The sequence below is a fragment of the Oceanobacillus senegalensis genome, assembly GCF_900176885.1.
Lineage (GTDB): Bacteria > Bacillota > Bacilli > Bacillales > Amphibacillaceae > Oceanobacillus > Oceanobacillus senegalensis.
Window position 1 is genome coordinate 1,236,748 of record NZ_LT839648.1, and the last position, 57,671, is coordinate 1,294,418.

Sequence of the window (57,671 nt, forward strand, 5' to 3'; positions counted from 1 at the left end):
AGAAATGGCTGCTCTAAATATGAAAAAGGCTAGATATGCAAAGCAAAAATTAGAGGAAGAAAATATCGAAGTGGTATTCCAGGGTTCATTTTTCAATGAATTTGTTATTAAACTTTCTCAACCCGTTTCTGAAATAAATGCCACGCTACGCTCGAAAGGGTTTATTGGAGGCTATGACTTAGGTCAAGTTTATCCGGAACTTTCTAATCATATGCTGTTAGCTGTAACAGAAATACGTACAAAAGATGAAATTGATACATTTGCAAGAGAATTGGGGGATATACATGGCTAATCAAGATTTTCCATTAATTTTTGAACGCAGTAAGGAAGGTAGAACAGGTTACAGCTTACCAGATTTAGAAGTTCCTGAAATAGATTTGGACAGTGAATTAGATGATGCTTATATTCGAAAAAATGCTCCAGAATTACCTGAAGTTAGTGAATTAGAAGTAATGAGACATTATACTGGTTTATCAAATCGAAATTATGGTGTGGATTCAGGTTTTTATCCACTTGGATCTTGTACAATGAAGTATAATCCCAAGATAAATGAGGATGTAGCAAGATTAGATGGATTTAGTCACATACACCCATACCAGGATCCGGAAACGATTCAAGGGGCTTTAGAAATGATGTATGATCTTCAGTCCGCCTTAAAAGAAATTACTGGGATGCATGAAATTTCTCTTCAATCAGCTGCAGGTGCACAAGGTGAGTGGACTGCGTTAATGATGATTAGAAAGTTTCATGAAGCAAATGGTGATTATCAACGTACAAAAGTAATTGTGCCAGACTCTGCCCACGGAACAAATCCTGCTTCTGCAGCAGTTGCCGGCTTTGATGCGGTGACCGTTAAATCAAATGAGGACGGACTAGTAGATTTGCAGGATTTAAAGCGAGTTGTTGGAGAAGATACAGCTGCACTAATGTTGACTAATCCGAATACATTAGGTCTGTTCGAAAAAGACATTTTGGAAATGGCAGATATTGTTCATAAAGCGGGAGGAAAGCTTTATTACGATGGAGCTAACTTAAACGCTATTATGGGGTATGCTAGACCAGCTGATATGGGCTTTGATGCTGTACACTTAAATCTTCACAAAACATTTACTGGACCTCATGGCGGTGGTGGACCTGGTTCTGGTCCTGTTGGAGTTACAAAAGAACTAGAGCCATTCTTGCCAAAACCTGTTCTTATTAAAAGAGATGGTCAGTATATGTTTGATCATGATCGTCCACAATCTATTGGAAGAATAAAACCATATTACGGTAACTTTGCTATAAACCTACGTGCTTACACCTATATCCGTACGATGGGAGCAGAAGGGCTTAAAAAGGTAAGTGAATATGCTGTTTTAAATGCAAATTATATGATGCGGAAATTGGAAAAAGCGTATGATTTACCTTACAACCAACATTGTAAACATGAGTTTGTTTTATCTGGAAAAAAACAGAAAAAATTGGGTGTACGTACATTGGATATCGCTAAACGCCTGCTTGATTTTGGCTATCACCCGCCCACTATTTATTTCCCACTTAATGTGGAAGAAGGCATGATGGTAGAGCCGACAGAAACCGAATCAAAAGAAACATTGGATGGCTTTATTGATACCATGCTTACAATTGCTAAAGAGGTGGAGGATAACCCTGAAATCGTTCAGGAGGCACCCCATAATACGGTAGTGAAACGAATGGATGAAACAACAGCTGCTAGAAACCCAATATTACGTTATACTAAATAATAAATGAAAGACCCAAGGTTTACGTAAACCTTGGGTCTTGATATTGGGTAAAATTATCTTTTAAATTAAAGTCCAGTTTTAATTTTACCTGTCCATTTTTTAAAGCCACCTTTTAACTGGTAAATATCTTGGTAACCTTTCTTATGGAGAAGCTGTGCCGCTCTAGCGGATCTGGAACCACCTTGGCAGTATAGGTATACTGGCTTATCTTTACGTAATTCCACCAGTCGCTGTTTTAATTGGGTAACAGGGATGTTTCTTGCACCTAAAATGTGACCGCGTTGGAATTCTTGTGGTTCACGAACATCAATCAGTTGAGCCTTTCTGTATCCTTTTACGAATTCATTCTCCGTAAGGGTTTTTAAATAAGCGCGCTGTCTAAAATAACGAAATATACCAACAGCTAAAATAACTAGTAGTAGAATAATTAAAATTTCCATGGTTTTCCCCCATTTATTATCAATGTACATTACATATTATATGGTTAATTGTATATTTTTTAAAGCCTTTTCTATTATGAAAGGACTTTTGGTAAAACAAAGTATGCAAGTTCAAAAAAAATCAAAAATAGTAGATTATCTAGATTTTATCTTCTAATATCTTCCAATTATAGATATTTTCATCGTATTGCTAAGTTGACAAAATCATTCTTATTTCATTCTAATTCAATATATAGTGTAAAAAATAAAAAGTTAACACAATATGTTGTGTTAGTTCTATTTAAATGATATTGTAATAGTATCATATATTTATACACTATGTATATTTTTTGTTAAAGGAGCGATTTAATGTCCATTGTTGTCGAAGAAGCAAATCAAATTAACATAGAAGCACTCAACAATGATATCAAAGAATTTAATGCTGTGCATCCAATTACAAATGAGATGAAGCTAACACATAAAGGGGTATCCCGCCTAGTAATGTTAGACCGGTATTCATATAAAGATACAACCAAGAAAACCCTCAAAGTGGGGGATTTTGTTGTGTTAACGGTAAAAGCAGACCCAAAATTTCCGGCAAGGGGCTTAGGATTTGTACAATCCATTGATTGGGAAAATAAAACAGTGGAAGTGAAAGTAGAACCAGAATATGTTTCAGTAATTGATGATGAAAAAGAGGCTGAGACAGGGGTTGTAAAACGTACATTAGATACTATTGATAAACCTTTAGAAATTTATTATGAACAAATTGCTAAACGAAATGCAACTGGACTATCAGAGGTAGAAGCAACAGAAGAAAAGCAAAAAGAATGGAATAGAAAATTCTATGATGAGCTTTCAAGTTTGAATTTTATTCCTGCTGGTCGCGTTTTATATGGTGCTGGTGCAGAAACAGAGGTAACCTATTTTAACTGCTATGTAATGCCATACGTAAAGGATTCCCGAGAAGGTATTTCTGACCACCGCAAAAAAGTAATGGAAATTATGAGTAGAGGTGGTGGGGTAGGAACAAATGGTTCTACTTTACGACCAAGAAATACCCTTGCAAGAGGGGTAAATGGTAAATCTTCTGGGTCTGTTTCATGGTTAGATGATATTGCAAAATTGACTCATTTAGTTGAGCAGGGTGGATCAAGACGTGGAGCGCAAATGATAATGTTAGTTGATTCACACCCTGACATTATTGAATTTATTATATCTAAAATGCAAAATCCTAGAATTCTTCGCTTCTTAATTGAAAATACAGAAGATGAGCAAATTAGAAAGCTTGCTGAAGAGAAATTAAAATTCACCCCACTAACGGAGACGGAGGAGGACTTGTACCAAGGGATCCTCAATTATAGAAACATCCCAGGACAAGGTGGATTTACAGATGCAGTGATTCGTGAAGCAGAAGAAAAATTAAGTACTGGTGGCACATATGAAGTTCATAACCCGGAGTTTTTAACTGGTGCTAATATCTCAGTTTGTATTACAAAAGATTTCATGAAAGCTGTTGAAAATGATGATTATTATCAACTGCGCTTTCCAGACGTAGAAAATTATACAGAAGAGGAAATGAAGGAATATAACGAAAAATGGCATGAAGTTGGCGATGTTCGTAAATGGGAAGAACTGGGCTATGGTGTTAGAACCTATCGTAATATAAAAGCGAAAGAATTATGGAAATTAATCAATATTTGTGCAACATATTCAGCAGAGCCTGGTATCTTCTTTATAGATAATGCGAATGACATGACTAACGCGAAAAGCTATGGACAACAAGTAGTTGCAACAAATCCGTGTGGTGAACAACCTCTCGCTCCATACTCTGTTTGTAACTTAGCCGCTGTTAATTTAGCTGAAATGGCGAATAAGGATACAAAGACCGTTAACTTTAAAAAGTTAACGGATACGGTAGAAATTGGCGTAAGAATGCAAGATAATGTTATTGATGCAACTCCATACTTCCTAAAAGAAAATGAAAGCCAAGCATTAGGTGAGAGACGAATTGGCTTAGGGGTTATGGGTCTACATGACTTATTAATTTATTGTGAATCAAAATATGGTTCAAAGGAAGGAAATGGACTTGTTGATAAAATTTTCGAAACGATTGCTGTAACGGCATATAGAACTTCCATTGAATTAGCCAAAGAAAAAGGTAGTTTCCCGTTCTTAGTAGGAGAAACAGAAAGTGAAACCCAACAATTGCGAGAGGCTTTCATTAATACGGGTTATATGAAGAAAATGCCCGAAGATATTCGTCAAGATATCTTAAAATATGGTATCCGAAACTCTCACTTGTTGACAGTTGCTCCTACTGGATCCACTGGGACAATGGTTGGTGTGAGTACAGGACTTGAACCATACTATTCCTTCTCTTATTTTAGAAGTGGACGCCTTGGTAAATTTATCGAAGTAAAAGCAGATATCGTTCAAGAATACTTGGATCATCATCCAGAAGCAAATCCAAAACAATTGCCAGATTGGTTTGTAACAGCAATGGATCTACCGCCTGAAGCACATGCTGATACGCAATGTGTTATTCAACGCTGGGTAGATAGCTCTATATCTAAAACTGTAAACGCTCCTAAAGGTTATTCAGTTGAGCAGGTAGAAAGTGTTTATGAACGACTGTATCAGGGTGGAGCTAAAGGTGGTACTGTGTATGTTGATGGAAGTCGAGATACGCAAGTTCTTACTTTAAAAGCAGAGGATAATTCGTTTGAACAAACGGAGCTATTCCCTGAGGAAGAGAAACCAAAAGTAGTCCTTTTAGATACAGTTCAAGAACTGGGTAAAACGAGTGTTACAATTGGTTCAGAGGTTGGAAATACTTGTCCGGTATGCCGGGAAGGTACTGTTGAAGATATAGGTGGTTGTAATACATGTACGAGCTGTGGTGCTCAGTTAAAATGTGGTTTATAAAGTAAAAGTAATAGATAAGGGCTAGCCTCAATGGTTGGCTCTTTTTTCTGCTTTAGAAAAATTTTTGTCCCAGAAAATAGATAGTTTGGTGCAGCACATTTTCTTTCATCAACAAAGAGAGATAGTAAACTAAAATAAACCATTAGAACTTTTATTTATTTCATATATTTTGATACCTTTGTCCTTTGTTGCTCGAATTGTTCTAATCGGTTTTCCTTAGGATTAAGAATAAACTAACTACATTTTGTATTTAGTGCTCGAAACAAATGTAGGAACATTGAAAAAGGGGAGAGGGAATGAATATTGATGCCGTATTCTCAGGTGGCGGTGTAAAAGGTCTTGCCTATAGTGGAGTTCTTGAAAGCATCGAGGAAAATCAGCTAAAAATACAAAGGGTGGCCGGCACTTCTGCTGGGGCTATTATTGCAGCATTCTTGGCATCAAATTATAAAGTGAACGAAATTAAACAATTAATCGATAAACTTAATCTTGAGGAATTTTTGGATCCACCCAAAATAACAAATTATATACCAATCAGTAAATGGCTGTTTTTTTATTTTCAATTAGGTATTAATAAGGGAAATAAATTAGAAAAATGGTTGTATGAACAGCTTGCAAAGAAAAACGTTTATACATTTAGTGATATTAAGGATGGATATTTAAAGGTGGTTGCAAGTGACTTATCTTTAGGAAAGCTCGTTGTTATTCCGGATGATTTGGAAAGAATATATGGAATAGAACCAAAATATTTTCCCGTATCCAAGGCTGTCAGAATGAGTGCTGGATTTCCCTATTTTTTCATGCCAAAGAAATTACCCGGAAAGACGGACAAAAAGAGCATTATTGTAGACGGTGGGTTATTAAGTAATTTTCCACTTTGGATATTTAGTAACGGTCGGACGAGGGAGGAAAGACCTGTACTTGGTGTAAAATTCACAGGAGCTTTGAAAAATCAAAATCAAACGAGAGAAATTAACAATGCTTTCGATATGTTTACTGCGTTATTTGCTACCATGAAAGAGGCGCACGACGCTAGATATATTTCTAAAACAGATAAGAATAATATCATTTTCATTCCAGTGGAGAATATTGATACAGTTAATTTTCATATAACGGATGAAACAAAGCAATATTTATTTAATCTTGGGAAAAAACACGCCGACCAATTTTTAAAACATTGGCCCAGGTAAAGTAAAAAAAAGACCATGCTTCTTTTAAAATGAAGCACGGTCTTTTCTTTTAGTTTTATTGCCTTCAATTACTTTGAGATGTCCAGCTGTACGTTTATTTCGTTTTTTCTTGATAAGATTTGATTGTTTTTTCTGGTTGTGTTTAGGGGTAGCATTGTGTGTCTGTGTATTTTTATTATATTTTGCTTTTGATTGTCGAACTGCTTTTTTATATTTTTTCATATCGTTAGAAGGAGCCCTATTTCTTAAAAATACAAAATAGATTACCGCAAAAATAGCTATCCCAATACCAATCGTTGTAAAAATACTTGCAAAAAAACTACCAGGTTGTGTAAAAATTTGTGAAAGCAACCCAATAATCCCAAAACCAATAATCAAATAGAACAAGATGGACCACTTATTACGAGCCATTATGAATCTCCTCCCTTTTTAAAGGTTTTCTGGAATCTGGTAGCGGATATCGAATAGGAATCTGTCTTATAGTGCATTTTAGATAAAAGATTTCCAGATTATGTATTTACATTTTTTTCAATGTATATTTATATTTTCCCCTGATTTGTATAAATTATTCAATATTATATTCAATAATAAATATAGGATTAAATGATTTTTATTATTTACTTATATAGAAAAGGTTTATCTTAATTTTACTAAATAAAATGGCAGATAACTAGTATTTCCCCTTTTTTATTTCGAAATTATCAAAAAATTACCCCTACATTACATTATGATTGGTTTTAACTTAATTGGCAATAATATTTAAATGAGGTGATTTATATGGCAGAAGATAACAAAAAGCTGGAACAGAATAAGCGAAATGAAGAACAAATGTCTATCCTGGCACGATCTCTTTTAACTGGTTTTATAGGGGGGATTTTTTGGAGTACCGTAGGAGTATTTTTATATTACTTTAATTTTTCAGAGTTATCCCCTAAAGCATTTTTATTGCGTTCATGGTTGAGAACTGACTGGACAAGTGGATGGTTAGGAGATCTTGTTTCTATTATATTGGTCGGATTATTATCTTTAGCCACAGCTTTAATATACTATGGAACGCTAAGAAAAGTGAATTCGATGTGGGTTGGAGCCTTGTATGGTATTGTTTTATGGGGGATTATCTTTTACTTATTTCAACCAATATTTACTAATGTTCCTGGGGTATTTGACTTGAAAACAGATACAATAGTTACAACCCTTTGTATATATATATTATATGGGACATTTATCGGATATTCGATTTCTTACGATTATCATGATATGAAAATGCAAGAATCCTAAGAAAAAGGGTTCCAAACCAAGCTATTTATGATAAACTAAAAAATAGTTAATTTTTAACAATTACTTAAGGAATTGGTTTGTATTTAGAAAGGGATGAACGTATGGAGAAATTATCTAAACTAAGGCAGGCATTAGAAAAAAATGCGTTGGATGGAATCTTAGTTACAAGTCCCTATAACAGAAGGTATATAACTAATTTTACGGGGACAGCTGGTGTAGCACTTATCTCTAAAAATGAATCTCGGTTTATCACCGATTTTAGATACACGGAACAAGCTACAGAACAAGCTACGGATTTTAAAGTTATCGAACATAAACAACCAATTGAAAAAGAAATTAAAGAACAGATAAAGGAAATGGACATTAAGAGACTTGGTTTTGAAAAAGATCATGTAACATATGGAGTTTATCAAACCTATAATAAGCTTTTTGATACAGAGCTAGTTCCAGTTAGTGGATTAATTGAAAATTTACGCTTAATTAAGTCGGAAGAAGAATTGAATATTTTAAAACAAGCAGCAAAAATCGTGGATGATGCTTTTGAACATATTCAATCATATATTAAGCCAGGTGTTAAAGAGATAGACATATCAAATGAACTTGAGTTTTTCATGAGACGTCAGGGCGCCACAGCTTCTAGTTTTGATACAATTGTAGCATCTGGATATCGCTCGGCCCTTCCACATGGTGTTGCATCGGAAAAGAAAATTCAATTAGGTGAATTGGTAACCTTGGATTACGGTGCACTTTTTAAAGGATATTGTTCGGACACAACTAGAACGGTTGCAGTTGGAGAAATTTCTGATGAATTAAAGGACATATACCAAACGGTACTCGAGGCGAATAAACGTGGAATTCAGGGAATTAAACCTGGTTTGACAGGAAAACAGGCAGATGCTTTAACAAGAGACTATATCAAAGAAAAAGGATACGGAGAATATTTTGGTCATTCTACTGGCCATGGTATAGGTTTAGAGGTGCATGAAGGACCTGGTCTATCGACTAGATCAGAAACCGAATTAAAACCTGGAATGGTCGTTACGGTTGAGCCGGGAATTTATATTGCCGGAAAAGGTGGATGTAGAATAGAAGATGATATTGTGATTACCGAACAAGGGAATGAGCGTTTAACGTTTGCACCGAAAGAACTCATACAATTATAAGCGATGAAACGGAGGAATTATAAATGATTTCAGTAAACGATTTTAAAACGGGATTAACAGTTGAAGTAGATAATGATATTTGGCAAGTAATTGAATTCCAGCATGTAAAACCTGGTAAAGGAGCAGCCTTTGTACGTTCAAAACTAAGAAATCTTAGGTCTGGTGCCATTCAAGAAAAAACATTTCGAGCGGGAGAAAAAGTAGGTAAAGCACATATTGATAACAATAAAATGCAATATTTATATGCAACAGGGGATACTCATGCATTTATGGATATGAATACGTACGAACAAATAGAAATTCCTGGTGAGCAAATTGAATATCAATTGAAATTCATGAAGGAAAACATGGAAGTAAATGTCATTAGTTATGAAGGTGAAGTTCTAGGAGTAGACCTTCCAAATAACGTTGAACTTGAAGTTACGGAAACAGAACCAGGTATCAAAGGGGATACAGCAAGTGGTGGTTCAAAACCAGCAACATTAGAAACAGGTCATGTCGTTCAAGTACCATTCTTCATTAACAAAGGTGATGTATTGGTGATTAATACTTCTGACGGAAAATATGTATCTAGAGCGTAGGTATTAAGAAATAGTTAATAGAAAATCAATAGAGAAGACACTATATTGGTGTCTTCTTTTTCTATGTGTTTTAGTATAACATTAACTTTGCAAAAAATGTCCTAGTCCATTGTCTAGGACTTTTTTCATTCCCTTTTGATGGATTGCGCGGTAATTTAGTACTCGTGGGTTTTCCGTTCCGGTACGGGCAGTTGCTTTCCGTCGGCATAGCTTTAGGCTTCGTAACGGAAAGCCATCGTTACCACAAGGATTCAGAACCAAACTGTTCCCACGGCACAAGGAAAGTTTGTCAGCAACTCTCTTCGTGAGAAAAAGTGATATTTCTTTTCAACGAGTTGACTGCCCCACTCCAATCAAATAACTATCTCTTAGTGTACAGTATTTGAAATAAACCAAGGGCTGATTTTAGATTTCGATAAAATAAAAAACAAATATGGAAAGGATATCTATTTGGTAATTTTTCAGTAGTCATAATTTATTCTATTAGACATACATTTTACTATATAACTTTTCACAAAAGAGAGGGTCCACTATGGATGAAATTATGCGATTATTTCCAGATGAAATAAGACAAGCTATTCTAATTACGATTGGAAATAGATGGGACTTTCTACAGGAAATAAGAATACGGCTAAATCAACCGATTGAACTTATTTTTGATAGAAATACGGAATGGCTTGGACACATAAAGCCAACTAAAAAAGATGGAATATATATTGTAAATCAGATTAGTGAATTTTCCTTATATCGTTTGACAGATGAATTAAGAGATGGATATATCACAATTGAAGGTGGACATCGTGTTGGAATAGCTGGAAGAGTTAATACAATGGAAGGTTCTGTGAAGGCCTTGCAGTATATCACTTTTTTTAACATTCGCATTGCAAAACAGAGAATTGGAGCAGCTCGAATCATTCTTCCTTATATTTATGACAAGAAGTATATGAATACACTAATTGTCGGTGCGCCTCAGACTGGTAAAACAACTTTGATCCGAGACGCTACTCGATTAATATCATCGGGTTGGAAAAATGTTGGTGCACGAAAAGTAGGGGTCATCGATGAGAGATCAGAAATTGGTGCATCGATTAATGGGATACCGCAGCACGATTTAGGGCACCGAACAGATGTTATGGATGCTTGTCCGAAGGCTGATGGTATGATGATGATGATTAGATCTATGTCACCAGAAATATTGGTTGTAGATGAAATCGGAGGATCAGATGATATAGCTGCTCTGATGGAGGCGATGAATGCAGGAGTAACTGTTATTTGTACGATACATGGACAAGACTTAGATCAACTGAAGAAAAGACCATCTTTACAACCATTATTTCGGCAGAACGTATTTGAACGAATCATTATTTTGGAGAAATCTAAAGAACCGGCAAAGATAAAAATGGTTTATGATCAACATCATAATGAGATTCTAGAGAAAACGAGGTATGTCTACTTATGAAGTGGATAGGTGCACTAATACTTATAGGGGCGACCACATGGCTTGGAATCGAATGGAGCAATCGATTAGCAAACCGTCCAAAACAAATACGACAATTGAAAAATGCTCTTCAAATATTAGAAGCGGAAATTGTTTATAGCCAGCTACCTCTTAGAGATGCATTTTTTAGTATAGCAAAACAAATTCCACAACCGACAAAATCGTTTTTTGAGCAAATGGGAGAGAGCTTACAAGATAAGGATAACGATTTATATCATAATTGGAAGAAAAACATAAATTCCTTTGTTCAGGATTCTAGTTTAGGAGTAAATGAAAAAGAGATTCTTAATCAATTCGGTCGAACATTAGGACAACATGACTTTTATCAGCAACAAAAGCATATACAATTAGCACTTTCTCATCTCCAAAGAGAACTCGAGGATGCAAGAGAAGAGCAATATAAATACAGTAAGATGGCTAAAAGTTTAGGAGTATTAGCTGGTATATTTATCGTACTTTTGCTTATTTAGTTGGAAAGGAGATGGTTGTCCATGTTTACTGATGCACAGATTTTATTCCAAATTGCTGGAATTGGAATTATTGTCGCACTGATCCATACCATTTTAAAACAAATGGGAAAAGAAGAAATAGCACAATTTGCAACGCTTATCGGATTTATTATCGTTCTTGTTATTGTTATTAATGGACTTTCTGATTTATTTAATCAAATTAAATCAGTATTTCTTTTCTAGGGGCAGGTAATCATGGATATTTTACAAATTGTGCTACTTGGAATCATAGCAAGTATTTTATATATCGTTTTGAAGGATGTTAGTGGTTCGTTTGCTTTTTACATCATTATTGTAACTGGAATCATTATCTTCTTAGCCATTATACACCAAATTAGTATTATATTTGACCTTATTCAAAACCTTGGGCGGAACGCAAATATTGATGGATTGTATATGGAAACCATATTAAAAATCATTGGTATTGCGTATATCGCGGAATTAGGTGCTAGTTTAACGAAAGAAGCTGGATTGGCAGCTGTCGCAAAAAATATTGAACTGGCAGGTAAAATTTTTATTATATTGCTGGCTGTGCCAATTATTACCGCTGTCATTGAGGCTATTGTGAATTTTTTACCCTCCGTCTAAAGAACAATTTATGAAGGGAGAAATTAATGTGAATGAATGGCTTTAATCAAATAAAACGAATAATTTGCTTCACACTTTTTTTTCTCTTTATTGGACATGCACCTGTTTTAGCGGAGACAGAGCCAATTGATGTGACAGCTACACTCTTAGATGAAATATCTTTAGAGGAAGTGCAAAATTACTGGGATGATTTGGTAGGAGAATATGGTGGGTATATTCCTGAACTAGAAAAAACTAGTATTTATCAATTTATTAAAAGTCAAGAAAACTTTTCAATTAAGGATATTATTACTGGCTTTGTTGAGTATTTTTTTCATGAAATTATTATAAATGGAAAATTACTAGGAACTCTAATGATGCTTACTTTATTTTCTATTTTATTGCAAACGATGCATTCTGCTTTTGAAAAGTCTACAGTAAGTAAAATCGCCTATTTTGTAGTTTATATTGTTCTTATATTTTTAGCGCTTAATAGTTTTTATATAGCCGTATCCTATGCAGAAGATGCAATTAATACAATGAGTAGTTTTATGATTGCACTTCTTCCACTCGTTCTTGGGCTAATGGCTACCTTTGGTAATGTTGTATCAGTATCCTTCTTTCATCCAATAATCATATTTCTTATAAATGTAAGTGGAGTTCTTATTTCAACTTTTATTTTACCACTACTTTTTCTTTCGGCTATTTTAAAAATTGTGAGCAGTTTAAGCGAGAATTATAAAGTTACTCATCTTGCTAATTTGTTTAGAACTGTGAGTATGGGCACGCTAGGTGTATTTTTAACCATTTTTCTAGGTGTTATCTCTGTACAAGGATCGGTTAGTGCGATCCAAGATGGTGTAGCAATGAAAACTGCAAAATTTATTACAGGTAATTTCATACCAGTGGTTGGAAGAACATTTACTGATGCTACGGATACTATCTTAAGTGCATCACTTCTTTTAAAAAATGCTGTAGGGGTAGTTGGATTGATTATTGTTCTCTTTATTTCCTTGTTCCCCGCTTTAAAAATAGCAGCGATAGCAATTATTTATAAAATAGCCGCTGCGGTCTTGCAACCGATTGGAGATGGACCAGTCATTAGTACATTAAACACAATTAGTAATTATATCTTGTTTATTCTAGCATGTCTTTTAGCAGTTTCAATAATGTTCTTTCTTGCTATTGTCATTATTGTTGTGGCTAGTAATCTCACAATGCTATTACGTTAGGATGATTAAAAATGGAGCTAATCATTCAATGGGTGACACAAATTATTTTATTTATTATTTTGGCAACAATCATCGATCTTTTGATTCCACAGACAGCTATGAAAAAGTATATTAAATTGGTTGTGGGTTTAATATTAATCCTAATTTTACTAAAACCCGTTTTCTATGTATTAAGTATAGATATAGAAAAGGCGCTCTCTTCCTCATTTCAACAGATAAGTGAAACAACTAATCAAAATAATTCAGTAGAAAATTTAATTGAATTTCAAAAAAATGAAATAGAAAACACACAAGATGCATATATTTTAGAACAAATGGCTGTCCAATTAATAGATATAGCTGGGGATCCTTTAAAGGAAGAGTTTCAATTGGAAATAACTGATGTTCAATTCACATTTAACGATGCAAAAGACAAAACCTATGAGGATCTAAAAGAGGTCATTGTTTACTTAAAAGATTTTGAAGAAGGGGAGGGAGAAGATAGCCTAGTTGAAGATGTTGTAATTAACACAGATGAACCTGTACCAAAAAAAGAGGACAGACATGATGAGAAGATTAAAAATTTATTAAAAGAAGTTTGGGAACTGCATGACAAACAAATAACAATATATTGGGAGGGAGGGTCATCTTGAGGAAATTCTTCGAGAAATTACTTCAACCAAAAAACTCTGAATCTGGTAAACGCACATCAAGCAAGGTTGGGTATGTAATCATTCTTGGGCTAATCGGGATTTTATTAATCTTCTTAAGTAATATATTTTCATCATCACAAGTAGAAAATGAGGCCAACTATGCGAAGCAATTGGAAAACCGGCCTAACCAGGATGTAGAAGCTACTCACACAGAAGATAATAGCAGTAGTTCAGAAGTAGAAGAACTGGAGAAAAGTTATGAGGCTGATTTACAAGAAATGCTAAATAAGATAAAAGGTGTATCCGAAGCGGAAGTAATGGTTAATTTAGCCTCAACAAATGTAAATATTTATGAAAAAAATATTATAAAAGGTCAACAAACAACCGATGAAACGGATCAAAACGGTGGGACTAGAAAAGTGGAGGATCATTCAGAAGAGACACAAGTGGTTTTTGTAAGACAAGGTGACAGAGAGGTCCCACTTTTGGTGAAAACAGCAAGGCCTGAAGTAAGTGGTGTGTTTGTTGTAGCTAAGGGGGCGGATCATGCAACGGTAAAAAAATGGATTGTTGAATCTGTATCAAGGGTTTTAAATGTCCCTACACATAGGGTCTCTGTAATGCCGAAAAGTAATTAAAGGGAGGAAATAAAATGTTAAAAAAGCAAACTGTTTGGTTATTGACAATGTTAAGTTTAATGATTGTGTTAAGTGTTTACTACATGATTTCTCCAGATAATGATGATTTAGCTTATATTGATAATGGACAGTCAGATGCTGAAGGGCCTGTAGCCACAAAAGCAAATGGATCAGCTGAAGGTTTAGAAACAGAAGTTGATGAAATTTCAAATATGAGTGGAGATGAACTGTTTACAACAATCCGAATGGAAGTTCAGGATGATAGAAGCGTGTCTAAAGAAAGATTAGAAGCTGTAGTAGCGTCTAGCAGTGCATCTGCCAAGGAAAAAGATCAAGCTATGAAAGAAATCGATCAACTTGAGGATGCAGCTAAAAAAGAAAGAATTTTAGAAGAATCCATTTTATCTGCTGGTGAGTATCAAGATGTCTTAGTAAGATCTGAAGATAGTAAAGTACATGTACATGTCAAAGCAGAAGAACTTTCTGATACGGAAGCGAATAATATTATGAGAATGGTTCACGATGAATTTGGAGAAATAACGGTGGATGTAATTGTTCAACCATCAGATAATGCGGGTGATTCGGAGGATACTGAAGATACAGGAAGTACAGAAAGCGAATAAATTGAAGGGATCCAGAATACTGATAAAAAGGTATCTGGGTCCTTTTATTTCTAAAGAAAATTGAAGCTAAATGAGAAAATAAGTATTCCTGATGGTATTTATAGTGAAATATTGGTATAATTTCACTGAAATCTTATTAATAGTCCAAACTGTAATACCATTCTGAATTTTAAAATGGATTTTCAACTTGATGAATGTATGTATCATATCGTAAAATGATAAAAGGAGTTCATAGTACCTAATATTAAAACTAATAAACTATCTTGGATCTTAAATTTATAAAAGGGGTGCCATTATGTTAAAAGTACAAGAAATAAGAGAACTAATTAAACTTATTGATCAATCAGATATTAATGAATTTACATATGAAACGGATGGAACTACTGTATCAATGAAAAAATCTAATAATGAATCAACCGTTGTTAGGGAGGTAGTGTCTGAAACACCTAAACAAGTAATCGCAGAAGCGGAACCTGCTTCAAAAGAGCCAATTAAAGAAGCTTCTGTTAACGAAGAGCCTCAAGTAGTAACCAAAGAAGAGCCGAAAAAAGAAACAGGATCGGAAGCTGATTACGAGATTGTATCACCTATGGTTGGAACCTTCTATTCATCACCTTCTCCTGATAGTGACCCATTTGTATCTAAAGGGAGTGAGTTGCAAAACGATACAGTAGTTTGTATTGTTGAAGCAATGAAATTGTTTAATGAAATTGAAGCGGAAGTTACTGGTGAAATTGTAGAGGTATTAGTTGAAAATGGTGAACTCGTTGAATATGGACAGCCACTGTTTAAAGTGAAGAAAAAGTAAGGGGTTGAGAAAGTGATTAAAAAACTTCTAATTGCAAATCGAGGAGAGATAGCTGTCCGGATTATACGTGCATGTAAAGAACTAGGAATTGAAACGGTAGCTGTTTATTCAGAAGCAGATAGAGATTCATTACATGTACAGTTGGCTGATGAGGCTTATTGTATCGGTCCAAAATTAAGCAAAGATAGCTACCTTAATTTTACCAATATAATGAGCGTAGCAACATTGACTGAAGTTGACGCCATTCACCCAGGTTATGGCTTTTTAGCAGAGAATGCTGACTTCGCAGAAATATGCCGCGCGTGCAATATTGAATTTGTTGGTCCAACACCGGATGCTATTCAAAAAATGGGTATAAAAGATGTTGCTAGGGAAACGATGAAAAATGCCAATGTCCCTATTGTTCCAGGTTCAGACGGAATAATTGAGAATGAGGAAGAAGGATTGAAAATTGCTAATGAAATTGGATTTCCTGTAATTATTAAAGCAACCGCTGGCGGAGGCGGAAAAGGGATACGTGTAGCAAGAAATGAAGAGGACCTAATGAAGGGGATTCGCGTGACTCAAAAGGAAGCAGAAACAGCCTTTGGGAACCCTGGTGTATATATTGAGAAATTTATTGAAGATTTTCGTCATGTCGAAATACAAATATTAGCCGATAAATATGGGAATGTAGTACATTTAGGGGAAAGGGATTGTTCCATTCAAAGGAGATTACAAAAGCTTGTTGAAGAAACACCTTCACCAGCTGTAACACAGGAGATTAGGAAGAAAATGGGAGATGCCTCTGTAAAAGCTGCAAAAGCAGTGGATTATGTGGGGGCAGGAACCATTGAATATATTTTTGATAGAAAATCAAATGAATTTTACTTTATGGAAATGAATACAAGGATACAGGTGGAGCATCCAGTAACAGAAATGGTTACCGGAGTGGATTTAATTAAAGAACAAATAAAGATAGCAAACAATGAGAAACTATCTTTAAGCCAGGACGATATCTCATTAGAGGGTCATGCTATTGAGTGCCGAATTAATGCAGAGGATCCGTTTAAAAACTTTATGCCGTCAGCTGGAAATATCAATATGTACTTAGCACCTGGTGGTTTAGGGGTTAGGGTAGATTCAGCTGCCTATTCAGGTTATTCTATTCCACCTTACTATGATTCCATGATTGCCAAGCTGATTACTTATGCCCCAACAAGGGAAGAAGCAATCAATCGTATGAAGCGGGCATTGGACGAATTTGTTGTAGAGGGAATACATACAACCATTCCATTTCACCGTTTGATAATGGAAAATGGTGTATTTATCGACGGGGATTTCAATACTAACTTCCTAGAAGAGAACCCAATCATAGAGCAATCTAAATAGCGCATATTTTAACCAATAGGAGTGATGTCATGAGTGAACAACAGCTATTAAAAGTAAGTGATGATTCAACATTAGGAAAAGTTGAAATTGCTCCAGAAGTTATCGAGGTAATAGCAGGTATTGCAGCTACAGAAGTAGAAGAACTATACGCTATGAGAGGGAATTTTGCATCTGGTGTTGCTGAACGATTAGGAAAAAAAGCGCATAGCAAAGGTGTGAAAGTAGAACTTACAGATACGGGTATTGCCATTGATTTATACGTTATTCTAAATTATGGTGTGTCCATTCCAAAAGTTGCACAAAAAATCCAAGGAACCATTCGGGATTCATTAAAATATATGACAGCACTCGAAATTGATGAAGTAAATGTTCACGTTGTCGGTATTAATATGGATGGAAACGATAACGATGAAGAAGAATAAAAAACGAAGGTCAAAAGATCGTATCTTTTGACCTTCGTTTTGATATTTAGGGATGATAATATAGTATTACTGGATATTGATTGTTTAAGGTAGAGCCACGTTTGGTTCATAACGAAAATTCCTTCTCTTTTGTGTAAAAAGGGTTGATAATGTTAAATGGAAAGATTTATTCCGTACGTCACTAAATGATTCTTACATTTTTGTTCTGATTTCTAGCTTTGATTTCTTAATCATGTTATTATTTTGTAGAGATGAAATAAAAGGAGTTTAGGCGGATGAATCGACATACAGCTAGGGAAAAAGCATTTCAGATTCTATTTCAAATGGATATTAATGAAAAAGATCCAAAAGATGCAATTGAGTCATTTTTGGAGGGTAATGATAGAAATGAATTTTTAAACTCCGTGGTTATTGGTGTTTCAGAAAATAAAGAAGAAATTGATTCAATTATTGCAGAAAATCTTGAAAAATGGTCATTAGCCCGATTAGCCTCCGTGGAACGTAGTATTTTACGTATTGCAACCTATGAATTAAAGTTTACGGATATACCAACCAATGTATCCATTAATGAGGCAATTGAACTTGCAAATAAATTCGGTGATGAAAAATCCGGTAAATTTATTAATGGCGTTTTGTCAAAAATTATTTCATGAAGGGGAATTTTTAAATGACAGCAGAAATTATCAATGGAAAAGACTTAGCACAAGAAATTAGAATGGGAATGAAAGAAGAAGTAACTCAATTAAAAGAACGAGGGATTTCACCGCATTTAACAGTGGTTTTAGTGGGTGACAATCCAGCATCAAGATCCTATGTTAAGGGTAAAGAAAAAGCTGCTGCAGAAGTTGGGATTTCCTCATCCGTGATAGAGCTTCCAGCAGATACTTCTGAGAAAGCATTGTTAGATCGAATACATACATTAAATGAAGATGAGAATGTGGACGGAATCCTAGTCCAGCTTCCACTACCAAAACATATTAGTGAACAAAAGGTTATCGAGACCATTAATCCTGCAAAAGATGTGGATGGATTTCATCCAGTAAATATCGGGAGGATGATGATTGGAGAAGATACTTTTCTTCCATGTACACCATATGGAATCTTAACCATGCTTCAATCAAGAGATATCACTATCGAAGGGAAGCATGCGGTTGTTATCGGAAGGAGTAATATTGTAGGAAAGCCAGTTGGACAACTGTTACTAAATGAGAATGCTACGGTTACATATTGCCATTCTCGCACACCTGATTTAAGAGAAGTAACTTCAAAGGCAGATATATTAGTTGTTGCAATCGGAAAACCCAATGTAATTACTGCTGAGGATATTAAAGATGGGGCTGTAGTCATTGATGTAGGAATTAATCGTTTGGAAACAGGGAAGTTGACAGGAGATGTTGATTTCGATGGGACTAAAGAAAAGGCTTCCTTTATAACTCCAGTTCCAAAAGGTGTTGGTCCTATGACCATTGCTATGCTATTAAAAAATACAATTAAAGCTGCTAGAGGGTTAGAGCCACTTGAATAAATACCTAACTGTAACAGCAGTTACAAAGTACATTAAACGTAAAATGGATACAGACCCCCACTTAAAAGGTATATTACTTAAAGGTGAAATCTCTAACTTTAAACATCATTCCCGTGGACATATGTATATGACAATTAAGGATAATCAATCAAAAATTCAAGCAGTAATGTTTGCTGGAAATAATCGTTTTTTAAGATTTCGACCAGAAAATGGGATGAATGTCCTGATTAAAGGTGAAATAAGTGTTTACGAGGCATATGGGCAATACCAGATATATATTCAACAAATGGAACCAGACGGTATTGGCTCTCTTTACCTTGCCTTTGAGCAGTTAAAGGAAAAATTACATAAAAAGGGTTACTTTGACAAAGAGCGTAAGAAAGAAATTCCGCTCTTTCCCAAGCATATTGGAGTAATTACCTCTCCAACAGGGGCAGCAGTACGTGATATTATAACGACTATTAAACGAAGATATCCTATTGTAACGATTACTGTTATACCAGTTCTTGTTCAAGGACCAAATTCTCCCAGTTCCATTAAACATGCTATTGAAAAAGCAAATAAAAGAGGAGAATTCGATACCTTAATAGTTGGTCGAGGTGGAGGCTCCATTGAAGAATTATGGAGTTTCAACGAGGAAATCGTTGCTGAAGCAATCTTCCATTCAAAAATACCCGTGATTTCAGCTGTTGGACATGAGACAGATATAACCATTAGTGATTATGTAGCAGACCTAAGGGCCCCAACTCCTACTGGTGCTGCTGAGCTTGCGGTTCAATCCCAACTGGAACTAAGTGACAAATTAATGAAACTAAAACAAAGTTTAAACAGAGAAATGGGTAGAGGTCTTCATAACTATTGGACACGTCTTACCCAATTAACCGAATCATATGCATTTCGTTATCCCGAACAATTAATAAAACAAAGGGAACAAGAATTAGATATATCAATGGAGAGACTGAACCGTTCAATAGTTAATATAGAAAAGGACCAACAGAAAACATTGGAAAGCTTGATTACACGACTCTTTTCACAACATCCGAAAAAACAAATAGAGCAGGCGAAAAATGATTTACAAGAAAAAATGAAAAAACAGAATGATTATATGTCTAAGTTAATGGAAACAAAATCTGTTCATTTAACAAATGTAATAGATAAGCTTAGCCTTCTAAATCCTTTAGAAATTATGAAACGAGGATTTGCACTCCCTTACACATCAAATGGGGACATGGTTAAATCAACAGGGCAAGTACAAAAAGATGATAACATTTCAATTCAATTACATGACGGAAACATAAATTGTCAGGTTTTAGAGGTAGAGGAGAGTTTAAATGAGTAAAAAGGAAGAGATTTCTTTTGAAGAAGCAATGAAAAAATTAGAAGAAATTGTTCAAAAGCTTGAGAAAGGCGATGTGCCATTAGAAAAGGCTATTGCTTATTATCAGGAAGGAATGAACTTTTCCAAAATATGCAGTGATAAGTTAAATAACGTACAAGAGAAAATGACACAAATTATGAATGAACAAGGAGAATTTGAGTCATTTGAGATACAGGAGGAAGAATAAACGTGTCTGAAAAGATTCAAGATTATATTACAGAGTATCGAGGGTTAATTGAAAAAGAGTTAACTGAAAGCCTTCGTAAATTATCTATTCCGAGTCAATTGAAAGAATCCATGTTATATTCTGTGCAAGCAGGTGGTAAAAGGCTGCGTCCAATCCTCCTTCTATCAAGCTATCAAGTGTATGATGGTAATTACAACAAAGCAATGTCTTCAAGTATAGCACTGGAAATGATACATACCTATTCCCTAATACATGATGATCTTCCAGCAATGGATGATGACGACTATCGTAGAGGAAAGCTGACGAACCATAAGCAGTTTGATGAAGCAACTGCTATTTTAGCTGGTGATGCTTTATTAACCTATAGTTTTGAGGTTGTTGCAGATGACCCAAACTTAACAGAACAGCAAAAAGTAGAAATTATGAAAATGTTGTCGATTTGCAGTGGCCCTAAAGGTATGGTAGCTGGACAATTTCTGGACATGGAAGCAGAAGACCGTGAGATTACTTTAGAAGAACTGGAACAAATTCATGTTCAAAAGACGGGTCAGTTACTGGAATTTGCTATCTATGCAGGAGCATTCCTTGGAGGAGCAAGTAGAGAACAATTGGAACATCTAAAAGACTTTGCATATTATTTAGGATTAATTTTCCAAGTCCAAGATGATATTCTTGACGTCACTGGTGACGAACAGAAGCTTGGTAAACCTGTTGGAAGTGATGAAGGAAACGAAAAGGGAACCTATCCAAAATTACTTGGTCTTAAAGGCGCTATGAAACAAAAGGAAAAATATGTAGAAAAAGCCTATCAAGCATTACGTAAAGCAGAGGCTGATCATTCCTATTTAATGGAATTGACGGATTACTTTAGCAATCGTGATTACTAGTTTTATTCTAGATGAATAAATAAATTTTTGTTATAATAGACCTATATAAGGAATGGTGCAGTATTCTAGTCAGTCCTCCTATCTTGAAGGCGGGCCTAAAAATCCGCTAAAGGGCACATCGATGAAGTTCCTTGTGTTGGCTTGAGGCGCCCAGCCTTGGGTCAGTGCTGGGAGTTAAGGATTTCGGGCGATCCACAAAGGCATGTGGGCGTTGACCCGATTTCCGCGGAGGCCCATCTCTGTGGGGATAGCTAAGCCTAGTTATCTTTATGGAATGGGGTATGAACCTGCAAAGTTTGGTAAGGGACACCTTATATGCAGCGTAGCCTGTCTTGAGTGGTGCTGAGGGGATTAGATGATCAGCACTAGATTTAGATGGCCACTGGATCTAGTGCTAATGTCTATGAAATCAGTACTGCAAAAGAGACTAGGGATAGGTTAAAGGCTGTGGAGGAAATCTCCTAGACTGTTCATTTTGACTTTTAAAAGGGATTATAGTGCGGACTAAGTGGTAATCTAGTCTAGCTTTTGGCGACAAAGCTAAGATGGATTTAAAAGGGAACTGCCTTCATGGCGACATGGGGTATCTATCTGGGAAAACCTACTAGACCTAAGCCGCAGTCTTAACCTTTTAAAAGACCATTCCATTTACATAATGTATGATTGAGGTATTGTATGAACTCACAATTAAAACGTTCTCTTAAGTTTAGCTTTTCTATCGCCGTTATCACATTTGTGTTAGCGGCTATTTTTTCAGTTGTTTCATCTTCTATTTTGAGTGGTGTAGTATGGATAACAGGGCTTCTAATCGTATTCTTAATAGTGCTAGTAGGAGTGGTCTTTGACATGCTAGGAATAGCCGCTACTGCTGCAGATGAGACACCATTCCATGCAATGGCTGCCGAAAAAATACCAGGAGCAAAAGAAGCTGTTTATCTTGTCAGAAACGCAGACCGGTTTGCCAGCTTTTGTAACGATGTGATTGGAGATATTTCAGGTATTGTAAGTGGAACAGCATCTGGAATGGTTGTATTACAAATTGCAACACTCTTAAATCAGAGTGAGGGATCTCCAGGACAACTGATTTTATCAACGTTTTTAACGAGTGTTGTAGCTGCAGTCACAGTGGGTGGAAAAGCTGTTGGAAAAACCATGGCAATTAATAGTTCCACTAAAATTATATATTTTGCAGGAAAAATTCTTTTTATATTGCAAAATAAGTTGAAACTAAAAATTATAAAAAAAAATTAAATGTTAAAAAGGATAGGCTAAATGAGCAAAAAACGACTTGATGAATTATTGGTAGAAAGAAATCTTGCTCAAACAGTTGAAAAAGCAAAGCGTCTAATAATGGCAGGACTTGTTTTTTCGGAGCAGGAAAGATTAGATAAAGCTGGTATGCAAGTGAAATCGGATATCCCGTTAAACGTAAAAGGCAAACAAAATCCTTATGTAGGGCGTGGTGGATTAAAACTAGAAAAGGCTCTTACTTTTTTCTCAGTGGGTGCTAAAGATAAAATATTAATTGATATTGGCTCTTCTACAGGAGGTTTTACAGATTGCGCATTACAGCATGGAGCTAAACTAAGTTATGCGATTGATGTGGGATATAATCAACTAGATTGGAAACTAAGAAATGATGTCCGCGTAGTTGTAATGGAACGAACGAATTTTAAACACGTTACAGCTGATATGCTACATAAAGGTAAGCCCAATTTGGCAACAATCGATGTTTCCTTCATTTCTCTAAGACAGATTCTTCCTGTTCTAAAGCATTTATTACTAGAAAATAGTGATATTATAGCATTAATAAAGCCACAGTTTGAAGCAAAAAGAGAAGAAGTGGGAGAAAATGGAATTGTTCGTGACAAAATTGTTCACTTAGAGGTATTAAATAAAATTATTGATTTTGCTAAGAATGAGTCATATGAGTTATTAAATTTAACATTTTCACCGATAACAGGTGGAGAGGGAAATATTGAATTTCTTGCTCATTTCGGTTGGGATAAAAAAGGGAGAACGAAAAATCAATTAGATATCGAAAAAATAGTAAAAGAGGCGCACGTTCAATTAATGAAATAGAGATAGTACGAATTGTAGGAGTTGGAAAATGAGTAAAATTCAACGTCATCTAAAAATACGAGAACTTATAACAGAAGATGAAATAGAAACGCAAGACGATCTAGTGGATCGATTGAAATCACTTGGATATAATGTAACACAAGCTACTGTTTCTAGGGATATTAAGGAACTGCAGCTTGTGAAAGTTCCAGCAAGTGATGGGAGATATAAGTATAGCTTACCCGCTGATAATCGCTATAACCCACTTGAAAAATTAAAGAGACTAATTGTAGATGTCTTTGTTAAGATAGATTCTGCTAGCCATTTTGTCGTTTTGCATACTCTTCCGGGTAATGCAAATGCCATAGGGGTTTTAATTGATAACTTGGATTGGGATGAGATAATGGGAACCATTTGTGGTGATGACACGTGTCTAATCATTTGTCGAACAGTTGAAGAATCAGAAAAAATAAAGAATCGTTTCATTAATATGTTATAAACATATATCTCTTGAGGTGATGACTGTGTTAACAGAATTATCTATTCATGACTTTGCGATTATAGATAAGGTAGCGATTACATTTAATGAAGGGTTAACCGTTTTGACAGGGGAAACAGGGGCAGGTAAATCAATTATTATTGATGCTATCCAATTACTTGCAGGTGGTAGGGGGTCTGTTGAATATGTTAGACATGGCGCCAAACGATGCGAAATTGAAGGTCTATTTACAATTAATAATTCTACACACCGCATTTATGATGTGGCGAAGCAATTTGGGGTAGAAATTCAAGACGGACAAGTTGTATTGGAACGATCCATAACCTCCTCTGGAAAAAGTATATGTAGGGTGAATAGGAAGTTAGTCACTTTAGCAATTTTAAGGGAATTTGGTAGAACACTCATTGATATACACAGTCAACATGAGACACAGGTTTTAATGAATCCAGATAATCATTTGGATTTTTTAGATATGTATGAACCACAACAAATCATGAAAGCAAAAAAAGAATACCAAATTCTTTACGAAAGACTTTCTACCTTAAAACGCCGATATAAACAGTTGAATGATAATGAACAAGAAATGGCACATCGTTTAGATTTATTAGAATTTCAAAAAAATGAAATAGAACAAGCTAAGTTAACTCCAAATGAAGATGAGGTTCTGGAAGAGGAAAGAAATTCGCTCGTTAACTTTGAACGAATTTATACCTCACTCACTGATGCTTATCAAGCTTTGTATGGTGAAAGTAAAGGTTTAGAATGGTTAAACAAAGCACAAGTATCCATGGAGGAAAATTCCAAATATGATTCCTTTATTGAAGAAAAAGCACAGGAACTAGCCAACCATTATTATGCACTTGAAGACTTAACGTATGAATTAAGGAATCAAGTAGATAGCCTTCATTTTAATCCGAACCGTTTAAATGAAATTGAATCACGCTTAAATGAAATAAATCGACTAAAAAAGAAATACGGAGTTACGGTCAATGAGGTTCTTGAATATTTAGCAAAAGTTGAAGAGGAAATAGAGGAAATTACAAATAAAGACTCTCACTTAGCCTCTTTAGCAGAGCAGATTCAAGAAATGGAGAAGGACGCAATACTTGAAGCACAACAATTACATGATATTCGGAAGCAAGCATCTGAAAAGCTAACGAAAGCAATTCAAAAAGAGTTTAAAGATTTATATCTCGAAAAAGCTACATTTTCCATATCCTTTCATCTCGATAATCATGACCACAACTTAAAACTACATAAAAATGGATTTGATCATGTTCAATTTTTAATATCCACTAACCCTGGTGAACCATTGAAAGTTCTAAATAAGGTTGCATCTGGTGGAGAGTTATCACGTATCATGCTCGCTCTAAAAAAAATTTTTGCGAAACACCAAGGAGTTACAAGTGTAATTTTTGATGAAGTAGATACTGGTGTAAGTGGAAGAGTCGCACAAGCTATTGCTGAGAAAATTGATCAGATTTCAAAGGATTCACAGGTACTATGTATTACCCATTTACCACAGGTTGCTGCAATGGCAGACACGCATAAATTTATACAAAAGCTTGAAAAAGAAAAACGTACTGTTACCAAGGTATCTGAATTGACTAAGGATGATCAAATTGAAGAATTAAGCCGGATGATAACAGGCACAAAACTTACGGAGACAGCAAAAGAACATGCTAAAGAACTACTCGATTTGGCATCCACCTTTAAATCAACAGGTAGTTGAATAATTTTACGAAAAAAGTCAGAAACTAAAGCAACTGGCTTTTTTTTAATGTAAAAAATATAATAAAAAGGTCAATAACTAAAAGATGTTTTTTATTCCATATTTAAGGATTTTTCGATAGGAAAAGTTAAACATTTTTCTTATGATTCTCCAGTTTAAAACATCCTCTATGAGGTCAAATTAGAAATACAGATAAATAAATGGTGTGGGTTAAAGAACAAGGAGAGTGAACCAGTTGAAAATACCGCAGTTAAATATAGTTAGGCGTTTTATAGGTGTTATGCTCCTTATTGCAGTAATTGCAGTTCCTATGTTAACCCCAATCAATAAGTATCTCTCTATTCCGAGTCAAATCATTACTACAAACAAAGATACTCCTATAGAGGTACCTTATTTAGGAGAACATATAACCGTTGATACTACAAGTGAACATGTACAAGCCATTGATTCTTCAACCTTTCATGCTACAGAGCCGGGAAAAAGTGAATTGGTATATGAGGTAAGTGGTTTTCCAATTAAAAAAGTTAACTTATCTGTTTTGGAAGACTTGAAAGTAATTCCAGGTGGACAGTCTATTGGTGTTCAGTTACAAACATTAGGTGTATTGGTAGTAGGGCATCACCTAGTAAATACAGAAGATGGTACGGTATCGCCTGGCGAAGAGGCTGAAATTGCTGTAGGAGATGTTATTGTTAAGATTAATGATAAACCAGTAAAGGAAATGAAGGAAATTAAAGACTATGTTATTAAGGCTGGCGAAAATAAAAAAGCATTAGATATAACAATAAAAAGGGATAAAGAATTAATTGAAACAACATTAGAACCGGTACTTGATAATAAGGATGATGAATACAAAATAGGTTTATATATTAGGGATTCAGCGGCAGGTATAGGTACGATGACTTTTTATGAACCAGAATCCAAAAAATATGGAGCATTAGGTCATGTCATATCTGATGTGGATACTAAAAAACCAGTTCAGATTAATGATGGTACCATTGTCCGTTCTTCTGTTACCTCAATTGATAAAGGAAATAATGGTGTACCAGGGGAAAAACAAGCTAAATTTTCTATAAAGGAAAATAAGATAGGGAATATCACTAAAAATAGTCCATTTGGTATTTTTGGTGAATTGAATACGACCATCAAGAATGGGAAATACGATAAACCGATGCCAATTGCATTATCACATGAGGTAAAAGAAGGTCCCGCGAAAATTTTAACCGTTGTTGAGGGGGAAAAAGTGGAAGAGTACGAAGTTGAGATAATTAGTAGCGTACCACAAAAATACCCAGCAACTAAAGGGATGGTTGTTCAAATTACGGATGAAGAATTATTAGATAAGACAGGTGGAATTGTTCAAGGTATGAGTGGAAGTCCAATTATACAAGACAATAAGATAGTAGGTGCAATTACACACGTTTTTGTTAATGATCCAACTTCTGGATATGGTGTTCATATAGAGTGGATGCTTCAAGATGCCGGGATTAATGTTTACAAAGACAAAAAACAAGCAAGTTAAAAAAGTGATTTGTTGTGGGACAGTGATTCCATAACAAATCACTTTTTTTTCATTTATAATTACAGTTGAAGGCTTATGTGCAGTAACTTGTTTAGTTTATCGTAGGTTAAAGAGAAGTAATACCCCCACCTTAAAAATGGAGGAAACATGAATCATTTTAGTGTGGGAGGGCCTTGTGTTATTTGGTGTATTTGTTTTTTCACCCACATACTTTTTCGACAAACGGGTACTATTCATGTCGTATTTTATCGTAAATTAAAGGAAAATAGAGAAAACAATAGAAAATATAAAAAAATACAATCTTTTTGAATAAAAAAAAGGATAATTAGAATTTTTGTAGAATATCTTTAAAGGGATAGGTAATCGCATTTGTGAAGAGTTAGTGAAGATTAAAAGGAGGAGCTTTTTTTGAAGAATATAACGATTGGAATAGTGGATGACAACAAAGAACTAGTTCAAATGATGGAGGATTATTTTGATGAACAAGATGATATCGAAGTAATTGGAACAGCATTTAATGGGAAAGACTGTTTGAGCATGCTAGAAGATTTAGAACCAGATGTATTAGTTTTAGATATCATCATGCCTCATATAGATGGATTAGCCGTTTTGAATACAATAAGGGAGAAGGGCATGAACTCGAATGTTATTATGCTTACAGCTTTTGGTCAAGAAGAGGTTATGAAAAAAGCTGTTGATTTAGGAGCTTCATACTTTATATTAAAGCCCTTTGATCTTGACCATTTAGCAGATCAGATCCGACAAGTGGAAGGAAAACAAGTTATCCAATCCAGTATTAAAAAATCGAGTAAAAAGGAGAAAAAACAAGATCTTGAAGCAAGTATTACTAATATCATACATGAAATTGGTGTTCCAGCACATATTAAGGGTTACATGTACTTAAGAGAAGCAATCACCATGGTGTATAATGATATAGAATTATTAGGTTCCATTACGAAGGTATTATATCCTGCAATTGCTAAAAAGTTTAATACAACATCTTCACGTGTAGAGAGGGCTATTCGTCATGCAATTGAAGTAGCATGGAGCCGTGGTAACATTGATTCTATTTCACAGTTGTTTGGGTATACAATCAATATTTCTAAGGCTAAGCCAACCAATTCCGAATTTATTGCCATGGTTGCCGACCGCCTTCGATTAGAACATAAAGCAAGTTAATTATAAAATAAAAAATATTACTGTACCATTTCGGTACAGTAATATTTTTTAAACTCATTTTTATTCAAAAAATGCACGATATAATGATTGTATAGCTTTTTCAATCTCTGTTTCTTGGATTCCAAACATCATGGAAACTTCTGAAGAGCCCTGATTAATCATGTCAATGTTTATGTTTGCAGATGAAAAGGCGGATACCGCTTGTTGGGCAACACCAATTGTATTCACAAGACCTTCCCCAACTACCATAATAATAGCTATCCCACGTTGAAGGCTAACTGTATCAGGATGTAGTTCATCATTTATTCGTTGAATAATAAGTTCCTCTTTTTCTGGTGTAAGGTTACTCTCTTTAATAATAACAGATATATCATCAATACCTGACGGAGCATGTTCAAAGGAAATATCTTCGTCTTCGAGAATATTCAATAGCTTACGTCCAAAACCAATCTCTCTGTTCATTAAGTATTTACTTACGTACAAACTACAGAATCCATTATCACTCGCTATTCCAGAGACGCATCGGTCGTTTATTTCTCTTTCAGCTAGTATCAATGTCCCTTTTGCTTCTGGATTATTTGTATTTTTTATACATACTGGAACCTTTGCCCGGATAGCTGGTATTAATGCTTCATCATGAAATACAGAGAAACCGGCATAGGATAATTCACGCATTTCCTTATACGTTAACTCGGTTATTTCTTTTGGATTTTCTACAATTGTTGGATTAACAGTATATACAGAATTAACATCAGTAAAGTTCTCGTATAAACTCGCTTGTACCCCGGCAGCGACAATCGATCCTGTTATGTCCGAGCCTCCACGAGAAAATGTTACTAAAGTTCCTTCCTCCGAATATCCAAAAAATCCAGGAATGACAAGAATCCCGTCTTCCTCTCTTAGGTTATACATCTTCGCAAGGCTATCTGGTAATATTTGTGCATTTCCTGGCTCATCGCTAACAATAATACCCGCTTCTTTAGGATTTATGTAACGGGCAGATAAGCCAATTTCCGATAAATATGCACCGATAATTTTGGCGTTATTATTTTCACCAATTGCCTTAATTGAGTCCATCTTTGTATCGTTACTTACATCCATTGCTAATGTGGATTTAATACTTTTTTCAATTTCCATCATTAAAGATGAAGATAATTCTAGTTCATCAATAATTTCCTTAAATCTTTCAATTACTAACGAATAGTATTCCTCATAGGGCTCATCATTAATATAAGCGTTCCCCATGTTTATTAGCATATCTGTCATTTTAAAATCGTCGCTACTACGTTTACCTGGAGCGGATACAACAATAAATTTTCGTTCTTGATCACTTTTGATAATGTCCGCCACTTTTTTGATTTGTGTAGCATTTGCTACAGAACTTCCACCGAATTTTGCTACTTTCATTTTTCTCCCCCTGATTTGGTTGATTATTTTTTATAATAACATAATTACTCTAATAATCTATTAAAAAAGGAAAAAAAGATGGAATTTTTCCCATCCTTTCAGTCTCTTGTCGTATGATTAGAAGGTTTTTGTTCTTTATCTGGTATTGCCTGATAATTGTTTTTGCGATCACGATAAACAATAAACCCTCCAATAAAAATAAGTCCAAAAATAAATAATAATAATCCCACAAAAAACTGAAATCCTGCATTTAATAAGATAGCATGATAATCCGCAAATATAGAGTCTCTCATCAATTTAATGCCATAAACGGCAACAAGTCCAGGAATAAGTAGTACCGATAAAGCAATAATCCTTCCCATGATTTAAATACCTCTCCTATGTATGGTGTCTACAATTATATCAAAAATATAATGAAAATAGAAATAATAGCTTTGCCAAATTGAATGAGATAACATATGATAAAACTATGCAAGAGTTTGCAAGGGGGGGTTGGATGAAACGAATTCTTATCGTTGGGGCGGGAAAAGGAGGAAGTGCGCTTTTTACTTTATTACACAACACAAAACGAATGAATGTAGTAGCGATGATTGACAACGATAAAGATGCTAAAGGATTTCAATTGGCCAAAAAACATCGTATACCAACCGATACTTCTTGGGAAAATTGGATTAATAAGGATATTGATATTATAGTCGAAGCAACTGGAGATGAAAATGTCCTTAGGGAGCTGATGGAGAAGAGTTTACGTGAAACAGTTGTTATTCCGGGTTCTGTTGCTTACATAATCTCTGAATTATTTAATGAAAAAGAAATATTATTGGAGAAAATTAAGCAGCAAAGCAAAAATCAAGAATTAATATTAACCCATATTCGTGATGGTATGATCATTGTGGATTATAAAGGGAAAGTGCAGTTTGTCAATAATAGCGCTGAAGAAATTATAGGATATGCTAGGGATAAATTTATAGGAAAGTCAATTGATGATATTATTCGACACTCCAGATTAGTAGAAGTTTTAAAATCAAAAAAGAAAGAAGTCAACCAAAAATTCCTACTTGAAAATGGGAAACAGATCATCACTACTAGAATTCCTGTTATTAATGCAGAAAAAGAATTAATCGGAGCGTTTGCCGTATTTAAAGATATAACAGAAGTCATTAAATTAGCAGAAGAAAATACCGATTTAACTGAAATTAAAACAATGCTTGAAGCAATTATTAAATCATCCAATGAAGCTATTAGTGTTGTTGATCAGGATGGAAATGGATTAATGATTAATCCAGCTTATACGCGTATTACTGGTTTAACAGAAAAGGATGTTATTGGTAAACCGGCAACTACGGATATCTCTGAGGGAGAAAGTATGCACATGAAAGTACTGAAAACAAAGAAAACAGTACGGGGTGTACGAATGAAAGTAGGCCCAAAAAAGAAGGATGTCGTTGTTAATGTTGCACCAATTATAGTGAAAGGCATTCTAAAAGGAAGTGTGGGAGTACTTCATGATGTAACTGAAATAAAATCCCTAACAAGCGAACTAAAGCGTGCGCGACAGATCATCCGAAATCTAGAAGCTAGGTATACCTTTGATGATATCATAGGAAATTCATCAGAAATGAAATTGGCACTTGAACAAGCAAGGGTTGGAGCAAAGACTCCTGCAACTGTTTTACTAAGAGGAGACTCCGGTACCGGTAAGGAGTTATTTGCACACGCGATTCATAATGAAAGTAATAGGAAAAGTGGAAAATTTATACGTGTCAATTGTGCTGCTATTGCAGAGTCTTTATTAGAAAGTGAATTATTCGGTTATGAGGAGGGAGCGTTCTCGGGAGCAAGAAGTGGTGGGAAAAAGGGATTATTTGAAGAAGCTAATCATGGAAGTATATTTTTAGATGAAATAGGCGAACTATCGTTAAATATGCAAGCTAAATTATTAAGGGTGTTACAAGAAAAGGAAATTGTACGTGTAGGTGGTACAAAGCCAATAATCATTGATGTCCGTGTGATTGCTGCAACAAATATTAATCTAGAAAAAGCAATTACGAATAAAACCTTTCGTGAAGATTTGTATTATCGATTAACAAGATTACCTATATACATTCCTTCTCTAAAAGATAGAATATCCGATTTAAAGGACCTTGTTTATTTTATTATTCAGAAAATCAATCAAGACTATGGTAGGAACGTACAGGTCATTGATGAAGAGGCGTTAAACAAGCTGAAACAATATGATTGGCCAGGAAATGTTCGAGAATTGGAAAATGTCATTGGACGTGCAATGATTTATATTGATATGAGTGAAGAAATCCTAAGAAAAGAACATATTCCTGATTTAGAGGTTAGTACACCTAAAAAGGATTATGTGACACAGGAAGAACTCCAACAGCCTTCATTACGACAAGCATTGCAGCAATTTGAAAAAGAGTATATTTCCAAACATTATAAAAAAAATAATTTTAATAAAACAAAAACAGCAAGATCGTTGAATATATCGATAAGAAACTTGTATTATAAACTAGAAAAATATAATCTAGAATAATAATGCATGCAAAAAAATGCAGGATTGCAATATTGTGCATGGGTTATAATATAACGAAATGAAGCGCTTTCAATATCGGTTAAATGGCATGGTTTTTGCTAAAATAAACTTGAAGAGAAAAAATTAAATCCTAGTAACTAAAATACTATAGGGGGCATGAAAATGGGGATTTTTGAAAATATGGAAGAACATGATTACGAACAACTTGTATTTTGTCAAGATAAGAACTCTGGATTAAAAGCAATTATTGCTATTCATGATACAACATTAGGTCCAGCTTTAGGTGGAACAAGAATGTGGACATATAAAACAGAGGAAGAAGCTGTCATAGATGCGTTACGACTTGCCAAGGGAATGACGTATAAAAATGCAGCGGCAGGGTTGGATCTTGGAGGTGGAAAAACTGTAATAATAGGTGATCCAAAGAAAGATAAAAATCCAGAATTATTTCGTGCGTTTGGACGTTATATACAAAGTCTTAATGGAAGGTACATTACAGCAGAGGATGTAGGTACAGCTGTGGACGATATGGATATAGTTCATTTGGAGACGGATTTTGTAACTGGTGTCTCTCCTGCATTTGGTTCATCTGGAAATCCAGCTCCTGTTACTGCCTATGGAGTTTATATGGGGATGAAAGCATCTGCTAATGAAGCGTTTGGAAGTGACTCCTTGGAGGGGAAAGTTGTAGCAGTTCAAGGGGTTGGAAATGTTGCCTATGCATTATGTGAACATCTCTATAAGGAAGGCGCTAAATTAATTGTTACAGATATAAATGATGAGGCTGTAAAGAGGGCGGTTAATAATTTTGAAGCAAAGGCTGTTAAACCAGAAGAGATTTATGATGCCGAGTGTGATATATATGCACCTTGTGCTTTAGGGGGAATTGTCAATGATGATACCATCAATCGTATTAGAGCAAAGGTTATAGCAGGATCAGCAAATAATCAGCTGAAAGAAGATAGGCATGGGGAAATTCTACATGAAAAAGGGATTGTGTATGCACCAGACTATATTATTAATGCAGCTGGCGTAATCAATGTAGCTGATGAATTACATGGTTATAATCGTGATCGAGTAATGAAAAAGGTTGAGATTATTTATGATAATTTGAAAAAAATATATAAAATCTCGAAAGATAAAAATATACCAACTTATTTGGCGGCAGATCGTATGGCAGAACATCGCATTGAATCTGTACGCAAATCGAGAAACCAATTTATAAGAAATGACCAAAATATATTAAGCAGAAGACCTTAATCTCTTTTTCGTAGTGAATCAGAAATGGATTAGTTAGTGTTGTCTATAAGGGAGTGAATGAAATGGCTGATGAGTACGATGTTGTCATTCTTGGTGGTGGAACTGGTGGCTATGTTGCTGCTTTAAGAGCATCTCAGTTAGGCTTGAAGGTTGCTATGGTTGAGAAGGATAAATTGGGCGGAACCTGCTTACATCGTGGTTGTATTCCTTCAAAAGCATTACTCCGAAGTGCAGAGGTTTATCAGCAAACTAAAAATTCAAATGAATTTGGTATAGAAATAGGTTCTCCTGAGATAAACTTTTCTAAGATTCAAGATAGGAAGAATTCTATTATGGATAAACTCCATCAAGGTGTAGAAGGCTTAATAAAGAAAGGTAAAATTGATGTCTATCATGGTTTTGGTCGTATATTAGGACCAAGTATTTTTTCCCCATTACCTGGTACGATTTCTGTAGAATACGATAATGGTGATGAAAATACGATGATTGTTCCTAAATTCGTACTAATAGCCACAGGTTCTAGACCTTCCACACTATCAGGATTAAATACAGATGGTGTTAAAATATTAAATTCAGATGATGCATTACAATTGGAAGAACTTCCGGGGTCTATTCTAATCATTGGTGCTGGTGTAATTGGAGTGGAATGGGCTTCGATGTTAACAGATTTGGAAGTAAAGGTAACCGTCCTAGAATATGCAAGTCGGATATTACCGACAGAAGATGAAGAAATAGCTAAAGAAGTCGAAAAGCAATTAACAAACAAAGGAGTTACTTTTATAAAAAATGCTAAAGTTATTCCTGATACAGTAAAAAAAGACAATGATGTAATTGTTCATGCAGAAATAAGTGGTAACCAGGAGATGTTTTCAGCGGAAAAAATGTTAATATCTGTTGGTCGAGAAGCAAATACCGAGAATATAGGACTAGAAAATACCGAGATTCGTGTTGAAAATGGCGTTATTGCAACGAATGAATTTTATCAAACAAAAGAATCTCATATTTATGCCATTGGTGATGTTATCGGTGGAATGCAATTAGCCCATGTTGCTTCTCATGAAGGTATCGTAGCAGTGGAACATATGGCTAATCAAAATCCAATACCCATCGAGTATAATCATGTACCTTCTTGTATTTATTCAAGTCCAGAAGCAGCAAGTGTTGGAATAACGGAAGAACAGGCTAAAAAAAAGGGGTATGATTATAAAATAGGAAAATTCCCTTTTGCCGCAATCGGTAAAGCACTTGTTTATGGAGAAACAGAAGGCTTTGTTAAAGTTATTTCCGATAAAAAAACAGATGATATTCTTGGTATTCACATGGTTGGCCCGCAAGTTACTGATATGATTTCAGAAGCAGGGTTAGCTCAATTTTTAGATGCTACTGCTTGGGAAATTGGCCAAACTATTCACCCCCATCCAACACTATCAGAAATCCTCAGAGAAGGAGCATTAGCTGTTGATGGCTTACAAATACATGGATAAAAAATAATCTCCTTGAGTTATAGAATGAAAAGGGAGGGTTCAAAATGGTAAATCGTCATAAGAAAATGGGGTTAACAGATGATTTTGTCTTAGACATTTATAAAACGATGTTACTTGCTAGGAAAATAGATGAGAGAATGTGGCTACTGAATCGTTCTGGTAAAATACCATTTGTTATATCCTGTCAAGGGCAAGAAGCTGCTCAAGTTGGAGCTAGCTATGCTTTAAACAGGGACTTAGATTATGTTGCACCGTATTATCGGGATTTAGGAGTTGTATTATCCTTTGGAATGACTGCTAAGGAATTAATGCTATCTGCTTTTGCAAAAGCGGAAGACCCTAATTCAGGGGGACGACAAATGCCAGGACATTTCGGACAAAAGAAGAATCGAATTTTGACTGGTTCCTCCCCGGTTACAACTCAAGTACCTCATGCAGTCGGTATTGCTTTAGCTGCTAAAATGGAAAACAGGGATTTGGTCTCGTTTGTAACATTAGGTGAAGGTTCATCAAACCAAGGTGATTTCCATGAGGGATTAAATTTTGCGGGTGTTCATAAACTACCTGTCATCACGATGGTTGAAAATAATCAATACGCCATTTCTGTTCCGATGGATAAGCAAGTAGCAAGTAAGAATGTGTCAGTCCGTGCGGAAAGTTATGGGATGAAGGGAGTAACAGTAGACGGAAATGATCCTTTAGATGTGTATGAAGCTGTCTCTCAAGCAAGGGAAAGAGCTCTTCGTGGAGAAGGCGGAACACTAGTTGAGGCTGTTTCCTATCGACTAACTGCCCATTCCAGTGATGATGATGATAAATACCGAGAGAAGACAGAAATTGATGAAGCTAGAAAACAGGATGCTATTATTACCTATAGAAATTATTTGATAGATACAAATGTACTTTCAGAAGAACTTGAAGAAAAAATCACGAAGGAAATTAATGTTATCGTTAATGAGGCAACGGACTATGCGGAGAGTAAGCCATATGCTAGTCCGGAACAGGCGATGAGATTCGTATACGAAGAATGAAGAACAGGGAGGGGAAAAGATGCCAGTAATTTCCTATATTCAAGCTATAACAGAGGCATTGAGAGAGGAAATGCTCCGGGATGAAAAGGTTTTTATTCTCGGAGAAGATGTTGGGAAAAAGGGAGGTGTTTTTCGAGCAACAGACGGATTATATGATGAATTTGGAGAATATCGTGTATTGGATACGCCTTTAAGCGAATCTGCTATTGCAGGTGTGGGTATAGGTGCTGCGATGTATGGTATGCGTCCGGTCGCAGAAATGCAATTTGCAGATTTTATTATGCCGGCTGTCAATCAAATTATTTCAGAAGCAGCAAAAATTCGGTATCGTTCTAACAATGACTGGAATGTACCACTTACTATCAGGGCTCCATACGGTGGAGGAGTTCACGGAGCACTATATCATTCCCAATCCGTTGAGGCTATATTTGCGAATCAACCCGGATTAAAGATTGTTATGCCATCTAGTCCATATGATGTAAAAGGTTTGCTTAAATCAGCCATTCGTGACAATGACCCTGTTCTATTCTTTGAACATAAACGTGCCTATCGTTTATTAAAGGAAGAAGTGCCGGACGATGATTATACGTTACCAATAGGAAAAGCGGATGTGAAACGAAGTGGTTCAGATATTACTGTTATTACCTATGGGCTGTGTGTTCATTTTGCCCTTCAAGCTGCAGAGAAATTAGCTGATGAAGGAATTGATACGCATATACTCGATTTACAAACGATTTATCCGCTAGACAAAGAAGCGATCATTGAAGCGGCAAGTAAAACAGGAAAGGTGTTATTAATTACAGAGGATAATTTAGAAGGAAGTATCATTGGAGAGGTTTCTGCTATTATTGCTGAAAATTGTTTGTTTGATTTAGATGCTCCGATTAAACGTTTAGCGGGACCAGATGTTCCAGCCATGCCTTATGCACCAACGATGGAGAAATTCTTTATGGTTAACCCAGAAAAGTGTGAAAAAGCAATGCGTGAATTAGCAGAGTTTTAGAGGGAGGGATTAAAATAGATGTCAATTGCAAAAATAACAATGCCACAATTAGGTGAAAGTGTAACAGAAGGTACGATAAGTTCATGGCTTGTGAATGTAGGAGACAAAGTAAATAAATATGACCCCATTGCGGAAGTTTTAACAGATAAAGTGAATGCAGAGGTTCCCTCCTCTTATACGGGAATGATTACAGAAATAAATGCAGCGGAAGGGGATACTATATCAGTTGGAGAGCTAATGTGTACCATTGAAACCGATGAAGTAGACAACTCTAAACCTGCTTTAGAATTCAATGACGCCCCTAAAGTGAAAGAAAATTCTACACAAGAAAATGATTCTATGAAAAAAAGGTACTCCCCTGCTGTTATGAGGCTAGCTCAGGAACATCATATTAATTTAAATGATGTTATGGGGTCCGGTCGAGGAGGGAGAATAACAAGAAAAGATATTGAGAAAATAATAGCCTCTGGAGGAAAAACAGAAGAGAAGGAACGAGTATCGGAGGAGAACCCTCAAAAAATTGTAATTCCCCCACAGAATAAGTTACAACATACTACAACATCTTCGGGAGATAAAGAAATATCAGTTACAGGAGTTCGTAAAGCAATTGCGCAAAATATGGTACAATCCAAACAAGAAATCCCTCATGCATGGATGACGGTAGAGGTAGATGTCACTGATTTAGTTGCATATAGAAATAAAGTTAAAAATGAATTTAAGCAAGAAGAAGGATATAATTTAACGTATTTTGCTTTTTTTGTGAAGGCAGTAGCACAAGCACTTAAAAAGTTCCCACAATTAAACAGTACATGGCAACAGGATAATATTATACAAAAGAAAGCTGTTAATCTTTCTATTGCTGTTGCATCTAATGAAGAATTATTTGTACCAGTTATTAAGCATGCCGATGAAAAAAATATTAAAGGGATTGCCAGAGAAATACATGAGCTGGCTCTAAAGGCGAGAGATAAGAGGTTAAAAGGCGAAGATATGGAAGGTGGGACGTTTACAGTAAATAATACCGGAACGTTTGGATCTGTACAGTCTATGGGGATTATCAACCATCCGCAAGCGGCTATTTTACAGGTGGAGTCTATTGTAAAACGTCCGGTCATTATAGATGATATGTTCGCAGCAAGGAATATGGTAAATCTATGCTTATCTTTAGATCACCGTGTTTTAGATGGGCTTATATGTGGCAAGTTTTTATCCTATCTGAAGGAATTACTAGAAAGTATGAATGAAGAAACGATTCAAATTTATTAAAATAATCATGTATCCCCACTTTACAGACATTATTAATTGAAATTGAATAGTAAAGTTGGTACTCTTAATGATATGAAAACACTTTATTATGGAAAGGTAGGATATATATGGATTTCAATCTATTCATGAATGATGTTGTCGATGCAGCACGTAAAGATATAACAGAAGCCGGTTATACAGAATTAAAAACGCCAGAAGAGGTCGATGCGTCACTAAGTAAAAAGGGAACAACTTTGGTCATGATTAATTCGACTTGTGGCTGTGCTGGAGGAGTTGCACGACCTGCTGCGGCAAATGCTATTCATTATGATAAACGACCAGAGCAATTGGTTACAGTCTTTGCAGGACAGGATCCTGAAGCAACAGAGCGTGCACGTGAATACTTTGAAGGATATCCACCATCATCACCTTCATTTGCTCTATTAAAAGACGGGAAAATTGTAACGATGGTAGAGCGCCATGATATTGAGGGGCATAGTCCAATGGAAGTTACAAATAAGCTCCAACAAGTTTTCGATGAGCACTGTGAAGAAATATAATAATTATATTGAGGCTGCTTCTAATAAATAGAACAGCCTCTTTTTTAGCACGATGATTGCTGAGTAATCAAAATTTATTATTTCTTTAAAAAGATAAAAAGACTGAGACAACATATGCTCAGTCTTAAAGATTTATAAAGTAAGCTAAACCAGCAGTGATAGAAGACAACAGCATTGCTATGATCATAATATAAACAGCTAGTTTTTGTTTTTTTTCACGCTTAGATTTTCTTCTTGGTGCTGAGTGATTTGCTTTTGTTGCCAAGATAAATCCTCCTTTTTATTGTCTAATTATATTTTAACGTGAATCGGGCTATTGGACAAGTTAAATTCGCATTCTATAACCGTATAAAATAGCATAATAACGAATTATTATTGCAGTATATTTTAGAAACCTCACATTATAATAGACAGTTATGGTAAAATGATTGAAAATAGAATATATATTTACAATTGAAATTCTGATTGAATGGGGGTATTTGTAAATGAGTATTCAAAAAGACAACGCCAAAGAAAAATGGGAGAAATCGGTTTCGAAAACAATAAAGCGCTTTCCTGAAAGGAAGGAAACTTTTACTACTTCATCGAATATCGAAGTAAACAGGTTATATGAACCAAAGGATTCAAGTACTGCAGCAGAATTAGGTTATCCAGGAGAATATCCATATACACGTGGAATACAGCCGACTATGTATCGTAGTCGATTTTGGACGATGAGGCAGTATGCAGGGTTTGGCTCTGCAAAAGAAACAAATAAGCGTTTTCGTTATCTACTGGAGCAAGGGCAAACAGGTTTGTCTGTCGCGTTTGATTTACCAACACAGATAGGCTACGATTCAGATGATTCGATGTCTGACGGTGAAGTAGGTAAGGTTGGTGTAGCTATTGATACATTAGATGATATGGAACAATTACTAGAAGGAATTCCATTGGACAAAGTTAGCACATCTATGACTATTAATGCACCAGCATCCGTATTGCTTTGTATGTACTTAGCTGTTGGTGAAAAACAGGGAGTACCTTTTGAGAAAATTACTGGTACGATACAAAATGATATATTAAAAGAATATATCGCTAGAGGTACATATATTTTCCCTCCAAAACCGTCTATGAGACTTATTACAAATATTTTTGAGTTTTGTAATGAATATGTGCCGAAATTTAATACAATTAGCATTTCTGGTTATCACATTCGTGAGGCGGGATCTAATGCTGTTCAAGAAGTTGCATTTACTATCGCTAATGGAATGGCATATGTGGATGCAGCAATCGAGTCAGGATTGAAGGTGGATGACTTTGCTCCGCGTCTTGCATTTTTCTTCAATGCACATAATAACTTTTTGGAAGAAGTTGCAAAATTCCGTGCAGCTAGAAGAATTTGGGCAAAGATCATGCGCGAACATTATCATGCAAAAAATCCGAAAAGTTGGAAGCTTCGTTTTCATACACAGACGGGTGGATCTACACTAACAGCCCAACAGCCGGATAATAATATTGTTCGAGTAACAATACAAGCATTGTCAGCAGTCCTAGGTGGGACACAAAGTCTGCACACCAATTCACGCGATGAAGCATTATCATTACCAACTGAGGATTCGGCAAGGATTGCATTAAGAACACAACAAATTATTGCACATGAAAGTGGTGTAGCTGATACGGTAGATCCACTAGCAGGGTCTTATTATGTAGAATCATTAACGGACGAGATAGAAAATAGAGTAAATGATTACTTGGATCGAATTCAAGAAATGGGTGGTGCAGTACAAGCTGTTGAGGAAGGCTATATGCAGAGGGAAATCCATCAAAATGCTTATGAGTTTCAAAAGAATGTAGAATCAAAAGACGAAATCATTGTTGGGTTGAATAAATTTGATTTAGAGGAAGAGGTAGAACCGGATTTATTAAGAGTAGATGAAGCATTAGAAAAAGAACAGGTAGAGTCATTAAAGATTGTACGAGAAAAACGTAACAACAAACTAGTGGAGAAAACACTGAATGTCCTTAAAGAAAAGGCAAAGGATGAAAAAGCTAACCTTATTCCAGCTATTTTAGAAGCAGTTAGAGCATATGCATCTGTCGGTGAAATTTGCAATGTACTTCGTGAAGAATTTGGAGAATACTCAGGAGTATAAGGGGGAATTTGAAAATGGGGAAGAAAATTCGTGTATTAGTTGCTAAGCCAGGCCTTGATGGGCATGATCGAGGAGCTTTGGTTATATCTCAAGCATTAAGGGACCATGGAATGGAAGTAATTTATACTGGGCTACGTCAATCACCGTTGCAAATTGCACAAGCAGCTATCCAGGAAGATGTTGATGTAGTAGGTTTATCTTCCTTATCAGGTGCACATAAGACTTTATTTCCAAAAGTAATAGAAGAACTTGAAAAGCGTGGAGCTGGTGATATCCCAGTTGTTGGTGGTGGCGTAATCCCCAGTGAAGATATCCCTTTCTTATTAGAAAAAGGGGTAAAGAGGGTTTTTACAAGTGGATCTTCCACAGAAGTTCTAGCAAATTATATTCAGGAATTAATTGATCCACAAACTGAGCAAGTACCACCACCAAAGAAAATTGCTCATATTGGAATTGCAGTAAATAGCATTGACCAAGGGATGTCTTTTTACACCGATTCATTAGGACTTCAGCTTGAAGGAGTGGAGGAGGTTGAGTCAGAAGGTGTAAAAGTAGCATTTATTAAAATTGGCGATACACGATTTGAATTATTGGAACCGCTAACAGAAGAATCACCAATAAGGAAGTTTATTGACAAAAAGGGAGAAGGTATACATCATATTGCACTAGAAGTGGATGACATTCAAGCAAGACTTCAACAATTAAAAGATATTGGTGTGCCATTAATTAATGAGGAAGCTAAACTTGGTGCTCATAATAGCCAAGTATCATTCATACATCCAAATGCTACTGGTAAGGTTTTATTTGAGTTGTGTCAGTATCCTAAAGGTGGTGAAGCATAATGGATATTTTTGACAAAATTAATGAACTTTATGATAAACGAAGGCAAGTAGAACTTGGTGGTGGAGATGAAAGGATAGAAAAACAACACGCAAAAGGAAAAATGACAGCTAGAGAAAGAATTGACTACCTATTAGATGAAGGTTCCTTTGTAGAATTAAATCCTTTTATCGAAACACGCGCTTCCGATTTTGGCATGAATAGCAATTCTGCAAAAGGAGAAGGTGTTGTTACTGGTTATGGAAAAATAAATGGAAAGCCTATATATTTATTTGCTCAAGACTTTACGGTATATGGTGGGGCATTAGGTGAAATGCATGGTAAAAAGATAGCAGCTGTGATGGATTTAGCAGCTAAAAATGGTTTCCCATTTATAGGATTAAATGATTCAGGCGGGGCGAGAATTCAAGAAGGGGTTTCTTCCCTTGATGGATATGGACAAGTATTTTATCGAAACTCCATTTATTCAGGAGTTATTCCTCAAATTTCAGTTATCATGGGACCGAGTGCTGGTGGTGCAGTGTATTCACCAGCCATAACAGATTTTGTGATTATGGTTGAGAAAACTTCGCAAATGTTTATAACCGGACCAAAAGTAATTGAAACAGTTACAGGTGAAAAGATTTCATCGGAAGACCTTGGTGGTGCTTCTATTCACAATTCAAAAAGCGGAAATGCTCATTTTAAATCAGCTTCAGAGGAGGAAGCATTAGATTTAGTCAAAAAGTTAATAGACTATTTACCAGCCAATTATAAAGAACGTTCCGAACGAAAAGAAAATGAAACAAGTGATGAGTTAAGACCGGATTTAACGGATGTTGTCCCTTTCCATGCTGTTCGACCATATGATGTTAAAAAAGTAATTGACCAAGTAGTTGATTTAGATAGCTTTTTTGAAGTTCAACAGGATTTTGCAAAAAATGTTGTTGTGGGGTTTGCGCGCATTAAAGGGGAGACAGTTGGACTTGTCTGTAATCAGCCTAAATATATGGCAGGTGGATTAGATATAGATTCTAGTGATAAGGCTTCTCGCTTTATTCGTTTCTGCGATGCTTTTAATATACCACTGATTACATTTGAAGATGTTACTGGTTTCTTCCCTGGAGTCAAACAGGAGCACGGCGGTATTATTCGTCACGGTGCTAAGATTTTATATGCATATTCAGAGGCAACTGTTCCTAAAATTACGGTGATTACCCGTAAAGCTTTTGGTGGAGCCTATGTAGCACTTAACAGTAAGTCTATTGGTGCAGATATCGTGTATGCTTGGCCAAATGCTGAGATAGCTGTTATGGGTCCCGAAGGTGCGGCAAATATCATTTTCGCAAAAGAAATAGCTGAAAGTGATGAGCCGGAAAAGCTAAGACAGGAGAAAATTGATACATACCGTGAAAAATTTGCTAATCCGTATGTTGCAGCCGGTTTAGGAATGGTCGACGATGTCATAGATCCAAGAGAAACCAGAATGAAACTCATTCAAGCTCTAGAAATGCTTAGCAATAAACAAGAAGAACGACCAAATAAAAAACACGGAAATATCCCATTGTAAAAAGAGAAGCGGAAGTGACCGGTGATTAAAAGAATAAAGTACCTTAAATAATAGAAAAGTAGAATTTTTATCGCAGGTTAAGGGATACCCCACCTCAAAAATGAAGGAAAAACGAATCAATTTAGGTGAAGGACATTGTGTCATACCCTTGTGGTATAAACTGCCCTAAAAGCCCGATTGCTTTGAGCTACAGGACGTAGGTCCGTTGCGACTTTAGCTTTTGTTCCTTTGTTTCTGTGGGGGATGAAAGACCTCTCACTGATTGAAGATTCACTTTATTAAATCTGTTATTCTCGGGTACTTTTTCTTTCATAACTTCCAAAAAATGTAGTAACCTATTCATTGGGAGGTTTTGAACATGACAACAGTGAATAAAGGACGATTGATTGAAGAATTTTTTGAATTAGTTCAAGTTGATTCTGAAACGAAGCATGAAGCTAAAATTGCTGAGGTATTAAAGAAAAAATTTACTGACTTAGGTGTAGATGTTGTTGAAGATGACAGTAAAGAAAAAACAGGGCACGGTGCCGGGAACTTAATTTGTACGTTAAAAGGGGATAAAGAAGGAATAGATCCAATCTACTTTACGTCGCATATGGATACCGTTGTACCCGGAAATAATATTCGTCCTTCGATTAATAATGGTTACATTACTTCGGATGGTACAACTATCCTTGGTGCAGATGATAAAGCAGGATTAGCTGCCATATTAGAATCTTTACATGTAATAAAAGAGAATAACATTCAGCATGGAGATATTCAGTTTATTATTACTGTAGGTGAGGAATCTGGATTAGTCGGTGCTAAAGCATTAGATAAATCTTTATTACAGGCTAAGTACGGTTATGCTCTTGATAGTAATGGAGAGGTTGGAGATATTATTGTAGCTGCTCCGACTCAAGCTAAAATTCATGCAATCATTAAAGGAAAAACTGCACATGCTGGACTTGAACCTGAGAAAGGCGTATCGGCTATTACATTAGCCGCTAAGGCGATCTCTAAGATGCCACTTGGAAGAATTGATGAAGATACAACTGCAAATATTGGAAGGTTTGAAGGTGGAAAGCAAACAAATATTGTAGTGGACCATGTTGAAATCCTAGCAGAAGCCAGATCTTTAGTTCCAAGCAAAATGGAAGCGCAAGTTACTAAAATGAAGGAAGCTTTTATACAAACAGCTGAAGAATATGGTGGAGAAGCGGAAGTCGAAATTAAAGTAATGTATCCAGGATTTAGTCAAAAAGAAGGCGATGAAGTAGTTGAAATTGCAAGAAATGCGGCTAAGTCTATCGGAAGAGAAAGTAAGCTATTAAAAAGTGGTGGAGGCAGCGATGCTAACATCATTGCTGGATTAGGAATCCCAACAGTTAATCTGGCGGTAGGGTATGAAGAAATTCATACAACAAATGAACGAATTGCTGTAGATGATTTGGTAAAAATAACGGAATTAGTCATTTCTATCATCAATGAAGTGGCAAAAAACTAGTTGCGAAAGAAGTATTTCCAATCTAAATGAATTGGGGTACTTCTTTTTTTATGCAAGTTAACAGTAATACTCTCACCCCATTATGGGGAAAATACATCTCTATTTATAAACACCCCCATTACTCTTTTCTTTCGTGTTTCCACTTGGACAGTGTTAGATATGCTATAATTAAAGAAATGAAATCATACTAGTTAGGGTGGTTATATGTCTTTACCAAAGCAGAAAAAAAGGAGAGTTATCTTTCATATTGATATGAATTGCTTTTACGCTTCCGTTGAAATGGCGTATAACCCGAAATTAAAAGGGAAGCCCTTAGCTATTGCAGGAAATCCGGAGGAACGAAGAGGAGTTGTTGTTACGAGTAGTTACGAGGCTAGAGCAAAAGGTATAAAGACAACGATGAATGTTTGGCAGGCTAAAAAGCTGTGTCCAAACATCATTATAATGAAACCCAATTTTACTCGTTATCGTGCAGCTTCCAAACAATTATTTAAAATATTATCGGAAATCACTCCATATGTTCAACCAGTTTCTATTGATGAAGGCTATATGGATGTTACTGAAGTAAAATCTAAAAATCCCATCAAATTAGCAGAAGATTTACAACAAAAAACTTTAAAAGAATTGGATTTACCATGCAGTATCGGCATTGCACCAAATAAATTCTTAGCTAAGATGGCATCTGATATGAAGAAGCCATTAGGCATCACTGTACTAAGAAAACGCGAGCTAGATAAGATACTCTGGCCACTTCCTGTAGAAGAAATGTATGGTGTTGGAGAAAAAACAGCCAATAAATTAAAAAAGATGGGGATCAAAACCATTGGTGATTTAGCTAAGGAAGATACGTATCGTTTAAAACAATTATTCGGAATTAATGGAGAACGTTTGAAAAATAGAGCAAATGGAATTGATTCCCGACCTGTTGATCCAGATGCTATTTATGACTTTAAAAGTATAGGTAATTCTCAGACCTTGACGGAGGATACAACTAATTTAGGTGAGATTCATAAGTTAATGGACTTTTTGGCAGATAACATTGAACAAAGAATGAAGCGAAAAAATGTTGCAGGGAAGAGTATTCAGTTAATGATTCGTTATCATGACAGAAAAACGATAACAAGAAGTAAAAAGCTACAACATTACATCGAGGATAAAGCTGATATACTTTTTATTGCAAAGGAATTACTGGAACAACATTGGAATTTAGAGCCTATACGATTAATAGGAATTACGATTCAAGATGTGGAAAATAAACAAAATATTGGTGAACAATTGGATTTATTTACGTATGAAAAACAAGTTGGAAAAGAGAGATTATATCAGACAATAGATAACCTTACAGAGAAATACGGAAAAAATCCGTTTAAGGAGTTACAAACGCAGGATAGGAGAGAGATGAACCCAAGTACTAGTTTTCAAAAAGATTTTTTGGATGACTATAGAAATTAATATATTAAATTATTACTAAAGTATAGTTGCAAAATGGATAGAGTGTGCATTCGTTTCATTTGTTGAATGGTACGTTCTCACTGCTACTTAAAATACAATACGCTTTACCGGGAGAGGAAGTCTGGTATGATGTCACATTCCTTCCAATACGAAGTCAAAAATGCAATAGGTCTGTATGATAAAAGGTAAGATTTCATGATAAGAGAAATCTTACCTTTTTTAGCCTCTATTTTATTACTTTCTTTACGATTGATTCTGTAATTTTACCACCAGGGTATCTGAAAGGTAAATCAAATTTGGTTGTTTGTTTTAAGATACTTTTTTCATGGGAAAACGTATCAAAGCTATATTTCCCATGATAGCTTCCCATACCACTGGAACCAACGCCCCCAAATGGGAGATGTGGGTTGGCTAAATGGGATAATGTATCATTGATAGTACCGCCCCCAAATGGTACATAACTTATTACTTGTTGCTGTACTTGACTATCTTCACCAAAATAATATAGGGCTAAAGGTTTGTCTTGTGTTTTTATTTTATTTAACGCTTCTTCTAAGTCTGCAAAATTTAAAACTGGTAAAATGGGCCCGAAGATTTCTTCCTTCATAATTGGATCATCCCAGGTAATCCTATCTAGTATCGTAGGTTCAATCATTAGTGTCTCCCTATTGGTTCTGCCGCCATGAAGAATCGTACCATTCGTTAAAAAACTGGATATACGATCAAAATGTTTTTCATTAATAATTCGAGTATAATCGTTATTTTTTAATGGATCTTTACTATAAAATGTTCGAATATATTTTTTGACTGCTTTTAAAAACTTAAATTTAACTTTTTCATGTACATAAACATAATCTGGTGCAACACAGGTTTGCCCTGCATTTGTAAACTTCCCCCAAACCATCCGTTTAGCAGCTAAGTTAATATTTGCATCTTGATCAACAATAGCCGGGCTCTTACCACCTAATTCTAATGTTACTGGTGTTAAGTGTTCACTAGCGGCTTTCATTACTATTTTCCCTACAGTGGAATTCCCTGTAAAAAATATTTTATCAAATGGCTGTTTTAATAGTTCGGTAGTTATTTCTTTGTTGCCTTGCACTACTGTAAAAAATGAAGGATCAAAGTAACTTTCAACCATCTCTTTTATTAGAGATGATGTTTCCTTAGCATGTTCAGATGGCTTTAAAACAACACAGTTACCAGCGGATATGGCACCAATTATAGGGGCGAGTGCCAGCTGAAGAGGGTAATTCCATGGTGAAATTACTAATGATACCCCGTAAGGCTCTCGTAGAATATAGCTTTTTGCTCCTTTATGTGTTATGGGCGTAGTTACTTTATCAGGCTCCATCCAGTACCGAAGATTTTTAAGCGCGTAATCAATTTCTGAATATAGAAAACCTAATTCTGTTGTAAATACCTCAGATTTTGATTTATTTAAATCCTTTTTTAATGCCCGATAAATTTGTGGTTCATGTGTTTTTAACATCTTTTTTAACGTTTCTAATTGTTTTTTTCTATAATCATAAGAAACTGTATTTCCGTTTAAAAAGTAAGTACGAGCATCAGATACTAGTTTTTCTGTCGTTTCCATAGCAGTTTTCTCCTCTATTGTTGTTGACTGATAATTATCTTTGTAAAATCATTAGCTAACACGGTGTTAGGGAATATTTCTTTAGCCTCACAAAGTAATTTTTCATGATTATTCTGCTGGTAACGTGATGAGATATGTGTTAGGACAAGATTTTTTACATTACCTTTTAAAGCTAAACTTGCAGCTTGTGTAGTAGTTGAATGAAAATACTCTTTGGCTAGATTTTCTTTTTCATTTTCAAATGTAGCTTCATGAACAAGGATATTAGAATCCTTAATAAAAGAAATATGTTCTTCTACATACCGTGTATCCCCAAGTATGCTAATGATTCTCCCTTTTTTATCAGGACCAATAAAGTTATCTCGGTGGATAGATTTCCCATCAATTTCTACGATAGGATTTTCTTTAATTTCCTTATAAATCGGTCCTGGTTGGATACCGATTTCTTTTAATTTATTGACTAATAATTCCCCAGGTTTATTCTTTTCTACAATTCGATATCCAAAGGAAGGGATTCCATGATCAAGTTTTTTAGCATATACTTCCACATAGTCATCCTCGAGAATTTTCCCTTCCGAAATTTCCACAAAGGAGATAGGATAGGTTAGATGGGATGAGCTTATCCGGAGAGTAGTTTCAATAAATTCCTTAATTCCACTAGGACCATAGACAGTTAGTTCATCGTCTCCCCCTTGAAATGAACGACTACTAAGAAAACCAGGTAGCCCAAAAATATGATCCCCATGTAAATGGGTGATAAAGATTTTATTTATCTTTCTAGGTTTAATCGATGTATGTAAAATTTGATGCTGAGTTGCTTCACCACAATCGAATAACCAAATACTATTTATTTCTTGTAGCAATGATAAGGCAATACTAGTTACGTTACGCTCCTTAGATGGAACACCTGCACCAGTACCAAGAAAAAGTAATTCCATAATTTAGATCCTCCAACATTAATTCCATCCACGTTCATATTGTTTTGGAGCTTGTATGGTCTCATTTAACTCCATAGCAGCATTTTTCGCCCAATATGGATTCCGAAGTAACTCTCTCCCGAGGAATATTAAATCGGCGCGGTTATTTTCTAATATTTCTTCTGCATGCTTTGGTGAAGTAATAAGACCAACAGCTCCGGTAGCAATCTTAGTATGATGCTTAATAGATTCACAACGTTGTACTTGGTACCCAGGAAAGGTATGTATACGTGCTGGAACTACACCACCAGAGCTACAATCAATTAAATCAACACCTAGTGCTTTTAATTGATCAGTAAAGTATAAAATGTCTTCTAATGTGTTCCCGTTTTCATTATATTCATTTGTGGAGAGTCTCACAAATAGCGGCCCATTCCATTCGATTTTAATTGCTTCAACAATTTCTTGTAAAATTCGGAAACGATTCTCTCTTTCTCCACCATAATCGTCTATCCGTTTATTGGCTAGAGGTGAGAGGAATTCACTAATAAGATAACCATGTGCCCCGTGAATCTCGATAATATCAAAATTCGCTTCCTTTGCCCTTCTTGCTCCCTGTCTAAAGGCATGAATGGTTTGCTCTATATCATTTATTGTCATTTCTTTAGGCGTTTTATGTTTTTCGTTAAATGAAATGGCTGACGGAGCATAAATATCTGTAGAAGGGTCTAAAACTGCTTTTCTTCCAGCATGTGCAAGCTGAATTCCTGTTTTACTTCCATATGAATGAATTTGTTCATTTAACTGTTTTAAACCTTCAATATGATCATCAGACCAAATTCCTAAATCATGGACGGAAATACGTCCTTCAGGCTGAACAGCTGTAGCTTCAGTCATAATCAATCCAACTTGACCAACTGCTCTTGAAGTATAGTGTGTCATATGAAAAGGAGTAATCATTCCATCCTCATTCATAGAAGAATACATACACATTGGTGACATAACAATTCTATTTTTTAGTCTGACGTTTCCAATTTCCATAGGTGAAAATAATTTTTTCATGGTAATCCTCCTTGTTCTTTTTTTAGGTGAATCGCTTTATCTGGAACATCTGTAAAAATGCCATCGCAATTTAATTTAAAACAACGATACATGGATGGGAACCTGTTTACCGTATAAACTCTTATGTCCATATTTTCTTGATGAGCCTTATCTACGAGATATCTATTTAATAATCGATACTTGATATGTATTGCATTTGCCCCTAGTATTTTTGCATCATTAACTAAATTTTTATTTCTTTTTGAGGTTAAGAAAGCCACTCCTATTGTTTTGCTCAGAAGTTTCATTCGTTTCACACTTTCTCGGTTAAAAGTAGAAAGTGTTGTTCTATCTAGTAATTGATAGTCTTTTACGAGGTCATATACGATAGTTTCAAGTCCATTATAATCTATTCTATTATTTTTTAGTTCAATGTTTAAATATAATGACTTATTTTTGGCCCATTGTAAAAATCGTTCGAGGGAAAGTATTTTTGTTTGTGCGTATTTCTTGGAAAACCAACTTCCGGCATCAAGTGTTTGTAATTCAGCGAATGTAAAGTTCTTAACATACCCAATTCCATTGGTTGTTCTCTTTATATTTTCGTCATGAATAAGTATTGGAATATTGTCCTTCGTTAATTGGACATCCGTTTCAATACCTTCTGCACCCATTTCATATGCTAATTCAAACGCCGGTAGTGTATTTTCAGGTGCATATTTACTAGCACCTCTATGGGCAAAAACAGTCGTTGGCAATAGTATCACCTCTATGGTTTAGGCTATTTTTATGTTGTTGTATTGACCCAACATATATAAAGTGAATCTTCCATCAGTGGGGGGTATTACAGCCCCTAGACTACTATAAAGGGTTTTATACGAGTATCGCTTTCCCTTGAGTAAAAAGCATAATTCATTCTTTTGGAAACCTTCACTTACATGATACACTATATATGAAGGTGGTGTAATTAAATGAAATTAATGATAACTCCTGAAGGAATAGAAAAACTCCAGGAATTAAATATAGATAATAAAACATACTTGTTACTATGGTATGACGTAGATGATTGTGGATGTGGGGTTAATGGAGTGCCAACAATTCGTTTCACCGATAAAAAATTGGAATCACATATAGACGTCGTCAATGAGTCATATCCTACGTTAATTCATGAACAGCAACAGGTTTTCTTTAATAAAGAATTAAAATTGGATGTTAGAAACGGTAATTTTAGACTAACTAGTCCAGAGGAAGTTCTAAATCCGTTTATCCCTGCTCAAAGTGTTTGTTCGGTTACTTGAAAAGAAAGGATGATACGATAATGTCGTATGATCCTTTTTTTCAACATAAAAAGAACGTATAAAATATTAGACGTTATTCCAATTCCATCCATTTTATATCTTATATCGACTGGCTACACATCCTTGCTATATTTTTTTGCACTTGCCACATTGATTATCGTTTTATCTATGATTCGTATATTTGATTGGTTTGGTTATGTTTTTGATACTTTGATATATATTTTCAGGTAGACTTTCTTGTGGATTAATGTTTACATTCTCTGTAACTTGATTCGTTGAGCTGGCTCCAAATACGGCACTTGTTACTGCAGGGTGATGTAACACATATTTTAATGCAAGTTCGTTCATGGAATGATGTTGTTCAGAGAGTGTTGAAATGCGTTTTGAAATTTCTTCCAGTTCATCTAATGAATAACCTAAATATCCATTTTGTCCTTTTTCCTGAATTAGTTTATACGATTGTTGACTTAACATCCCTTTTGCTAATGGTCCTCTAGCTAGAACACTAATATTATGGTCCTGTAGCAGATCTAAAATTTCTTCTTCCGGACGACGGTCTAGCATACTATATTGCATCATGACTCCATCAATACTCGACTTTTCAACATATTCGCGAATAACGTTGGGACGAATGGAGGAAATTCCATACGAGCGAATAATACCTTCTTTCTTTAACTGTTCAAATGCTTCTATCGTTTCTGGAATAGGGTCACTCAATGTGCCCCCATGCAACATGTAAAAATCAATGTAATCTGTCTTTAATCTTTGCAAGCTTTCTTTCACTTCATTTAAAATATATGCTTTGGATGGGTCCCAATACCAATCTTTTGTTCCTTTATTAAAATGATTTCCTACTTTGGTTGTAAGAATTAAATCGCTACGCTTATCCTGAATGATTTCACCAATTATTTCTTCATTTAATCCAAAATCATATAAATCTGCGGTATCTAAGTGGTTAATACCATAGTGTAATGCACAATCTATAATGTTTTTAGCCTGCTTTTTATTCGTACCAAGTGACATACACCCTAAGGTAAGATTAGAAATTTGTATATTTGACTTTCCTAACTGATTTATTTTCATGGTATCACTCCAATTATACATATTCATTACCTTCATCTTAATACATACACTAGTGTGAGAAAAATGAAATGATTCATATTTATTCACAATCATGCTTGACTGAATGAGTTTTTCGTTTATGGTAAAATTAAAGTGAAACTTCGTTGAGTGGAGTTTTCAATGTTCTATCGCCTACTAGGATTCTCTGGTGGTAAGAACGAAATATATCAAGTGATACATTTCAATAATTAACTAGCTTTTAAAGGAGAAATATAATGAAGAAATTTGAGGAGAAAACAATAAAATCGGAAAGAATCTATAATGGAAAGATTGTTCAGCTTCAAGTTGATGAAGTAAAGCTGCCAGATGGAAAAACGTCCAAACGTGAAATTATTAAACATCCTGGTGCGGTAGCAGTTATTGCTCTTACCCCTGAACGTAAAATTGTTTTTGTTGAACAATATCGGAAACCATTAGAAAAATCTATCATTGAAATTCCAGCAGGGAAACTTGATCCAGGTGAAAATCCATTAGCGGCAGCTTTACGTGAACTAGAAGAGGAAACGGGGTACACGGCAAATAGTTTATCATTTGTAACATCATTCTATTCTTCACCTGGTTTTGCAGATGAGCTCTTACATATTTATATCACGGATGACTTAAGAAAAGTAGAAAACCCGAAATCTGGTGATGAGGATGAATTTGTTGAAATTATCGAATTAACTTTAGATGAAGCGAAACAATATGTAGAAGAAGAACGCATACATGATGCAAAAACAGCTTATGCCGTTCTTTATTTACATGCACTAGAGGGAAGGTAATAATTTGAATTCTTATTTTGCAGATATGCATATTCATATTGGAAGGGATATGTACAACAAACCAGTTAAGATAACCGGGGCGAAAAGTCTCACATTAACCAATATATTGAAAGAATCAAGTAGAAATAAAGGAATTAATTTAATTGGAGTGATTGACTGTCATGCCCCAGCAGTACAACAAGAAATAAAAGAATTAATCTTAAGAAATAAGGCGCATGAGCTTGCAGATGGCGGTATACGTTTTGAAGAGGTCACCTTGTTATTAGGCTCTGAAATTGAAATCTATGATGAAAATTGTAAGGGACCAATTCACGTCCTTTGTTATTTCCCTAAAATAGAATATATTGAGTATTTTTCTGAATGGTTAACAACAAAAATGAAAAATATTACTTTAAGCTCGCAAAGATATTATGGTACTGCAAAGGAGCTACAATATAAAGTCAAAGAATTAGACGGTATTTTTATTCCTGCTCATGTTTTTACACCATTTAAAAGCTTATATGGAAAAGGTGTTTATAGATCACTTGAAGAGGTATTTGATCCTGATTTAATCGATGCTATCGAGTTAGGGTTAAGTTCTGATACGGAAATGGCTGATCAAATAGAGGAACTACATCATTATACTTTTGTAACAAATTCTGATGCCCATTCCTTAGCCAAAATTGGTCGTGAATACCAAGAAATTAAAATAGATCATCCATCCTTTGAGGAATTTTACTGGGCACTTCATTGTGTAAAAGGAAGAGAAATAAAAAGAAACTTTGGAATGAATCCAAGACTAGGTAAATACCATACTACAGTTTGTAATCATTGTTTAACCCCACTTAGTCCAAAGAGTGAAAAATGCCCGAAGTGTGGTTCAACTAAAATCATTAAAGGTGTGTCCGACCGAATACTGGAGTTATCAAATAGGAAAGAGTCAAAACGATTTAGGCCGCCATATATGTATCAAGTTCCTCTTGAATATCTCCCATCACTGGGGCCAAAAACATTTCAAAAATTATTAGACCGATTTCAGACGGAAATGAATGTTATTCACCACGTTTCATTAGAAGAGTTAATAGAGGTGATTCCTGAAAAACTGGCGAAATCTATAATTGCAATGAGAAAGGGAGAACTTGAAGTAGAAGCAGGTGGTGGCGGTAAATATGGCTCCGTCTCAACCAAATCAAAAAAGTAGCTAAGTAAAAACATCTACTTGTATCGTCTATTAAATTTATAATTTTTAACAAGAAAAAATATAGAATTAGGTATTTTCATACGGAATTCTTCATAGTTTTTAATATACGTATCATCTTTTGAAATGGAGGATTCCGATGTATAATCATAATAAAACATTGATAACGAATCATATAAAGGACCATGCAACCATCTATTTATTTATGATCATCTTATTTTTAACTGGTATTATCTTTGGGGCAGTAATTGTAAATAGTATGAATTTTGTCCAAAAGCAGGATTTGTTTTTTTACTTAGAGCGTTTTTTTAAGCAAATGGTTGATGGCCAATCGATAGATAATGTCTTGGTTTTGAAAGAAAGTTTCTTTTATCATACGAAATATTTGATTCTACTATTTTTACTAGGGCTGTCTGTCATTGGCTTGCCAATTGTATGGGTATTACTGTATGCTAAAGGATTGGTTGTAGGATTTTCAGTTGGATTTATGGTTAATCAACTAGGATGGAAAGGGTTATTATTAGCGTCCTTATCAATTGCTCCTCAAAATATCCTAATTATACCAATTTATATTATTGCCGGTACATTATCGATGATTTTCTCCCTAACCTTATTGAATAAATTATTTTCAAGACGACCTTCAGGGCCGATATTTCAACCCTTTGGTCAGTATATGCTAATCTTTTTAATGCTTTTGGTTGCAGCATTATTAGCATCAGGCATAGAAGCCTATGTTGCTAATAGTTCGATGGAGGCATTAATCAAATCCTTTTATCAATAGTAAAAATTACATTATAATTAGTATTAATACAATGTAATAATATTTTTGACAGTTTATTTATCGGTGCATATAATAAAGAGGATGGTACGAGGGGAGCGACTTGTTATGGAACATCGGATTGATCGAATAAAAAAACAACTACATTCACATAGCTATAAGTTAACACCACAAAGAGAAGCTACCGTCCGTGTTTTACTTGAACGTGAGGAAGATCATCTTAGCGCAGAAGATGTATATTTATTAGTAAAGGAGAAGGCACCTGAAATTGGCTTAGCCACCGTATACCGAACATTGGAATTGTTATCGGAGTTGAAAATCGTTGATAAGATAAACTTTGGTGATGGTGTTTCTCGCTATGATTTACGTAAAGAAGGGGCTAAGCATTTTCATCATCATCTAGTATGTATTGAATGTGGTTCCGTTGAAGAAATTGAGAATGATTTGTTAGAAGATGTAGAAAAAATTGTTCAAAAAGATTGGGGATTCCAAGTGAAAGACCATCGATTAACCTTTCATGGTGTATGTAAGGAATGTCAGAAAGCAACGGTAAAGGTGAATGATTAGATGGACTGGGGGATGCCTTTTTTCCATTAGAAAAAGGGCTATTTATTTTGGATTTAACTACTACAGAGAATATATTTTAAACGAATTTTAAAAAATCTACTACTCTATATGTATAATATCAATATTTTTTGGCATATCTTTAAAGTAGGAATTCACTATTTGAAAGAGGAGATATGCCCTATGAAACAGTTAATCTGGGATACATTGAAGGTATTTGTGATTTTTTCTATTTGTACATGCTTATTTTACTTTGGATTAAAGATGATGCATGCTGAATATGAAAATTATCACAGGTACGATCAACCTGAAGGGCCATCCGTGAAAGTATTTAATTCTGATGAAAGTATTGTGGATAGGATGAATCTATTTTTTCGATTAGGAGAATAACCATGCTAATTACCGATGAAATTGAAGATTACTTTCATTTTTTACAAATTGAAAAAGGATTATCTGAGAATACATTGAAATCATACCGACGAGATATTAAAGATTATGTTCGCTATATAAACAAGGAAATGGATAAAGCTTCGTGGAAAACAGTAACTCGGAATGATATAATGAGCTTCTTATATTCTTTAAAAGATAAGGGGAAATCCACTGCAACTATTTCGAGACATATTTCCACTATCCGTTCCTTTCACCAATTTTTAGTAAGAGAGCAGCTTGTTACAGAAGATCCCAGTTTACATATCGAAAAACCTAAAAGAGATAGAAAACTTCCTGATATATTGTCTTCGAATGAGATTGAAGCTCTATTATCGATTTCAACAAATAGTCCGCTAGATGTTCGAAATAAGGCAATGCTTGAACTAATGTACGCAACAGGCCTACGGGTTAGTGAGCTCATTACCCTTAAAGTAAGTGATTTACATTTGAATATGGGATTTGTTCAATGCTTTGGTAAGGGTTCAAAAGAACGAATTGTTCCAATTGGAGATGTTGCGATTAAAGCAGTGGAACGATATGTACAACAGGTGAGAAGAAAGCTTGTCAAACAAAATGATACAAAGATATTATTTGTTAACCAACATGGTAGGCCATTATCTAGGCAAGGCTTTTGGAAAATCTTAAAGAAAGTTACCAGTGATACTGGAATTAAAAAAACAGTAACTCCTCATACATTAAGACATTCTTTTGCTACACACTTGCTAGAGAATGGAGCCGATTTAAGAATTGTACAAGAAATGCTAGGGCATGAGGATATTTCTACAACACAAATATATACACATGTTACGAAAGCTAGATTAAAAGACATGTATAATGCATACCATCCAAGGGCATAGGATGTTCGTTAACCTCCTAAACATTAATACTAAGTCATACATATTCTTGTGTAATTTCGGGAATATAGTATTGTTAGGAGGTTTTGTTATGGCTAAATTTAACCGAATTTTTTTAATAGTAATGGATTCTGTTGGTATTGGTGAGGCACCAGATGCTAGTGAATTCAATGATTTAGGTGCGGATACACTCGGACATATTGCTGAACATATGAATGGACTTCATATGCCGAATATGGGAGAACTCGGATTAAGTAATATTCGTAAGATTAAAGGTATTGAAAAAGCAAAGATACCAAAAGCCCATTATACAAAAATGCAAGAGGCTTCTAATGGTAAAGACACAATGACTGGTCATTGGGAAATTATGGGGTTAAACATTAAACAACCTTTTCAAACTTTCCCAGATGGATTTCCTCCTGAATTAATTAACCGGTTAGAAGAAAAAACAGGAAGAAAGGTTATTGGGAATAAACCAGCATCAGGAACGGCAATAATTGAGGAACTTGGTAAGGAACATATAGAAACGGGGGCGTTAATTGTATATACGTCAGCCGATTCTGTTTTA

The 57,671-nt window shown here is 35.2% G+C and carries 59 protein-coding genes (2 of these 59 only partly in view); 49 read left to right on the plus strand and 10 right to left on the minus strand.

Annotated elements, in window-relative coordinates; translation table 11 throughout:
• Nucleotides 1-292 carry the 3' portion of an aminomethyl-transferring glycine dehydrogenase subunit GcvPA gene (gene gcvPA / locus CAO17_RS05885; protein ID WP_085991921.1) on the plus strand. It extends 1,061 nt beyond the left edge of the window, so only the last 292 of its 1,353 coding nucleotides appear in the window; its start codon lies off the left edge, out of view; its stop codon occupies nucleotides 290-292.
• Nucleotides 285-1,742 (plus strand): aminomethyl-transferring glycine dehydrogenase subunit GcvPB, encoded by a 1,458-nt coding sequence (gcvPB, locus tag CAO17_RS05890; RefSeq protein ID WP_085991922.1) that lies wholly within the window; start codon nucleotides 285-287, stop codon nucleotides 1,740-1,742. Before gcvPA ends, gcvPB begins: the two co-directional genes overlap by 8 nt.
• Before the next feature lie 65 nt (nucleotides 1,743-1,807).
• Here gcvPB and CAO17_RS05895 read toward each other — a convergent pair whose 3' ends face one another.
• The gene (locus CAO17_RS05895; RefSeq protein WP_085991923.1) at nucleotides 1,808-2,182 is read right to left on the minus strand and encodes a rhodanese-like domain-containing protein; all 375 of its coding nucleotides are present in this window, start codon (nucleotides 2,180-2,182) and stop codon (nucleotides 1,808-1,810) included.
• A gap of 348 nt (nucleotides 2,183-2,530) precedes the next feature.
• On the opposite strand from CAO17_RS05895, the gene CAO17_RS05900 reads away from it, so the two are divergent.
• Complete coding sequence (locus tag CAO17_RS05900) at nucleotides 2,531-5,089, plus strand: vitamin B12-dependent ribonucleotide reductase (RefSeq protein WP_085991924.1); 2,559 nt, start codon at nucleotides 2,531-2,533, stop codon at nucleotides 5,087-5,089.
• Nucleotides 5,090-5,385: 296 nt separating this feature from the next.
• Nucleotides 5,386-6,279 (plus strand): patatin-like phospholipase family protein, encoded by an 894-nt coding sequence (locus CAO17_RS05905; RefSeq protein WP_085991925.1) that lies wholly within the window; start codon nucleotides 5,386-5,388, stop codon nucleotides 6,277-6,279.
• A 24-nt stretch (nucleotides 6,280-6,303) separates the two neighbouring features.
• On the opposite strand, the gene CAO17_RS05910 is transcribed toward CAO17_RS05905, so the two are convergent.
• Nucleotides 6,304-6,690: an SA1362 family protein gene (locus CAO17_RS05910; protein ID WP_085991926.1), complete on the minus strand. Its 387-nt coding sequence runs from the start codon at nucleotides 6,688-6,690 to the stop codon at nucleotides 6,304-6,306.
• A 366-nt stretch (nucleotides 6,691-7,056) separates the two neighbouring features.
• Here CAO17_RS05910 and CAO17_RS05915 point away from each other — a divergent pair, with 366 nt between their 5' ends.
• From CAO17_RS05915 to spo0A, 25 genes are all read left to right on the plus strand, one after another.
• Nucleotides 7,057-7,557: a YqhR family membrane protein gene (locus CAO17_RS05915; RefSeq protein ID WP_085991927.1), complete on the plus strand. Its 501-nt coding sequence runs from the start codon at nucleotides 7,057-7,059 to the stop codon at nucleotides 7,555-7,557.
• 101 nt (nucleotides 7,558-7,658) lie between these two features.
• Nucleotides 7,659-8,720 (plus strand): M24 family metallopeptidase, encoded by a 1,062-nt coding sequence (locus CAO17_RS05920; RefSeq protein ID WP_085991928.1) that lies wholly within the window; start codon nucleotides 7,659-7,661, stop codon nucleotides 8,718-8,720.
• A gap of 23 nt (nucleotides 8,721-8,743) precedes the next feature.
• Complete coding sequence (gene efp / locus CAO17_RS05925) at nucleotides 8,744-9,301, plus strand: elongation factor P (protein WP_085991929.1); 558 nt, start codon at nucleotides 8,744-8,746, stop codon at nucleotides 9,299-9,301.
• Nucleotides 9,302-9,833: 532 nt separating this feature from the next.
• Entirely contained in the window at nucleotides 9,834-10,760 is a 927-nt protein-coding gene (spoIIIAA, locus tag CAO17_RS05930) for a stage III sporulation protein AA (protein ID WP_085991930.1), read from the plus strand.
• Nucleotides 10,757-11,269 (plus strand): stage III sporulation protein SpoIIIAB, encoded by a 513-nt coding sequence (gene spoIIIAB, locus CAO17_RS05935; RefSeq protein ID WP_085991931.1) that lies wholly within the window; start codon nucleotides 10,757-10,759, stop codon nucleotides 11,267-11,269. The genes spoIIIAA and spoIIIAB overlap by 4 nt, the downstream gene beginning before the upstream one ends.
• A gap of 21 nt (nucleotides 11,270-11,290) precedes the next feature.
• Complete coding sequence (gene spoIIIAC, locus CAO17_RS05940; RefSeq protein ID WP_068671910.1) at nucleotides 11,291-11,491, plus strand: stage III sporulation protein AC; 201 nt, start codon at nucleotides 11,291-11,293, stop codon at nucleotides 11,489-11,491.
• A gap of 12 nt (nucleotides 11,492-11,503) precedes the next feature.
• Nucleotides 11,504-11,896 (plus strand): stage III sporulation protein AD, encoded by a 393-nt coding sequence (gene spoIIIAD, locus CAO17_RS05945; RefSeq protein ID WP_085991932.1) that lies wholly within the window; start codon nucleotides 11,504-11,506, stop codon nucleotides 11,894-11,896.
• A gap of 32 nt (nucleotides 11,897-11,928) precedes the next feature.
• Nucleotides 11,929-13,107, plus strand: coding sequence for a stage III sporulation protein AE (gene spoIIIAE / locus CAO17_RS05950; protein ID WP_085991933.1), 1,179 nt, complete (start codon nucleotides 11,929-11,931; stop codon nucleotides 13,105-13,107).
• Between the two features lie 11 nt (nucleotides 13,108-13,118).
• Nucleotides 13,119-13,739 carry a stage III sporulation protein AF gene (gene spoIIIAF, locus CAO17_RS05955; RefSeq protein ID WP_085991934.1) on the plus strand — a complete coding sequence of 207 codons (621 nt, stop codon included), beginning with the start codon at nucleotides 13,119-13,121 and terminating at the stop codon, nucleotides 13,737-13,739.
• The gene (gene spoIIIAG / locus CAO17_RS05960) at nucleotides 13,736-14,377 is read left to right on the plus strand and encodes a stage III sporulation protein AG (RefSeq protein WP_085991935.1); all 642 of its coding nucleotides are present in this window, start codon (nucleotides 13,736-13,738) and stop codon (nucleotides 14,375-14,377) included. Before spoIIIAF ends, spoIIIAG begins: the two co-directional genes overlap by 4 nt.
• 14 nt (nucleotides 14,378-14,391) lie before the next feature.
• Nucleotides 14,392-15,000: a SpoIIIAH-like family protein gene (locus tag CAO17_RS05965; RefSeq protein ID WP_085991936.1), complete on the plus strand. Its 609-nt coding sequence runs from the start codon at nucleotides 14,392-14,394 to the stop codon at nucleotides 14,998-15,000.
• Nucleotides 15,001-15,295: 295 nt separating this feature from the next.
• Nucleotides 15,296-15,808 (plus strand): acetyl-CoA carboxylase biotin carboxyl carrier protein, encoded by a 513-nt coding sequence (gene accB / locus CAO17_RS05970; RefSeq protein WP_085991937.1) that lies wholly within the window; start codon nucleotides 15,296-15,298, stop codon nucleotides 15,806-15,808.
• 12 nt (nucleotides 15,809-15,820) lie between these two features.
• Complete coding sequence (gene accC, locus CAO17_RS05975; RefSeq protein WP_085991938.1) at nucleotides 15,821-17,179, plus strand: acetyl-CoA carboxylase biotin carboxylase subunit; 1,359 nt, start codon at nucleotides 15,821-15,823, stop codon at nucleotides 17,177-17,179.
• A gap of 29 nt (nucleotides 17,180-17,208) precedes the next feature.
• The gene (locus CAO17_RS05980) at nucleotides 17,209-17,601 is read left to right on the plus strand and encodes an Asp23/Gls24 family envelope stress response protein (protein WP_085991939.1); all 393 of its coding nucleotides are present in this window, start codon (nucleotides 17,209-17,211) and stop codon (nucleotides 17,599-17,601) included.
• Nucleotides 17,602-17,876: 275 nt separating this feature from the next.
• The gene (gene nusB / locus CAO17_RS05985; protein ID WP_085991940.1) at nucleotides 17,877-18,254 is read left to right on the plus strand and encodes a transcription antitermination factor NusB; all 378 of its coding nucleotides are present in this window, start codon (nucleotides 17,877-17,879) and stop codon (nucleotides 18,252-18,254) included.
• A 14-nt stretch (nucleotides 18,255-18,268) separates the two neighbouring features.
• Nucleotides 18,269-19,126 carry a bifunctional methylenetetrahydrofolate dehydrogenase/methenyltetrahydrofolate cyclohydrolase FolD gene (gene folD, locus CAO17_RS05990; protein WP_085991941.1) on the plus strand — a complete coding sequence of 286 codons (858 nt, stop codon included), beginning with the start codon at nucleotides 18,269-18,271 and terminating at the stop codon, nucleotides 19,124-19,126.
• Nucleotides 19,119-20,465: an exodeoxyribonuclease VII large subunit gene (xseA, locus tag CAO17_RS05995; protein ID WP_085991942.1), complete on the plus strand. Its 1,347-nt coding sequence runs from the start codon at nucleotides 19,119-19,121 to the stop codon at nucleotides 20,463-20,465. The genes folD and xseA overlap by 8 nt, the downstream gene beginning before the upstream one ends.
• On the plus strand, nucleotides 20,458-20,691 hold the full coding sequence (locus CAO17_RS06000) for an exodeoxyribonuclease VII small subunit (protein ID WP_085991943.1): 234 nt from the start codon (nucleotides 20,458-20,460) through the stop codon (nucleotides 20,689-20,691). Before xseA ends, CAO17_RS06000 begins: the two co-directional genes overlap by 8 nt.
• A 2-nt stretch (nucleotides 20,692-20,693) precedes the next feature.
• Nucleotides 20,694-21,578, plus strand: a complete 885-nt coding sequence (locus CAO17_RS06005; protein ID WP_085991944.1) for a polyprenyl synthetase family protein — start codon at nucleotides 20,694-20,696, stop codon at nucleotides 21,576-21,578.
• Between the two features lie 675 nt (nucleotides 21,579-22,253).
• Nucleotides 22,254-22,829, plus strand: coding sequence for a hypothetical protein (locus tag CAO17_RS06010; protein WP_085991945.1), 576 nt, complete (start codon nucleotides 22,254-22,256; stop codon nucleotides 22,827-22,829).
• Nucleotides 22,830-22,850: 21 nt separating this feature from the next.
• Entirely contained in the window at nucleotides 22,851-23,660 is an 810-nt protein-coding gene (locus tag CAO17_RS06015) for a TlyA family RNA methyltransferase (RefSeq protein ID WP_085991946.1), read from the plus strand.
• A 28-nt stretch (nucleotides 23,661-23,688) separates the two neighbouring features.
• Nucleotides 23,689-24,138, plus strand: coding sequence for a transcriptional regulator AhrC/ArgR (gene ahrC, locus CAO17_RS06020; protein ID WP_085991947.1), 450 nt, complete (start codon nucleotides 23,689-23,691; stop codon nucleotides 24,136-24,138).
• Nucleotides 24,139-24,163: 25 nt separating this feature from the next.
• Nucleotides 24,164-25,870: a DNA repair protein RecN gene (gene recN / locus CAO17_RS06025; RefSeq protein ID WP_085991948.1), complete on the plus strand. Its 1,707-nt coding sequence runs from the start codon at nucleotides 24,164-24,166 to the stop codon at nucleotides 25,868-25,870.
• Nucleotides 25,871-26,096: 226 nt separating this feature from the next.
• Nucleotides 26,097-27,392: a SpoIVB peptidase gene (spoIVB, locus tag CAO17_RS06030; protein ID WP_085991949.1), complete on the plus strand. Its 1,296-nt coding sequence runs from the start codon at nucleotides 26,097-26,099 to the stop codon at nucleotides 27,390-27,392.
• 408 nt (nucleotides 27,393-27,800) lie between these two features.
• Nucleotides 27,801-28,571 (plus strand): sporulation transcription factor Spo0A, encoded by a 771-nt coding sequence (gene spo0A / locus CAO17_RS06035; protein WP_085991950.1) that lies wholly within the window; start codon nucleotides 27,801-27,803, stop codon nucleotides 28,569-28,571.
• A gap of 60 nt (nucleotides 28,572-28,631) precedes the next feature.
• Here spo0A and CAO17_RS06040 read toward each other — a convergent pair whose 3' ends face one another.
• Together CAO17_RS06040 and CAO17_RS06045 are read right to left on the minus strand one after the other, a co-directional pair.
• Nucleotides 28,632-29,978, minus strand: coding sequence for an aspartate kinase (locus CAO17_RS06040; RefSeq protein WP_085991951.1), 1,347 nt, complete (start codon nucleotides 29,976-29,978; stop codon nucleotides 28,632-28,634).
• 98 nt (nucleotides 29,979-30,076) lie between these two features.
• The gene (locus tag CAO17_RS06045; RefSeq protein ID WP_085991952.1) at nucleotides 30,077-30,340 is read right to left on the minus strand and encodes a DUF2627 domain-containing protein; all 264 of its coding nucleotides are present in this window, start codon (nucleotides 30,338-30,340) and stop codon (nucleotides 30,077-30,079) included.
• Between the two features lie 134 nt (nucleotides 30,341-30,474).
• Between CAO17_RS06045 and CAO17_RS06050 the strand changes: the two genes are divergently transcribed.
• The 7 genes from CAO17_RS06050 (at nucleotide 30,475) to CAO17_RS06080 (ending at nucleotide 39,106) form a co-directional block, all read left to right on the plus strand.
• The gene (locus CAO17_RS06050; protein WP_085991953.1) at nucleotides 30,475-32,523 is read left to right on the plus strand and encodes a sigma 54-interacting transcriptional regulator; all 2,049 of its coding nucleotides are present in this window, start codon (nucleotides 30,475-30,477) and stop codon (nucleotides 32,521-32,523) included.
• A gap of 162 nt (nucleotides 32,524-32,685) precedes the next feature.
• Nucleotides 32,686-33,783, plus strand: coding sequence for a Glu/Leu/Phe/Val family dehydrogenase (locus CAO17_RS06055; RefSeq protein ID WP_085991954.1), 1,098 nt, complete (start codon nucleotides 32,686-32,688; stop codon nucleotides 33,781-33,783).
• 62 nt (nucleotides 33,784-33,845) lie between these two features.
• Nucleotides 33,846-35,267: a dihydrolipoyl dehydrogenase gene (gene lpdA, locus CAO17_RS06060; RefSeq protein WP_085991955.1), complete on the plus strand. Its 1,422-nt coding sequence runs from the start codon at nucleotides 33,846-33,848 to the stop codon at nucleotides 35,265-35,267.
• A 44-nt stretch (nucleotides 35,268-35,311) separates the two neighbouring features.
• Complete coding sequence (locus CAO17_RS06065; protein ID WP_085991956.1) at nucleotides 35,312-36,298, plus strand: thiamine pyrophosphate-dependent dehydrogenase E1 component subunit alpha; 987 nt, start codon at nucleotides 35,312-35,314, stop codon at nucleotides 36,296-36,298.
• Between the two features lie 19 nt (nucleotides 36,299-36,317).
• Nucleotides 36,318-37,301 (plus strand): alpha-ketoacid dehydrogenase subunit beta, encoded by a 984-nt coding sequence (locus tag CAO17_RS06070; protein ID WP_085991957.1) that lies wholly within the window; start codon nucleotides 36,318-36,320, stop codon nucleotides 37,299-37,301.
• 18 nt (nucleotides 37,302-37,319) lie between these two features.
• On the plus strand, nucleotides 37,320-38,567 hold the full coding sequence (locus tag CAO17_RS06075; protein ID WP_085991958.1) for a dihydrolipoamide acetyltransferase family protein: 1,248 nt from the start codon (nucleotides 37,320-37,322) through the stop codon (nucleotides 38,565-38,567).
• A 107-nt stretch (nucleotides 38,568-38,674) separates the two neighbouring features.
• Nucleotides 38,675-39,106, plus strand: coding sequence for a BrxA/BrxB family bacilliredoxin (locus CAO17_RS06080; RefSeq protein WP_085991959.1), 432 nt, complete (start codon nucleotides 38,675-38,677; stop codon nucleotides 39,104-39,106).
• A 124-nt stretch (nucleotides 39,107-39,230) separates the two neighbouring features.
• Here the strand turns inward: CAO17_RS06080 and prli42 are convergent, their stop codons facing one another.
• Complete coding sequence (gene prli42 / locus CAO17_RS06085; RefSeq protein ID WP_085991960.1) at nucleotides 39,231-39,371, minus strand: stressosome-associated protein Prli42; 141 nt, start codon at nucleotides 39,369-39,371, stop codon at nucleotides 39,231-39,233.
• Nucleotides 39,372-39,591: 220 nt separating this feature from the next.
• Between prli42 and CAO17_RS06090 the strand changes: the two genes are divergently transcribed.
• From CAO17_RS06090 to CAO17_RS06110, 5 genes are all read left to right on the plus strand, one after another.
• Complete coding sequence (locus CAO17_RS06090) at nucleotides 39,592-41,238, plus strand: acyl-CoA mutase large subunit family protein (RefSeq protein ID WP_085991961.1); 1,647 nt, start codon at nucleotides 39,592-39,594, stop codon at nucleotides 41,236-41,238.
• A 14-nt stretch (nucleotides 41,239-41,252) separates the two neighbouring features.
• Complete coding sequence (gene mce, locus CAO17_RS06095; RefSeq protein WP_085991962.1) at nucleotides 41,253-42,080, plus strand: methylmalonyl-CoA epimerase; 828 nt, start codon at nucleotides 41,253-41,255, stop codon at nucleotides 42,078-42,080.
• Nucleotides 42,080-43,627 (plus strand): acyl-CoA carboxylase subunit beta, encoded by a 1,548-nt coding sequence (locus CAO17_RS06100; RefSeq protein WP_085991963.1) that lies wholly within the window; start codon nucleotides 42,080-42,082, stop codon nucleotides 43,625-43,627. Before mce ends, CAO17_RS06100 begins: the two co-directional genes overlap by 1 nt.
• Nucleotides 43,628-43,985: 358 nt before the next feature.
• Nucleotides 43,986-45,113 (plus strand): M20/M25/M40 family metallo-hydrolase, encoded by a 1,128-nt coding sequence (locus CAO17_RS06105; RefSeq protein WP_085991964.1) that lies wholly within the window; start codon nucleotides 43,986-43,988, stop codon nucleotides 45,111-45,113.
• Nucleotides 45,114-45,317: 204 nt separating this feature from the next.
• Nucleotides 45,318-46,565, plus strand: coding sequence for a DNA polymerase IV (locus CAO17_RS06110; protein WP_085991965.1), 1,248 nt, complete (start codon nucleotides 45,318-45,320; stop codon nucleotides 46,563-46,565).
• Nucleotides 46,566-46,791: 226 nt separating this feature from the next.
• Here the strand turns inward: CAO17_RS06110 and CAO17_RS06115 are convergent, their stop codons facing one another.
• The 4 genes from CAO17_RS06115 to CAO17_RS06130 are packed head-to-tail and all read right to left on the minus strand — an operon-like array spanning nucleotide 46,792 to nucleotide 50,887.
• Complete coding sequence (locus tag CAO17_RS06115; RefSeq protein ID WP_085991966.1) at nucleotides 46,792-48,162, minus strand: aldehyde dehydrogenase; 1,371 nt, start codon at nucleotides 48,160-48,162, stop codon at nucleotides 46,792-46,794.
• Nucleotides 48,163-48,176: 14 nt separating this feature from the next.
• On the minus strand, nucleotides 48,177-49,100 hold the full coding sequence (gene rnz / locus CAO17_RS06120) for a ribonuclease Z (RefSeq protein ID WP_085991967.1): 924 nt from the start codon (nucleotides 49,098-49,100) through the stop codon (nucleotides 48,177-48,179).
• Nucleotides 49,101-49,118: 18 nt separating this feature from the next.
• On the minus strand, nucleotides 49,119-50,141 hold the full coding sequence (namA, locus tag CAO17_RS06125) for an NADPH dehydrogenase NamA (protein ID WP_085991968.1): 1,023 nt from the start codon (nucleotides 50,139-50,141) through the stop codon (nucleotides 49,119-49,121).
• On the minus strand, nucleotides 50,138-50,887 hold the full coding sequence (locus tag CAO17_RS06130; protein ID WP_342744190.1) for a glycerophosphodiester phosphodiesterase: 750 nt from the start codon (nucleotides 50,885-50,887) through the stop codon (nucleotides 50,138-50,140). The genes namA and CAO17_RS06130 overlap by 4 nt, the downstream gene beginning before the upstream one ends.
• A 204-nt stretch (nucleotides 50,888-51,091) precedes the next feature.
• On the opposite strand from CAO17_RS06130, the gene CAO17_RS06135 reads away from it, so the two are divergent.
• Nucleotides 51,092-51,418 (plus strand): iron-sulfur cluster biosynthesis family protein, encoded by a 327-nt coding sequence (locus CAO17_RS06135; RefSeq protein ID WP_085991970.1) that lies wholly within the window; start codon nucleotides 51,092-51,094, stop codon nucleotides 51,416-51,418.
• A 162-nt stretch (nucleotides 51,419-51,580) separates the two neighbouring features.
• Here the strand turns inward: CAO17_RS06135 and CAO17_RS06140 are convergent, their stop codons facing one another.
• Nucleotides 51,581-52,501: an aldo/keto reductase gene (locus tag CAO17_RS06140; RefSeq protein WP_085994414.1), complete on the minus strand. Its 921-nt coding sequence runs from the start codon at nucleotides 52,499-52,501 to the stop codon at nucleotides 51,581-51,583.
• A gap of 254 nt (nucleotides 52,502-52,755) precedes the next feature.
• Here CAO17_RS06140 and CAO17_RS06145 point away from each other — a divergent pair, with 254 nt between their 5' ends.
• The 7 genes from CAO17_RS06145 to deoB all read left to right on the plus strand — a co-directional run.
• Complete coding sequence (locus tag CAO17_RS06145; protein WP_085991971.1) at nucleotides 52,756-53,301, plus strand: NUDIX hydrolase; 546 nt, start codon at nucleotides 52,756-52,758, stop codon at nucleotides 53,299-53,301.
• Between the two features lie 4 nt (nucleotides 53,302-53,305).
• Nucleotides 53,306-54,481, plus strand: coding sequence for an endonuclease Q family protein (locus CAO17_RS06150; protein WP_245831769.1), 1,176 nt, complete (start codon nucleotides 53,306-53,308; stop codon nucleotides 54,479-54,481).
• A gap of 136 nt (nucleotides 54,482-54,617) precedes the next feature.
• A complete protein-coding gene (gene spoIIM, locus CAO17_RS06155; protein ID WP_085991972.1) occupies nucleotides 54,618-55,259 on the plus strand; it encodes a stage II sporulation protein M in 642 nt (213 codons plus the stop codon).
• Between the two features lie 105 nt (nucleotides 55,260-55,364).
• Nucleotides 55,365-55,823: a ferric iron uptake transcriptional regulator gene (gene fur / locus CAO17_RS06160; RefSeq protein ID WP_085991973.1), complete on the plus strand. Its 459-nt coding sequence runs from the start codon at nucleotides 55,365-55,367 to the stop codon at nucleotides 55,821-55,823.
• A 180-nt stretch (nucleotides 55,824-56,003) separates the two neighbouring features.
• On the plus strand, nucleotides 56,004-56,210 hold the full coding sequence (locus tag CAO17_RS06165) for a YqzK family protein (protein WP_085991974.1): 207 nt from the start codon (nucleotides 56,004-56,006) through the stop codon (nucleotides 56,208-56,210).
• 2 nt (nucleotides 56,211-56,212) lie between these two features.
• Nucleotides 56,213-57,106 (plus strand): site-specific tyrosine recombinase XerD, encoded by an 894-nt coding sequence (gene xerD, locus CAO17_RS06170; protein WP_085991975.1) that lies wholly within the window; start codon nucleotides 56,213-56,215, stop codon nucleotides 57,104-57,106.
• A gap of 88 nt (nucleotides 57,107-57,194) precedes the next feature.
• A protein-coding gene (deoB, locus tag CAO17_RS06175) for a phosphopentomutase (protein WP_085991976.1) crosses the window boundary here: on the plus strand, nucleotides 57,195-57,671 show its start. 702 nt of this gene lie beyond the right edge of the window; the window shows 477 of its 1,179 coding nt (coding positions 1-477); its start codon is at nucleotides 57,195-57,197; its stop codon lies off the right edge, out of view.

What these genes read in the sequence shown, in the direction of transcription:
- CAO17_RS06065 (WP_085991956.1), top strand. Translation starts at nt 35,312, where the DNA reads ATGGTAAATCGTCATAAGAAAATGGGGTTAACAGATGATTTTGTCTTA.
- CAO17_RS05980 (WP_085991939.1), top strand. Translation starts at nt 17,209, where the DNA reads ATGAGTGAACAACAGCTATTAAAAGTAAGTGATGATTCAACATTAGGA.
- CAO17_RS06080 (WP_085991959.1), top strand. Translation starts at nt 38,675, where the DNA reads ATGGATTTCAATCTATTCATGAATGATGTTGTCGATGCAGCACGTAAA.
- spoIIIAE (WP_085991933.1), top strand. Translation starts at nt 11,929, where the DNA reads ATGAATGGCTTTAATCAAATAAAACGAATAATTTGCTTCACACTTTTT.
- spoIIIAA (WP_085991930.1), top strand. Translation starts at nt 9,834, where the DNA reads ATGGATGAAATTATGCGATTATTTCCAGATGAAATAAGACAAGCTATT.
- CAO17_RS05905 (WP_085991925.1), top strand. Translation starts at nt 5,386, where the DNA reads ATGAATATTGATGCCGTATTCTCAGGTGGCGGTGTAAAAGGTCTTGCC.
- CAO17_RS06050 (WP_085991953.1), top strand. Translation starts at nt 30,475, where the DNA reads ATGAAACGAATTCTTATCGTTGGGGCGGGAAAAGGAGGAAGTGCGCTT.
- CAO17_RS05910 (WP_085991926.1), bottom strand. Translation starts at nt 6,690, where the DNA reads ATGGCTCGTAATAAGTGGTCCATCTTGTTCTATTTGATTATTGGTTTT.
- spoIIIAD (WP_085991932.1), top strand. Translation starts at nt 11,504, where the DNA reads ATGGATATTTTACAAATTGTGCTACTTGGAATCATAGCAAGTATTTTA.
- CAO17_RS05900 (WP_085991924.1), top strand. Translation starts at nt 2,531, where the DNA reads ATGTCCATTGTTGTCGAAGAAGCAAATCAAATTAACATAGAAGCACTC.
- CAO17_RS06070 (WP_085991957.1), top strand. Translation starts at nt 36,318, where the DNA reads ATGCCAGTAATTTCCTATATTCAAGCTATAACAGAGGCATTGAGAGAG.
- CAO17_RS06100 (WP_085991963.1), top strand. Translation starts at nt 42,080, where the DNA reads ATGGATATTTTTGACAAAATTAATGAACTTTATGATAAACGAAGGCAA.
- CAO17_RS06140 (WP_085994414.1), bottom strand. Translation starts at nt 52,501, where the DNA reads ATGAAAATAAATCAGTTAGGAAAGTCAAATATACAAATTTCTAATCTT.
- CAO17_RS06115 (WP_085991966.1), bottom strand. Translation starts at nt 48,162, where the DNA reads ATGGAAACGACAGAAAAACTAGTATCTGATGCTCGTACTTACTTTTTA.
- CAO17_RS05920 (WP_085991928.1), top strand. Translation starts at nt 7,659, where the DNA reads ATGGAGAAATTATCTAAACTAAGGCAGGCATTAGAAAAAAATGCGTTG.
- CAO17_RS06045 (WP_085991952.1), bottom strand. Translation starts at nt 30,340, where the DNA reads ATGGGAAGGATTATTGCTTTATCGGTACTACTTATTCCTGGACTTGTT.
- namA (WP_085991968.1), bottom strand. Translation starts at nt 50,141, where the DNA reads ATGAAAAAATTATTTTCACCTATGGAAATTGGAAACGTCAGACTAAAA.
- CAO17_RS05915 (WP_085991927.1), top strand. Translation starts at nt 7,057, where the DNA reads ATGGCAGAAGATAACAAAAAGCTGGAACAGAATAAGCGAAATGAAGAA.
- CAO17_RS06135 (WP_085991970.1), top strand. Translation starts at nt 51,092, where the DNA reads ATGAAATTAATGATAACTCCTGAAGGAATAGAAAAACTCCAGGAATTA.
- spoIIIAC (WP_068671910.1), top strand. Translation starts at nt 11,291, where the DNA reads ATGTTTACTGATGCACAGATTTTATTCCAAATTGCTGGAATTGGAATT.
- CAO17_RS06015 (WP_085991946.1), top strand. Translation starts at nt 22,851, where the DNA reads ATGAGCAAAAAACGACTTGATGAATTATTGGTAGAAAGAAATCTTGCT.
- spoIIM (WP_085991972.1), top strand. Translation starts at nt 54,618, where the DNA reads ATGTATAATCATAATAAAACATTGATAACGAATCATATAAAGGACCAT.
- mce (WP_085991962.1), top strand. Translation starts at nt 41,253, where the DNA reads ATGGGGAAGAAAATTCGTGTATTAGTTGCTAAGCCAGGCCTTGATGGG.
- CAO17_RS06090 (WP_085991961.1), top strand. Translation starts at nt 39,592, where the DNA reads ATGAGTATTCAAAAAGACAACGCCAAAGAAAAATGGGAGAAATCGGTT.
- CAO17_RS05895 (WP_085991923.1), bottom strand. Translation starts at nt 2,182, where the DNA reads ATGGAAATTTTAATTATTCTACTACTAGTTATTTTAGCTGTTGGTATA.
- CAO17_RS06040 (WP_085991951.1), bottom strand. Translation starts at nt 29,978, where the DNA reads ATGAAAGTAGCAAAATTCGGTGGAAGTTCTGTAGCAAATGCTACACAA.
- CAO17_RS06075 (WP_085991958.1), top strand. Translation starts at nt 37,320, where the DNA reads ATGTCAATTGCAAAAATAACAATGCCACAATTAGGTGAAAGTGTAACA.
- CAO17_RS06110 (WP_085991965.1), top strand. Translation starts at nt 45,318, where the DNA reads ATGTCTTTACCAAAGCAGAAAAAAAGGAGAGTTATCTTTCATATTGAT.
- CAO17_RS06145 (WP_085991971.1), top strand. Translation starts at nt 52,756, where the DNA reads ATGAAGAAATTTGAGGAGAAAACAATAAAATCGGAAAGAATCTATAAT.
- gcvPB (WP_085991922.1), top strand. Translation starts at nt 285, where the DNA reads ATGGCTAATCAAGATTTTCCATTAATTTTTGAACGCAGTAAGGAAGGT.
- rnz (WP_085991967.1), bottom strand. Translation starts at nt 49,100, where the DNA reads ATGGAATTACTTTTTCTTGGTACTGGTGCAGGTGTTCCATCTAAGGAG.
- fur (WP_085991973.1), top strand. Translation starts at nt 55,365, where the DNA reads ATGGAACATCGGATTGATCGAATAAAAAAACAACTACATTCACATAGC.
- CAO17_RS06000 (WP_085991943.1), top strand. Translation starts at nt 20,458, where the DNA reads ATGAGTAAAAAGGAAGAGATTTCTTTTGAAGAAGCAATGAAAAAATTA.
- accB (WP_085991937.1), top strand. Translation starts at nt 15,296, where the DNA reads ATGTTAAAAGTACAAGAAATAAGAGAACTAATTAAACTTATTGATCAA.
- xerD (WP_085991975.1), top strand. Translation starts at nt 56,213, where the DNA reads ATGCTAATTACCGATGAAATTGAAGATTACTTTCATTTTTTACAAATT.
- CAO17_RS05965 (WP_085991936.1), top strand. Translation starts at nt 14,392, where the DNA reads ATGTTAAAAAAGCAAACTGTTTGGTTATTGACAATGTTAAGTTTAATG.
- nusB (WP_085991940.1), top strand. Translation starts at nt 17,877, where the DNA reads ATGAATCGACATACAGCTAGGGAAAAAGCATTTCAGATTCTATTTCAA.
- ahrC (WP_085991947.1), top strand. Translation starts at nt 23,689, where the DNA reads ATGAGTAAAATTCAACGTCATCTAAAAATACGAGAACTTATAACAGAA.
- CAO17_RS06165 (WP_085991974.1), top strand. Translation starts at nt 56,004, where the DNA reads ATGAAACAGTTAATCTGGGATACATTGAAGGTATTTGTGATTTTTTCT.
- folD (WP_085991941.1), top strand. Translation starts at nt 18,269, where the DNA reads ATGACAGCAGAAATTATCAATGGAAAAGACTTAGCACAAGAAATTAGA.
- CAO17_RS06105 (WP_085991964.1), top strand. Translation starts at nt 43,986, where the DNA reads ATGACAACAGTGAATAAAGGACGATTGATTGAAGAATTTTTTGAATTA.
- CAO17_RS06055 (WP_085991954.1), top strand. Translation starts at nt 32,686, where the DNA reads ATGGGGATTTTTGAAAATATGGAAGAACATGATTACGAACAACTTGTA.
- spoIIIAF (WP_085991934.1), top strand. Translation starts at nt 13,119, where the DNA reads ATGGAGCTAATCATTCAATGGGTGACACAAATTATTTTATTTATTATT.
- efp (WP_085991929.1), top strand. Translation starts at nt 8,744, where the DNA reads ATGATTTCAGTAAACGATTTTAAAACGGGATTAACAGTTGAAGTAGAT.
- CAO17_RS06010 (WP_085991945.1), top strand. Translation starts at nt 22,254, where the DNA reads ATGAACTCACAATTAAAACGTTCTCTTAAGTTTAGCTTTTCTATCGCC.
- spoIIIAB (WP_085991931.1), top strand. Translation starts at nt 10,757, where the DNA reads ATGAAGTGGATAGGTGCACTAATACTTATAGGGGCGACCACATGGCTT.
- lpdA (WP_085991955.1), top strand. Translation starts at nt 33,846, where the DNA reads ATGGCTGATGAGTACGATGTTGTCATTCTTGGTGGTGGAACTGGTGGC.